This is a genomic window from Staphylococcus sp. HMSC077D08 (assembly GCF_001837945.1).
Classification (GTDB): Bacteria; Bacillota; Bacilli; order Staphylococcales; family Staphylococcaceae; genus Staphylococcus; species Staphylococcus epidermidis.
In genome coordinates this window covers 223,159-280,829 of the sequence record NZ_KV834762.1, presented here as the reverse complement: position 1 = coordinate 280,829, position 57,671 = coordinate 223,159, and the positions used below count along the sequence as shown (strand labels likewise).

The window sequence follows — 57,671 nt, the reverse complement described above, 5'->3', positions numbered from 1 at the left end:
ATACAGCTAATGCAATGGATGGGGTCTCTAAAGATGTCAAAGTTCGCCACATTCGCCACTGCTATAAAGCTGATCCAGAATATGGGAAAGGTGTAGCAAAAGCTTTAGATATTGATATCAATCAAATTGATTTAGAGACAAACCAAGACGAAACATATGAAAACTTTAAATAATCTAAAATTCATAGATTGCTTACCACTGAATTTTATGATACAATCTTAAATCGTAAGAATTCCTAACAACATTAGAAAGGGTGTTTAACGTGCGCGTAAATATTACATTAGCCTGCACAGAGTGTGGCGATCGTAACTATATTACTACTAAAAATAAACGTAATAATCCTGAACGCATTGAAATGAAAAAATATTGCCCAAGATTAAATAAATATACGTTACATCGTGAAACAAAATAATTACTTATCTTTCAAATACGACAATTTGAAACGAAAACTCTCCTTAACTCATAGGGGAGTTTTTTTAGTTTATACATAGATAGAAGGATTTTCACTTGTATATTTTGAAATATATGTTATTCTATAAAACGTAATAATTACGATTTGTAGAAAGAGGTTATAATATATGGCGAAAAAATCTAAAATAGCAAAAGAGCAAAAAAGACAAGAATTAGTAAATAAATATTACGAGTTACGTAAAGAATTAAAAGCAAAAGGAGACTACGAAGCATTAAGAAAGTTACCAAGAGATTCATCTCCAACTAGACTAACTAGAAGATGTAAAGTAACTGGTAGACCTAGAGGTGTGTTACGTAAGTTTGAAATGTCTAGAATTGCATTTAGAGAACATGCGCATAAAGGTCAAATTCCAGGTGTAAAAAAATCTAGTTGGTAAAAATTTACTACTTAGGTCCATTTACAATAGAAGAAAAACAATGTACATTTAAAAAGGATGAATAATATGAATGATTTTTACAAAATTAAAGGTATTATTCGTATATTGAATAAATATTTTGAAGATTAATTCTATTGTAAGGGGTTAAAAAAGATGAAAATTTTTGATTATGAAGATATACAATTAATTCCCAATAAATGTATTGTTGAAAGTAGATCTGAGTGTAATACTTCGGTTAAATTTGGGCCTCGTACTTTTAAATTGCCAGTTGTTCCAGCAAACATGCAAACAGTCATGAATGAAGAACTTGCGCAATGGTTTGCAGAAAACGATTATTTTTATATCATGCATAGATTTAATGAAGAAAATAGAATTCCATTTATAAAAAAAATGCATCATGAAGGGTTATTTGCTTCTATTTCTGTTGGTGTTAAAGAAAACGAATTTAATTTTATTGAAAAATTAGCTTCTTCATCGCTCATACCAGAATATATAACAATTGATATTGCTCATGGTCACTCAAATTCAGTTATAAATATGATTAAGCATATAAAAAAACATTTACCAAATAGTTTTGTGATAGCTGGAAATGTTGGGACTCCTGAAGGAGTAAGAGAACTTGAGAATGCTGGTGCAGATGCTACAAAAGTAGGTATTGGTCCAGGAAGAGTATGTATTACTAAAATTAAAACTGGATTTGGTACAGGAGGTTGGCAACTTTCTGCGTTAAACCTTTGTAATAAGGCAGCTAGAAAACCTATTATTGCAGATGGAGGGTTAAGAACCCACGGTGATATAGCCAAATCAATTCGTTTTGGTGCCTCTATGGTGATGATTGGGTCTTTGTTTGCTGCCCACGAGGAATCACCGGGTGAAACCGTCGAGCTAGATGGCAAAAAATATAAAGAATATTTTGGTAGTGCCTCAGAATATCAAAAAGGTGAACATAAGAACGTTGAAGGTAAAAAAATGTTTGTAGAACACAAAGGATCTCTTAAAGATACGCTTACTGAAATGGAACAAGATTTACAGAGTTCAATTTCATATGCAGGAGGAAAGGACTTGAAGTCATTAAGAACAGTTGATTACGTCATAGTTAGAAATTCAATTTTTAATGGTGATAGAGATTAGTAAAAAGTAGTAGGTGAATACAATTAAAAGATTTCTTTTATTGATTACAGTTTTACTTTGCATCGTTATTTTTACGCCAGTCAAAGAAACTACTTTTATGATAAAAGCTCAAAATGATATACGTCATCAAATTAATCGATGGATTGATTCTGATTCAAATGACGATAATACTCAATTAGCGATTCCTAAAAAACAAGAATTTGCAATCAACAATATACAGATGAATATGACTAGAAAAGATGTTGAAGCACAGTTGGGACGGCATAAGCGTATGACTTCGAGTGTGTATGGCACAAATTGGTACACATATTATTCAAATGATTATAATCAATTTTTGATGGTGAGTTATATTAACAATCATGTTAATGCATTGTATACAAATCAAAATCTTATTTCATCTAAATCTCAAATTAAGTATGATACTCCTAAAGATGTTGTTAGGGAAAGATATGGGTCCCCGATTCAAGTTATAAAAAAAGGAAAAGTTGGTTTTGATGTAAAAAGTAATGAGTATGATGTTTTCCATAAAGACCATATTTATACCACAGTATTTTATGATAAACACAGAGATAATGGTGTGAAGTCATTATTACAAGTGAGTGAGAAAATGGAAAATCGTTTAAGATATCAATATGGTAGACCATCTAAATTACTTGCAAAGAGTTTTGAGTTGCAAAATTTTGACATTGTTAATGCTGAAAGAAAACAACATGGCTTAAAAACATTAGATTATTCCAAGGATGTTTCTCATACTGCGCGTAAGCATAGTATTGACATGGTTAAGCATAATTACTTTGACCATGTAAATGAAAAGAAACTTTCTCCTTTTGATAGATTAAAAAAAGATGGAATCGAATTTAAAGCTGCTGGAGAAAATTTAGCATATGGACAATTGAATAGTATCTATGCACATGAAGGTTTGATGAATTCATTGGGGCATAGAAAGAATATTTTAAACACTCATTTTGATTATTTAGGCGTAGGTGTATATTTCAATGATCGAAGACAACCCTTTTGGACTGAAAATTATACAAGTTAAATGTTTATATATATGACTTATGGGTATAAATAGTCCGTAAGGATGTAGATAAATATGAAGCAAAAAAGTAAAAAGCAAACTGATATACTTGAAAAAGTGAAAGAAATATTAGATAAGAACAAAAAAACAAAATCGGTTGGTCAGAAGTTGTATTGAATTTTTCTCTCACAACAGGTGTAGTTCAGAGTAAAAAATTTGATAAAAGCCGTTATCTTAACACTAACACTGGCATCGAGATTAATATATTCAATACCCTAGGACATTAGTTGCTGTCCTAGGGTATTGTTTTTAAACCATATAAAAAATATAAGGAGGCCTACACTTAAAAATAAGAAATTGATTATAAATTTATTACATTTCTCTATATAATCCTATTACTTTACCTATTACAATGACATTATCTAAGTAAATAGGCTCCATAGTACTATTTTCAGGTTGTAGTCTATAACGATTTTTTTCTTTATAGAAGCGTTTAACAGTAGCTTCTTCATCTTCAGTCATAGCTACTATAATATCACCATTTTCAGCAATAGTTTGACTTCGTACAATTACTTTGTCGCCATCTAATATTCCAGCTTCAATCATACTTTCCCCAACTACATTTAAAATAAATATATCGCTGTTATGTGTTGAAGTTAAGTGCTCTGGTAGTGGAAAATATTCTTCTATATTTTCTACAGCGGTAATTGGAACGCCGGCCGTAACTTTACCGATAACCGGAACATGAATTGTTTCCTCTACATTTACCTCATCTAATTGTTCGCTAACTATCTCGATAGCTCTAGGTTTAGTAGGATCTCTTCTTATATATCCTTTTTCTTCTAATCTAGATAAATGTCCATGTACTGTAGAACTTGAAGCTAAACCGACAGCTTCGCCAATTTCTCGAACACTTGGTGGATAACCTTTTGTTTGAACAATTTTCTTAATATAATCATATATTTCACTTTGTCGCTTAGTGAGTTCTCTCATAAATAGGCACTCCTTATTATTGTTTGAGATAATTATATCATTAATTACCTTTTCTAACAAACATTTGTTCGCAATGTTGTTGACACAGAACTTATGTTCTGATAAATTACTTATACAAACAAATGTTCTAGGAGTGAGATTGGATGATTTTAAAATACAAATATAAATTTTTAACATATATGGCAATAGTAATAGTGTCTTGTATTGTTTTTTTAACTTTCTTTTTAAGCGTTAACCAAGGTGCTCAATCAGAACAAACGTACGAAATGACTGACCACAAGATTCATCAACATAATCAAAAAGGAACTACTCAAAACTATAAAGACAAACAAAATAGCGAACAGAATGATCAGTCTGTGTTCGCATTAGTCAATTAATTTTCATATTATCTACTGTAAAATGAGCGTAACAATTTGGTTATGCTTATTTTTTTGATATATTCTACTCAAGTAATAAGTATCATTAAAACTAACAGAATATTTGTTAATTATTATCATAACAATAAAATTTTATGCATTAAGAAAGAGGTTTCAAATGAGTAAAGAAAATTTAAATATTGATAGAATAAATGAATTAGCCAGAAAAAAGAAAGAACAGGGCTTAACCAATGAAGAGGCTAAAGAACAGACTAAATTAAGAAAACAGTATTTAGAAGAATTTAGAAAAGGTTTTAAACAACAGATAGAAAATACTAAGGTCATTGATCCTGAAGGAAATGATGTGACACCTGAAAAGTTAAAAAAGATACAAGAAGAGAATCACAATAAATAAAACAATAGAGTTCGACTCATCATTGATATATAAGTTGAAAATTTTCGTAGTCATTGATGATTTACTTAGAAATAATTTATTTTTAATTAACTTTTAGGGAGTTAAACTAGGTATATAGTTTGAATCCAGTTATATCCTTAGATCTAATTTATCTGATTTTTCTTTATCATTTTAAAATAAAATAAGTTATAATTAAAAATAGATATTAATTGTAGAAGGGAAGACACAACGATGTTTAATGAAAAAGATCAATTAGCTATAGATACGATACGTGCTTTAAGCATTGATGCAATCGAAAAAGCAAATTCAGGACACCCTGGATTACCTATGGGAGCGGCACCTATGGCGTATACTTTATGGACGCGCCACCTTAATTTTAACCCTCAATCTAAAGATTTTTTTAATAGAGATAGATTTATTCTATCAGCAGGTCATGGTTCGGCTTTATTGTATAGCTTATTACATGTCTCTGGTAGTTTAGAACTTGAAGAACTTAAACAATTTAGACAATGGGGTTCGAAGACGCCTGGACATCCAGAATATAGACATACTGATGGCGTAGAAGTTACTACTGGTCCATTAGGTCAAGGTTTTGCCATGTCTGTAGGGATGGCGTTAGCAGAAAGTCATTTAGCAGGTAAATTTAATAGGGACCAATTTAATATAGTTGATCATTACACTTATGTACTAGCGTCAGATGGTGACTTAATGGAAGGTATCTCACATGAAGCTGCATCTTTTGCAGGTCATAATCAGTTAGATAAATTAATTGTCCTTTATGATTCAAATGATATATCTTTAGATGGAGATTTAGATAAATCATTTTCTGAAGACACAAAACAGCGTTTTGAAGCCTATGGTTGGAACTATATTCTAGTTGAAAATGGTAACGATTTAGATGAGATTGATAATGCAATCACTCAAGCTAAATCACAACAAGGACCTACTATTATCGAAGTTAAAACTATTATTGGTTTTGGTTCTCCTAATAAAGCTGGTTCAAATGGAGTTCATGGTGCCCCACTTGGTGATGAAGAACGTGCACTTACATTTAAAGAATATGGATTAGATCCTGAAAAACGTTTTAATGTTCCTGAAGATGTATACGAAATATTTAAATCAACAATGTTAAAACGTGCAAATGAAAATGAAGAGGCTTGGAATAATATGCTTAAAAATTATAGTGAAGCCTATCCAGAATTAGCTGAGGAATTTAAATTAACAATGAGTGGTAAGTTACCAAATCATTACGCTAATGCCTTACCAGAATATGATTTAAATCACAGTGGTGCTTCTAGAGCTGATTCAGGAGAAATAATTCAAAAATTAAGTGAATTTGTTCCTTCCTTCTTTGGTGGATCAGCAGACTTAGCAGGTTCAAATAAATCTAACGTTAAAGAAGCTAAAGATTATAATAAAGATACTCCAGAAGGTAAAAACGTATGGTTTGGTGTACGTGAATTTGCAATGGGAGCAGCAGTAAATGGTATGGCAGCACATGGTGGACTTCATCCGTATGCAGCAACATTCTTTGTATTCAGTGATTATCTAAAACCAGCTTTACGATTATCATCAATCATGGGGCTCAATTCAACATTCATCTTTACTCATGATTCAATTGCTGTAGGTGAAGATGGACCCACACACGAACCTATAGAACAATTAGCAGGTCTTCGTGCCATTCCTAATATGAATGTTATTCGTCCAGCTGATGGTAATGAAACACGTGTAGCTTGGGAAGTTGCACTTGAATCAGAACAAACGCCAACATCATTAGTGTTAACTCGTCAAAATTTACCAACTTTGGATGTTGATAAACAAACAGTTGAAAATGGTGTGAGAAAAGGTGCGTATATTGTTTTTGAAACAGAACAACAACTTGAATATTTATTATTGGCATCAGGATCAGAAGTTAATTTAGCTGTAGAAGCTGCAAAAGAATTAGAGCAACAAGGTAAAGGTGTACGAGTTATTTCTATGCCAAACTGGTACGCATTTGAACAACAATCTTCTGAATATAAAGAATCAATTTTACCTTCTGATGTTACTAAACGTATAGCTATCGAAATGGCATCACCACTCGGTTGGCATAAATATGTTGGTATTGAAGGTAAAGTTATTGGTATAGATAGTTTTGGTGCTAGTGCTCCTGGAGATTTAGTAGTTGAAAAGTATGGATTCACTAAAGAAAATATTTTAAAACAAGTCCGTTCATTATAAATTTAGACAATGATTTAGTTGAACTTTTTAGGTTACTAACCATCAAAATTGGTTAGTAACCTTTTAGATATTAAAATAGAATTTAATAATATCTTTGGCTTTGTTATGATAATAAATGGAATACTAATCGTTATTATTCAAGAATGTCTTGAAATAACAGAACGAATTTAGTAAAATTCATAAGGATACAGAAAGCGGGTGAAACAATGGCAATTTGGGTAGCAATTATTCTGATCGTTATAGCACTTATTGCAGGTTTAATTGGTGGTTTCTTATTAGCTAGAAAATATATGAAAGATTACTTAAAGAAAAATCCACCTATCAATGAGGAAATGCTACGTATGATGATGATGCAAATGGGACAAAAACCATCTCAAAAGAAAATCAATCAAATGATGACAATGATGAATAAAAATATGAATCAAAAAATGTAAGGTTCATAGACATTATATTAATGAGTGTTACAGAAACTTATCAAAATAACTGTAGCGCTCTTTTTTTACTTATTATTAATATATTAATTTTATGTTCTAGTAATGAATTAAATACTATATATGTATTAAAATGTTAAAACTTGAACATTTAAAGTGTCAATTTTATAGTGATAGTGATATACTATCAAATGATTATTTAAGCGAATAAGTTTATGTCAAAAGAGGGTGTCAATTTGGCTTATTTAGTCTTTTCCATTGTGTTTGCATTTCTAATGGGTGCTGTCGTTATAGTGATAAGAATGAAAGCACAACAGTTTCCAGTCAATGAAAAGAAAATTATCTTACCACCATTTTTCATGGCTACCGGTGCACTGATGTATGTGGTACCATATTTTAGATTAACTGGTATGGAAATGTTAGAATCTTTGATATTAGGTGTTTTGTTTTCTACTGTTTTAATCTGGACTTCTAGATTTGAAGTTAAAGATGATAATATTTATATGAAACGGTCTAAAGCATTTCCAATTATTTTAATATCATTATTAATAATAAGAACAGTTATTAAAATATTTATAAGTAGCGAAATTGATCCAGGTGAAATTGCTGGTATGTTTTTTTTACTCGCATTTTGTATGATAGTACCTTGGAGATGTGCAATGCTTTATAAATATAAAAAATTGCAAAAGAATCTTATTAAGTAATATGTTTAACCACTTATCATTATTTTGATAGGTGGTTTTTTACTTGAAAAAGGTAAAAAAAGCATATAGAATTGAAACGAACAAACGTTCTTATCAGGAGGGTAATTATGAAAATTGTACATACCGCTGATTGGCATCTGGGTAAAATTTTAAATGGAAAGCAATTGCTTGAAGACCAAAAATATATTTTAACTCAATTTAAACAACATATGGAGAAGGAACAACCAGATTTAATAGTCATTGCAGGTGATTTGTATGACACCTCATATCCAAGTAAAGAAGCGATAGGTTTACTAGAAGAGACTATTGAATACTTAAATATAGAACTTGAAATTCCAATAATCATGATAAGCGGTAACCATGATGGTAGGGAAAGATTGAATTATGGCGCTAAGTGGTTTGAGAATAATCAACTTTACATAAGAACTCAACTAGAAAATATTGATGATCCAATAGAATTGAGTGGTGTTCAATTTTTCACTTTACCTTTCGCAACTGTGAGTGAAGTGCAAAATTATTTTAAGGATAAGCAAATAGAAACATATCAACAAGCATTAAACGAATGCTTAGAGCAAATGTCTAGTTCCATAGATAATAATAAGGTAAATATACTAATTGGTCATTTAACTATAGAGGGCGGTAAAACTTCAGATTCGGAAAGACCATTAACTATTGGAACAGTAGAATCAGTTGATATGCATTCTTTTCGGTTATTTGATTATGTAATGCTTGGGCACCTACATCATCCATTTAGTATAAATAACTCTTTTATCAAATATAGCGGTTCGATATTGCAATACTCTTTCTCTGAAGTAACTCAATCTAAAGGATATAGAGTTCTTGATATTGAAAATAATCAAATATTAAATGAAACTTTTGTTCCTTTAAAACCTCTAAGAGAATTAGAAGTTATTGAAGGTGATTATGAAGATATTATTCAAGAAAGAATAAAAGTAAAAAATAAAAATAATTATTTTCATTTTAAGTTAACGAATGTTTCTCATGTTACTGATCCAATGATGAAACTGAAACAAATTTATCCCAATATATTAGCGCTATCGAATGTAGTATTTGAGCATAGTGAGAATTTTAGCCATGTCGAAATCAAAAAGCAAGATGATCAGACAATTATAGAAAATTTTTATGAAAATATGACGGATCAACATCTGAGTCAATTTCAATCAGACAAAATAAAGCACTTGTTAAGTTTTATATTGGATAGGGAGGGATAAGATTTGAAGCCTTTACATATAGTTATGGAGAACTTTGGCCCTTTTATTAAAGAAACTATTGATTTTGAGCAAGTTGAAACTGATCAACTCTTTCTAATTAGTGGTAAAACTGGATCTGGTAAAACAATGATATTTGATGCTATAGTATACGCTTTATACGGTATGGCTTCGACCAAAACTAGAAAAGAAGGAGATTTGAGAAGTCATTTTGCAGATGGTAAATCGCCAATGTCAGTAATTTATCAATTTAAAGTTAATAATCAAACCTTTAAAATTCATAGAGAAGCACCTTTTATTAAAGAGGGGAATATAACTAAAACACAAGCCAAGTTAAATATATATGAATTAGTTGATAATCAATTTGAATTAAGAGAAAGTAAAGTGAATCAAGGTAATCAATTTATTGTACAATTATTAGGCGTTAATGCTGAACAATTTCGTCAATTATTTATTTTGCCTCAAGGAGAATTTAAAAAGTTTCTTCAGTCAAATAGTAAAGATAAACAATCGATTCTTAGAACACTTTTTAATAGTGAGCGATTTGATGAGATTAGACATCTACTTGTAGAAAATGTAAAGCAAGAAAAAGTACAAATTGAAAATAGATACACTCAAATTGAAAATTTATGGAATGATATAGATACATTTAATAATGATGAATTGGCCTTATATAAAGAATTAGAGAGTTCTCAGACAGATAAAATGATTGAAAAATTCCCACAATTTAATGATTATGGATACAAAATTCTCAAGTCATTTGAAGATGCTAAGATTAAAATAACTAAAGAATTAGATGATTTAAATCATAAATATAAAGTGAATGTTGAATTAAGTGAGAATACTAAAAAATTAAAAGCGGAAACAATCAAATTTGACGAATTAAAAAAAGAACAAAACTATATTGATAAATTGAATCAAGAATTAAAAATGATTCAGGAATCTAAAGTATTAATCACCTATTTTACTAGGCTGCAAAGTTTAAAAAAAGGTAAAGCTGAATTAGAGTCACTTCATGAGCAATCAAAATTAAATGAAACAAACTATTGCAATGAAATTAAAGATTTTCAAAAACAACTCGACCATTTATCAACACGAGAAAATGAAATAACTCAATTTAATCAGTATCTAGAAAAAAACCAAGTTTTCTTTAATCAATTAGATATGATTATTAGTAGTTATCAACAAAAACCGGTAATTGAAGAAGAAATAAAAAGATTATACAGTGAATATAATGATTTAATAACCAAAAAAGAAAAATTGACGAAAGAATTGAACGATAAAAACAAAGATTTTGCAATTATTGAACATTACACTGAAGAGATTTATAACCTGAAAAAGATTATAGATGAATATGAAAGACAAAAAAAGGATGAGAAATTATTTGATAAATTACAACAAGATAAATCATCTTATCTTAGTAAATTAAATGAGAAGAAAGAACAGTTAAATGAAATTGAATCATCAATAATTAATATAGATGCGACTTTAATTGATTTGAATGACAAAAAGGATTTTGTAAATGAAATAAAGTCCGCTTTGTCAGTAGGGGATACTTGTCCAATTTGTGGTAATGAAATACATTCATTGGGAGAACATATTGATTTTGAATCAATTGCTCAAAAAAATAATAAAATAAAACAGTTTGAAAGTAAGAAGGTAAAAATTCGTGATGAAATAATCAAAATAGAAACTCGAATTGAGGAATTAAATCATAGAGAAAAAGAATTAAATTTTGAGAAACAAGAAAAGAAGGATATTAGTGAGCTTCAAAAACAACTTAATCATTTGAAACAACTAAAAGATGAACAACAAAGCATAAATAAGTTAGTAGAAAATTTTGAGAAACAAGAAAAAGAAATAGTTAATAAAATACATCAGTTTGATTTAGATTTGAGTAGAAAGAACACGCAAAAAGAAAAACTGGAAATTCAAATTAATGATTTTGAACGACATTCACAATTTTCATCAGTAAAGGATTTTGAAGCTTATTATTCTCATGCTAAAAAACAAGTTGAGAACTATGAGTATGATAAAGAAAAAACTAAAAATAAATTGAACGAGTTAAATAATAAGTTAAAGATAGAAATGAATGATCAAAAACATTTAACTGAGAATTTAACTCAAACAAGTAAAGAAATAAATAATTTAGAATTAAAAATGGAAAAAGAAATGCAACAACTTGGTTTTGAGTCTTATGATCAAGTCAAAAGCGCTGCAGATTTAAGTGCCCAAAAAGATGAAATAGAAAGAGAAATTAGTATTTATAATAAGAACTATCAAAGTTTTGAAATAGAGATTAACAGACTCAATGAATTAGTTAAAGGAAAAAAATTATTAAATTTAGAAGATTTACGACAATCTATAGAAAAAACAAACTTGAAACTAGATGAAACGAATTCACAGATAGCTACGATTAGCTATAAAATAGATAATAACTCTAACAAATTTAATAACATAAAAAATATAATTCAGATCCTCGATGATGAATTAAAAGTGCAAAAAGAAATTTTCTTGCTATCAGAAATATTAGCAGGTAAAAATGATTATAAATTAACACTAGAAAATTATGTTTTAATTTATTACTTGGAAAAAATAATTTTTCAAGCGAATCAACGACTTTCATTTATGAGTGGTAATAGATATCAACTGATTAGAAGAGAGGCCATTTCCTTAGGATTAAGTGGATTGGAAATTGACGTGTTTGATTTTCATTCAAATAAATCGAGACACATAAGTTCACTTTCAGGAGGAGAAACATTTCAAGCATCACTGGCTTTAGCTTTAGGATTAAGTGAAGTCGTACAGCAAGAATCAGGTGGAATCACTTTAGATTCTATGTTTATAGATGAAGGATTTGGCACTTTAGATCAAGAAACACTTGAAACTGCGATAGATACATTAATTAATTTAAAATCATCTGGGCGCATGGTTGGTATAATCTCACATGTAAGCGAGCTTAAGCAACGCATTCCTTTGATTTTAGAAGTGACAAGCAATCAATACGAAAGTCATACACAATTTAGAAAAAATTAAAAAAATAGAGACTTAAGATTTTGTGACATGCTCTAATTTAAAGCTATTGATTTTTCAATACTTTAATAAAAACATGCATAATTTCTTTAAGTCTCTATAATTGAATATAGTGATTTGATTATTTTTTAAGCAAGTCTCTAATTTCTGTTAATAAAACAGTATTTTCTTCCACTTCTTCTTCTTTCTCTTCTTTTTTCATAACTGTATTAGCTATCTTAACAAAGATAAATAAAGCAAAAGCAATTATAATGAAGTCAATTATTGATTGTATGAAAAGTCCATACTTGATACCCCAAAAAGACCAATCTTCAGCAAAATCAACTGAACCAAATAATTTACCAATTAATGGCATGATAATGTATTGGACTAGGGATGTAACTATTTTATTAAACGCTGCCCCCATAACTACAGCAATAGCTAAGTCTAAAACATTGCCTTTGAGTGCAAACTCTTTAAATTCTTTTAACATAAAGCATATCCCTTCTTTTAAAATATATTTCTGATTATACAATATATAAATATTTTAGCAAATACTATAATTATGTAAATTTGATAATGTTGAAGACCTTTGTTAATCTATTAAAGTGTATTGGTAAAGTTAAAAATTTTAAAATAAAATTTAATTTTTTGATTTTACTGACTTGAAAAATTAAATATTCGAATGAAGGGAGTAATTAATTATGAATTCTTCTTCACAAGAGAAGAAAAATAAAAAGTTTTCTTCGGTTTTCATCTATAGTTCAATTATTGCAGCTATAGTAGTGATTATCGGTGCTGTTTGGCCTGAGAAATTCGATAGCGTTACTAATACAGCTAAGATGTGGATTACTAATAATTTGGGTTGGTATTACCTTATTTTAACAACAGTAATTGTATTCTTCTGTATTTTCTTGATATTCAGTCCAATTGGGAAACTTAAATTAGGGAAACCTAATGACAAACCAGAATTTAATACAATTTCTTGGTTCGCAATGCTATTCAGTGCTGGTATGGGTATTGGTTTAGTATTCTATGGTGCAGCTGAACCTATGGCACATTTTGCAGCTCCACCAACAGCTGATCCTGAAACGACAAAAGCATACACTGAGTCTTTAAGATCTACATTTTTCCATTGGGGATTCCACGCATGGGCAATTTATGGTGTGGTAGCTTTAGCCTTAGCTTATTCTCAATTCCGTAAAGGAGAACCTGGATTAATTTCTAGAACTTTACGTCCATTATTGGGAGATAAAGTTGAAGGACCAATAGGTACTTTAATTGATGTATTATCTGTTTTTGCTACATTAGTTGGTGTAGCTGTATCTCTAGGTATGGGCGCGCTTCAAATTAATGGTGGCTTACATTATTTATTTGACGTGCCGAACAACACTTTTGTTCAAGGTATTATTATTGTTATTGTAACAATTTTATTTATTGCTAGTGCTTGGTCAGGTTTAAGCAAGGGAATTCAATATTTAAGTAATTTAAATATAGGTCTTGGTACGGTATTAATGATTGTTACATTAATTGTTGGACCAACTGTTTTAATCTTAAATATGATGACAAGTTCTACAGGTAGTTTATTAAATTCATTCTTATTTAACAGTTTTGATACCGCTGCGTTAAACGGTCAAAAGCGTGAATGGATGTCAACGTGGACATTATACTATTGGGGTTGGTGGCTAAGTTGGAGTCCATTCGTTGGTGTATTCATCGCACGTGTATCTAAAGGTCGTTCTATAAGGGAATTTATTTCAGGTGTTTTATTAGTACCGGCACTTGTTAGTTTTATATGGTTCAGTGTTTTCGGCGTATTAGGAATTGAAACTGGTAAAAAACATTCGGATCTCTTTAAAATGTCACCTGAAACGCAGTTGTTTGGTGTATTCAACCATATTCCGTTAGGTATTGTTTTATCTATCATTGCATTATTGCTTATTGCTTCTTTCTTTGTTACTTCAGCTGACTCAGCAACATTCGTATTAGGTATGCAAACTACATTTGGATCATTAAATCCAAGTAGTCTAGTTAAAGTAACTTGGGGAGTTGCGCAAGCACTTATTGCCTTTGTACTATTATTAGCTGGTGGAGGAGATGGCTCTAAAGCCTTGAATGCTATTCAAAGTGCTGCCATTATAAGTGCTTTCCCATTCTCATTCGTCGTCATAATGATGATGATAAGTTTCTACAAAGATGCAAATAAGGAACGTAAATTCCTTGGATTAACACTTACGCCAAATAAACATCGTTTACAAGAATATGTTAAATATCAACAAGAAGATTATGAAACAGATATTCTAGAAAAAAGAGAAGTTAGAAGAAATAAAGAAAAAGAAGAATAAAGTGTAATTGCTTTATAAACCTGAGACAAACAAAATTGTCTCAGGTTTTTTTATAAAAATCACTAATATCTCACTACTAAAATTTTATTATTATATCTGCTGATAGATACAGTATCAAATTGATATCATTTCATTTTTGAGCGCATACGCTTATAAGTTTGTGGTCATTCAATTTGTATGAAGAAACCGAATAGTAGTTTGATATTTAAAATGATGTTCATTATTGATAACCATTCTCAATTAATAACATTTACTTATTGCGCTAATATCTTACGATAAGTTTTTCTTATATAAACTGATTACAAAAGCGAAATGAAAATAAAGCGTTTTCTAAAGGTACATAGTTGTTTTGATAAACATATAATAATACAATTTAATTAACGGCATATAAATATATATAAATATCAAGGGGGATATAAAATGGCTTCTAATATTAAAGAACAAGCAAAGAAACAATTCGAATTAAATGGTCAATCATATACTTACTATGACTTACAAACATTAGAAGAAAAAGGGCTAACTAAAATTTCTAAATTACCATATTCAATTCGCGTATTGTTAGAATCTGTGTTACGACAAGAGGATGATTTTGTTATAACTGATGATCATATCAAAGCATTAAGTGAATTCGGTAATGAAGGTAACGAAGGTGAAGTTCCATTCAAACCTTCTCGTGTTATTTTACAAGACTTTACAGGTGTGCCAGCAGTAGTAGATTTGGCTTCATTGCGTAAAGCTATGAATGATGTTGGTGGGGATATTAATAAAATCAACCCAGAAGTACCTGTGGATTTAGTTATCGACCATTCTGTTCAAGTTGATAGTTACGCTAATCCAGAAGCATTAGAACGTAATATGAAATTAGAATTTGAACGTAACTATGAACGTTATCAATTCTTAAACTGGGCAACAAAAGCTTTTGATAACTATAATGCAGTACCTCCTGCTACAGGTATTGTCCATCAAGTAAACTTAGAGTATTTAGCAAATGTTGTACATGTAAGAGATGTTGATGGTGAAAAAACAGCATTTCCTGACACTTTAGTTGGTACAGATTCACATACTACAATGATAAATGGTATTGGTGTTCTAGGTTGGGGCGTTGGTGGTATCGAAGCCGAAGCAGGTATGTTAGGACAACCGTCATATTTCCCAATTCCTGAAGTTATCGGAGTGCGTTTAACTCACTCTTTACCACAAGGTTCAACAGCTACCGATTTGGCTTTACGTGTGACTGAAGAATTACGTAAAAAAGGTGTGGTTGGAAAATTTGTTGAATTCTTTGGTCCAGGTGTTCAACATTTACCATTAGCAGACAGAGCTACAATTGCTAACATGGCCCCAGAATATGGTGCAACGTGTGGTTTCTTCCCAGTAGATGAAGAATCATTGAAATACATGAAACTTACTGGCCGTGACGAAAAACATATTGAATTGGTTAAAGAATATTTACAACAAAACCATATGTTCTTTGATGTTGAAAAAGAGGACCCTGAATATACAGATGTTATTGATTTAGACTTATCTACAGTAGAGGCATCACTTTCTGGTCCAAAGCGTCCACAAGATTTAATTTTCTTAAGTGATATGAAAAAAGAATTTGAAAAATCAGTAACAGCTCCTGCTGGTAATCAAGGTCATGGACTTGATCAAAGTGAATTTGATAAAAAAGCAGAAATTAATTTTAATGATGGATCTAAAGCTACAATGAAAACAGGAGATATCGCAATTGCTGCTATTACCTCATGTACCAACACTTCTAATCCATATGTTATGTTAGGTGCTGGTTTAGTTGCTAAAAAAGCTGTAGAAAAAGGATTGAAAGTACCAGAGTTCGTTAAGACGTCACTTGCTCCAGGTTCAAAAGTTGTTACAGGGTATTTAAGAGATTCTGGATTACAACAATATTTAGATGATTTAGGTTTCAACCTTGTTGGTTATGGTTGTACTACATGTATTGGTAACTCAGGGCCACTATTGCCTGAAATTGAAAAGGCGGTTGCAGATGAAGATTTATTAGTAACTTCAGTCTTATCAGGTAATCGTAATTTTGAAGGTCGAATCCACCCATTAGTGAAAGCAAACTATTTAGCATCACCACAACTTGTTGTAGCTTATGCGCTTGCTGGTACAGTAGATATTGATTTACAAAATGAACCAATTGGTAAAGGCAAAGATGGTAAAGATGTATACTTACAAGACATTTGGCCTTCAATACAAGAAGTTTCTGATACTGTAGATAAAGTTGTTACACCTGAACTATTCTTAGAAGAATATAAAAATGTATATCATAACAATGAAATGTGGAATGAAATAGATGTAACCGATGAACCATTATATGATTTTGATCCTAATTCAACATATATTCAAAATCCAACATTTTTCCAAGGATTATCTAAAGAGCCGGGTAAAATTGAACCGCTTAAAAGTTTGAGAGTTATGGGTAAATTTGGTGATTCTGTTACAACAGACCATATTTCTCCAGCAGGTGCTATCGGCAAAGATACACCAGCAGGTAAATATTTATTAGATCATGATGTTGCAATTCGCAACTTTAACTCTTATGGTTCCCGTCGTGGTAACCACGAAGTAATGGTACGTGGTACATTTGCCAATATTCGTATCAAAAACCAACTTGCTCCAGGTACTGAAGGTGGATTTACAACATATTGGCCTACCGGAGAAATAATGCCTATATATGATGCAGCAATGAAATATAAAGAAGATGGAACTGGCTTAGTTGTCTTAGCTGGTAATGACTATGGAATGGGATCTTCTCGTGACTGGGCTGCAAAAGGTACGAATTTATTAGGAGTTAAAACTGTCATAGCACAAAGTTATGAACGTATTCATCGCTCTAACTTAGTTATGATGGGGGTATTACCGCTTCAATTCCAACAAGGAGAATCTGCAGAAACACTAGGTCTTGATGGTAAAGAAGAAATATCTGTAGACATTAATGAAGATGTACAACCACATGATCTTGTAAATGTGACTGCTAAAAAAGAAAATGGTGAAATCATTAATTTCAAAGCTATTGTACGTTTTGATTCACTAGTAGAATTAGACTATTATCGTCATGGTGGTATTTTACAAATGGTATTAAGAAATAAACTCTCGCAGTAATTTAATATAATTTTGACTCATTATTAATTCAAAGCAGTCATGCTAACTATTGTGTTGGTATGACTGCTTTATGTTATCCTTAATTGAAAGAATAAGTTAAAGTTGAAAGAAGGATTACTCCAATGATATACAGTTTGACTGAAATTGAAGCAAGATATCAAGAAACGGATAAAATGGGGGTTATCTATCACGGTAACTACGCAACATGGTTTGAAGTTGCGAGAACTGACTATATAAGAAAACTTGGCTTCAGTTATGCCTCTATGGAAGAACAAGGTGTTATTTCACCAGTTGTAGATTTAAAAGTGCAATATAAAAAATCAATTTACTATCCTGAAAAGGTTACAGTAAAAACATGGGTAGAAAAATATTCTAGATTACGTTCAACGTATTGTTATGAGGTTTATAATGAAAATGGAGAATTAGCTACGACTGGTTCAACAGAGCTTATCTGTATTAAAGCAGATACATTTAAACCCATACGCCTGGATAGATATTTTCCTGAGTGGCATGAGACTTATAGTAAGGTTAACCAGTTAAATAAAGAAGGTAAAGATGCTGAGGTTACGTTTGGCACTGATCATTTATAAAAAGAAGCGAAGTGGTTTATCGCTTCTTTTTTTATATGTATAATTATATTAATTTCGTTTGTAGATGATCTCATCTTCATGATCGATTGCATCTACTGTTAGTGTTTCATCTTGAAAATACCATAAATCTTTTTCCGCAATAACGACATTTATTTCGAAGAATGTTTGTTCAAAACCTATTTCAATAGCATCTTTATTTTCTACGGTGAACGCTGGACTAAATCCTTGTTTTAATTGGAATTCTCCTCCATATTTTACATAAAACTGAAAAACTTTATTGCTTATAGGTAAATCCAATTCGTTTTTAAACCATTCTACTGCCTTTTGAGTTAATTTTATATTCATAGTGTTATCACCTTACTTTTTTTAATTTTTATTTATCTAAATTTTAAAGGCATGATAGCATAATACATTTGATATGCTCTTTTATTGTAATCGAGTAAATATAAATTCATAGAAAATAATGAATCTTTTCAAAATTTTAAGTTTTTATTTTATTTTGGCCATTAAGTTATTAATCGCTAATATATTAATAATGCCTGGAACATTGATTTGAAGTCCCAGGCTCTAAACAATTAGAAATTTGAGTTACATCCATTTAATTTTAGGTTCTTCACCTTTAAAAATTCTAACTATATTAGATTTGTGTCGAATGATTAATATGATTGAAACAATTCCGCTAACAGCAAGTAAAATATAATCATGAATGATAATTGAACCAATCACACAACTAATTGCTGCAATGATACTTGATAAAGAAACATATTTAAAGATTTTTAATACACTAAAAAAGATAATTGCCAATATAAGAAGTAAAATAGGATTGACACCTAATACAACTCCTGCACTGGTAGCTACTGCTTTTCCGCCATTAAATTTCAGATATATTGGATACACGTGACCGAGTATTGCAAACAATCCTACTATTAAACCATTTGTAAAGAAGGTGCTTATAACACCATCCGCATGAACTGGGAACCATAGTGGAAAAAAGACTGTAATAAATCCCTTGAAAATATCTAAAAACGTAACTATAAATCCGGCTGGTCTTCCAAGAACACGAAAACTGTTAGTTGCTCCAGTATTTCCACTACCGTATTGTCTTATATCTTTTTTAAAAAATAATTTACCAATAATTAACCCACTTGGGAATGCACCAATCAGATAACTCAAGATTAACATGACGATGATCATCATAAAAACTTACACATCCTTTAGAAACTTAGCTTCATTCTACCACACTCAATATTAATTAGAACATTGTTAATTTAATTTAATTCAATAAAGTTACTCAAACAACTTAGTAATTTAAATGACACTTGCAATTTAGGTGAATTTATATAAGAATAACTATTGTATAGTTTTAATAACGAACGTACGTTTGTAGGAGGGCGAAATCATTGGCAATGAATAAACAAAATAATTATTCAGATGATTCAATTCAGGTACTTGAAGGACTAGAAGCTGTTAGAAAGAGACCTGGTATGTACATTGGATCAACTGATAAACGAGGATTACATCATCTTGTATATGAAGTTGTCGATAACTCCGTCGATGAAGTATTAAATGGTTATGGTGATGCAATTACAGTAACAATTAATCAGGATGGTAGTATTTCTATAGAAGATAATGGTCGAGGTATGCCAACAGGTATACATGCGTCTGGCAAACCTACTGCAGAAGTTATATTTACTGTTTTACATGCTGGAGGTAAGTTTGGACAAGGGGGTTATAAAACATCTGGAGGTCTCCATGGGGTAGGTGCTTCTGTTGTAAATGCCCTTAGTGAATGGCTTGAAGTTGAAATTCATAGAGATGGTAATATCTACACCCAAAATTTCAAAAATGGTGGTATTCCAGCGACAGGCTTAGTAAAAACTGGAAAAACAAAAAAAACAGGTACTAAAGTTACATTTAAACCAGACTCAGAAATATTTAAGTCAACGACGACTTTTAATTTTGATATTTTAAGTGAGCGTTTACAAGAATCTGCATTTTTACTTAAAGATTTAAAAATTACACTTACTGATTTACGTAGTGGAAAAGAACGAGAAGAAATCTACCATTACGAAGAAGGAATTAAAGAATTTGTTAGTTATGTCAATGAAGGTAAAGAAGTATTACATGATGTTACTACATTTGCAGGGCATTCCAATGGAATAGAGGTAGACGTAGCATTCCAATATAATGATCAGTACTCTGAGAGCATATTAAGTTTTGTAAATAATGTTCGTACAAAGGATGGAGGTACTCATGAAGTTGGTTTCAAAACAGCGATGACTCGTGTTTTTAATGAATATGCACGTCGTATAAACGAACTGAAAGATAAAGATAAAAATTTAGACGGTAATGATATTCGTGAAGGTTTAACAGCGATTATTTCAGTACGTATACCAGAAGAACTTCTTCAATTTGAAGGGCAAACGAAATCAAAACTTGGCACTTCAGAAGCAAGGAGTGCTGTAGACTCTGTTGTTTCAGAGAAATTACCATATTACTTAGAAGAAAAGGGCCAATTATCTAAATCATTAGTTAAAAAAGCAATTAAAGCTCAACAAGCACGCGAGGCTGCTCGTAAAGCTAGAGAAGATGCACGCTCCGGAAAGAAAAATAAACGTAAAGATACATTGCTATCAGGTAAGTTAACTCCTGCGCAAAGTAAAAATACTGATAAAAACGAGTTATATTTAGTTGAGGGTGATTCAGCGGGAGGTTCTGCAAAATTAGGACGCGACCGTAAATTCCAAGCTATTTTACCTCTTCGTGGAAAGGTGATTAATACAGAAAAGGCACGTTTAGAGGATATTTTTAAAAATGAAGAAATTAATACGATTATTCATACTATTGGTGCTGGTGTTGGTACTGACTTTAAAATTGAAGATAGTAATTACAACAGAATTATTATCATGACAGATGCTGATACGGATGGTGCACATATTCAAGTATTATTGCTTACATTTTTCTTTAAATATATGAAACCACTTGTTCAAGCTGGACGTGTCTTTATTGCGTTACCGCCTTTATACAAATTAGAAAAAGGTAAAGGTAAGAATAAAAAAGTTGAGTACGCTTGGACTGATGAAGAATTAGAAAATTTACAAAAACAATTAGGAAAAGGTTTCACATTACAGCGTTATAAAGGTCTTGGTGAAATGAATCCAGAACAATTATGGGAAACTACCATGAATCCAGAAACTCGAACATTAATTAGAGTTCAAGTTGAAGATGAAGTTCGTTCATCAAAACGTGTCACTACTTTGATGGGGGATAAGGTTGCCCCAAGAAGAGAGTGGATTGAAAAACACGTTGAATTTGGTATGCAAGAAGATCAAAGTATTTTGGATAATAAAGAAGTCCAAATACTAGAGAATGAAAAATATATTGAGGAGGAAACGAATTGAGTGAGATAATTCAAGATTTGTCACTTGAAGATGTTATTGGTGACCGATTTGGACGTTATAGTAAATATATCATTCAAGAACGTGCATTACCTGATGTACGTGATGGTTTAAAACCAGTACAACGACGTATACTATTCGCAATGTATTCTAGTGGGAATACGTATGATAAAAATTTCCGTAAAAGTGCGAAAACTGTCGGTGATGTTATAGGTCAGTATCATCCTCATGGAGACTCTTCAGTATATGATGCTATGGTGCGCTTAAGTCAAGATTGGAAGTTACGTCATGTTCTAATTGAAATGCATGGGAATAATGGTAGTATCGATAACGATCCTCCAGCTGCTATGCGTTACACAGAAGCTAAACTTAGTCAATTATCAGAAGAACTATTAAGGGATATTAATAAGGAAACAGTATCATTTATTCCAAACTATGATGACACAACTTTGGAACCAATGGTATTACCAGCGAGATTTCCTAATTTATTAATTAATGGATCTACGGGGATTTCTTCAGGATATGCTACTGATATCCCGCCACATAACCTTGCCGAAGTGATACAAGGTACATTGAAGTATATCGATCAACCTGATATTACAATTAATCAGCTGATGAAATATATCAAAGGGCCTGACTTTCCTACAGGTGGTATCATTCAAGGAATAGAAGGTATAAAAAAAGCATATGAGACTGGTAAAGGAAGGGTTGTCGTGCGTTCACGAGTAGATGAAGAACCTTTAAGAAGTGGACGTAAACAATTAATTGTGACTGAAATTCCTTATGAAGTGAATAAAAGTAGTTTAGTTAAAAGAATCGACGAATTACGTGCTGATAAAAAGGTTGATGGTATTGTAGAAGTTCGAGATGAGACTGATAGAACTGGATTACGAATTGCAATCGAATTAAAAAAAGATGCTAATAGCGAATCAATCAAAAACTATTTATATAAGAATTCGGATTTACAAATTTCATATAATTTTAATATGGTTGCTATTAGTGAAGGCCGCCCTAAGTTGATGGGATTACGTGAAATTATAGAAAGTTATTTAAATCATCAAATTGAAGTGGTTACAAATAGAACGCGCTATGACTTAGAGCAAGCTGAAAAACGTATGCATATTGTGGAAGGATTAATGAAAGCTTTATCTATACTTGATGAAGTTATTGCATTGATACGTAATTCTAAAAATAAAAAAGATGCTAAAGATAATTTAGTTGCAGAATATGGCTTTACTGAAGCTCAAGCAGAAGCTATTGTCATGTTACAGCTATATAGATTAACAAATACTGACATTGAAGCTTTGAAAAAAGAACATGAAGAGTTAGAAGCTTTAATAAAAGAATTAAGAAATATCTTAGATAATCATGAGGCGCTTTTAGCAGTAATTAAAGATGAACTAAATGAAATTAAAAAGAAATTTAAAGTGGATCGACTATCTACAATCGAAGCTGAAATTTCCGAAATCAAAATTGATAAAGAAGTTATGGTGCCTAGTGAAGAAGTGATTTTAAGTTTGACACAACATGGCTATATAAAACGTACATCTACACGTAGTTTTAACGCAAGCGGTGTGACTGAAATCGGTTTGAAGGACGGTGACCGCTTATTAAAACATGAAGCCGTGAATACTCAAGATACTGTTCTTGTATTTACAAATAAAGGTAGATATTTGTTTATACCTGTTCATAAATTAGCCGATATCCGTTGGAAAGAGCTTGGTCAACACATATCACAAATTGTGCCAATAGATGAAGATGAAGAAGTAGTAAATGTATACAACGAAAAAGATTTTAAAAATGGAGCCTTTTATATTATGGCTACTAAAAACGGCATGATTAAGAAAAGTAGCGCTTCACAATTTAAAACTACTCGTTTTAATAAACCACTCATAAATATGAAGGTTAAAGACAATGATAAACTTATTAATGTCGTTCGATTAGAGACTGATCAGTTAATTACTGTTCTAACGCATAAAGGCATGTCATTAACTTATTCAACTAATGAATTATCGGATACAGGCTTAAGAGCAGCTGGTGTTAAATCAATTAATCTTAAAGATGAAGACTATGTTGTTATGACAGAAGATGTGAACGATTCAGATTCCATAATAATGGTTACACAACGTGGTGCTATGAAGCGTATTGATTTTAATGTTCTTCAAGAAGCTAAACGCGCACAACGTGGAATCACTTTACTAAAAGAATTAAAGAAAAAACCGCATCGGATTGTGGCGGGTGCAGTAGTTAAAGAAAATCACACGAAATATGTTGTATTCTCTCAACATCATGAAGAATATGGTAAAATCGATGATGTACACTTATCTGAACAATATACGAATGGATCATTTATTATTGATACTGATGATTTTGGAGAAGTAGAAAGTATGATTCTAGAGTAAAAGTATATGCAATCACAAAATAAAATGATAAAATAAAAATTAATAATAGCAACTAAAATGAGCCCAAGGGATTTATGTCTAATTTGAACTATCAAAGTGATAATATACATTTATTGTTAATATGAATGTTTAATCTTTGTTAATGAAATTAAAGCATAAATCTCTTGGTGTATTTAAAACGATAAATTTAAGTGGATGAGAGGGATTCGTTTTGCAAGATTTCGATAACTTAATTCCTGGCTGGTTTAAAACATTTGTTCAAGTCGGGAATGACTTAATTTGGTCTCAATATCTTATTGGATTATTATTAACAGCAGGTTTTTTCTTTACAATTAGTTCTAAATTTATTCAACTCAGAATGTTACCAGAGATGTTTAGAGCATTAACTGAAAAGCCAGAAACTTTAAGTAGTGGTGAGAAGGGTATTTCACCATTTCAAGCTTTTGCGATTAGTGCTGGGTCAAGAGTAGGAACTGGAAATATTGCCGGTGTTGCAACTGCTATTGTTCTTGGTGGTCCCGGTGCAGTCTTTTGGATGTGGGTTATTGCTTTTATTGGTGCAGCTAGTGCATTTATGGAAGCAACACTTGCGCAAGTTTATAAGGTACATGACAAAGAAGGTGGGTTCCGTGGCGGACCAGCCTATTACATAACAAAAGGACTTAACCAAAAATGGCTTGGAATTGTATTTGCTATTTTAATTACAGTTACATTTGCTTTTGTATTTAATACTGTTCAAGCAAATACAATTGCTGAATCATTAAATACTCAATACAATATTAGCCCTGTAATTACTGGAATAGTACTTGCAGTTATTACAGGTATTATCATTTTTGGTGGTGTTCGTAGCATAGCTACACTATCTTCACTTATTGTGCCTATTATGGCTATTGTTTATATAGGTATGGTTTTAATCATTTTATTACTCAATATAGATCAAATTGTACCTATGATTGGCACTATTATCAAAAGTGCATTCGGAGTTCAGCAGGTTACTGGTGGTGCTGTAGGAGCAGCTATTCTTCAAGGTATTAAACGTGGTTTATTTTCAAACGAAGCTGGTATGGGATCTGCACCTAATGCTGCTGCTACAGCTGCTGTGCCTCATCCCGTTAAACAAGGTTTAATTCAATCATTAGGTGTATTCTTTGACACTATGCTTGTTTGTACAGCTACAGCAATTATGATTTTATTATATTCTGGTTTACAATTTGGTGATAGTGCGCCTCAAGGTGTAGCAGTTACGCAATCAGCGTTGAACGAACATTTAGGTTCAGCAGGAGGTATTTTCCTAACTGTAGCAGTTACCTTATTTGCATTTTCATCTGTTGTAGGTAACTATTACTATGGACAATCCAATATCGAATTTTTATCTAACAATAAGATGATATTATTTATTTTTAGATGTTTTGTAGTACTTTTAGTATTTGTAGGTGCTGTTGCTAAAACAGAAACAGTATGGAGTACTGCCGATTTATTTATGGGTCTTATGGCAATAGTAAATATCATATCAATTATAGGTTTGTCGAATATAGCATTTGCAGTGATGAAAGATTATCAAAGACAACGTAAAGAAGGTAAGAGACCTGTGTTTAAACCCGAAAACTTGGAAATAAATTTATTTGGCATTGAGACTTGGGGACAACATGCAAGAATACCAAAAAAATAGTGAATAAATTAATAAAATAACGGCTTGATACATATCCCTTGACGTATCAAGCCGTTTTAATTTTTGGAAAGATTTAAAGTATTGATGTCATTAATTCAGTCTCTAAATAGCAGTAAAAACTTTCAAAATAGATTCCTTTTCAATTTAGGTATTAAGCATTATAATTTTAATAATGATATTAGAAAGGTGATTATGATGAGCAAGTATGTAATAACGAAAACACTCAATAATAATGTCATCATATGCACAAAAAATCATCAAGAGGTTGTTTTAATTGGTAAAGGTATTGGTTTTAATAAAAAGGTTGGTATGACAGTTCAAGAGAATGCTTCGATAGAAAAAATTTATAAATTAGAACAACAAGAGCAACAAGAACACTACAAAACACTTTTGGAGCTCGGAGAAGATCATGTTGTTCAAGCGGTGATAGACTCAGTTAATATTATCAATGAATCTGGTCTAATTACAGATGATAAAAATTTGGTTGTTGCACTTACAGATCACATCATTTATGCCTATAAAAGACTTAAGCAACATCAAATGATTACAAATCCATTTGTGATTGAAACAAAACATCTTTATAGTAATGCATACAATGTTGCTCGAAAGGTAATCGATAAATTAAATAAAACCTTAGACGTACATTTTCCAGAAGATGAAATTGGATTCATCGCATTACATATTGCATCTAACTCTGAAAAATTATCAATTCATGATATTTCAGTAATAAACAAGTTAATCAATAAGAGTATTACAATTATTGAAACAGATTTACAACATTCAATTGATAAACAAACTATACAATATCAGCGTTTTATAAGGCACATACAATTTTTAATATATCGATTAACTAAAGGTGAGTATTTAGAAGCACAAGAGAATTTTATATCGATGATAAAAACTATGTATCCACGTAGTTTTAATACAGCTTATAAAATATTAAAAATGATTCAACGTGAATTTAGTGTGTATGTATTCGAAGCGGAAATAGTTTATTTAACACTACATATCAATCATTTTGAAGTTCAAATTAGTAGTAAATAAATCTTAAAATATTCTTTTAATAAGAAAAGTGACTTTAATGATTAGAGTATTGTTATTTGTGGTAAGATAAATATTGTGTTTTTAAGCTTATTTTTACAATAAAATTAAAAAGTAAATAGATGTATTTTTAAGGCGTGGTGAATTTAATGAAAAATGAAAAAGAAATAAATGGAAAGAAAAGCCATTTTTTTAGTTTGTCAGAGTCTAGATTTATGAGGTTTTTAGGCGGAAATGACCTTATTTATGCTTTAATTGCATTGGTTCTTTTAGGTATTGTCATTTTTATCTTTGATAAAATTTCATATGTCTTTCAACCATTTATTATTGTATTTAATACAATAGCAGCACCTATTATTGTTTCATTAGTACTATTTTATTTATTCAATCCTATTGTAAATATGATGGAGAGGTATCGTATTCCAAGACTATTAGGTATAACAATTATTTATGTTGCAATTGTTGGTATTATTACATTAATAGTTAATTTACTTATTCCAATTATTGGATCACAGATAGAAAGTTTTATCAAAAATACACCTAATTATTTACATAAAATTACGCGATCCCTTGATAAACTTAATAATAATACAATTTTATCTGGTTATATGGGACAAGTGAACGAATGGTTAGAATCTGCTCAGAAAAAGATACCATCTATGGTTTCAGATTACTCAGATGGATTTGGATCTAAACTTGCAACTTTTGCTGAAGCAGTCGCGAATATCGGTATTGTTATTGGGACTACACCTTTTGTGTTGTTCTTTATGTTAAAAGATGGTCATAAATTTAAAGATTATACTACAAAAATTATGCCACCTAAATTTAGAAAAGATTTTCATGACTTGTTAGAAAAGATGAGTGTACAAGTTGGTTCGTACATTCAAGGTCAAATTATTGTGTCATTTTGTATTGGATTATTACTATTTATTGGCTATTCAATTATTGGTCTTAAGTACGCCTTGGTTTTAGCAAGTATTGCTGCAGTCACTAGTGTAGTTCCTTATTTAGGACCGACAATAGCAATATCGCCTGCGATTGTTATCGCGATTATTACTTCACCTTTGATGTTATTAAAGTTAGCTGTTGTATGGACACTTGTCCAATTCTTTGAAGGCCACTTTATCTCTCCTAACGTTATGGGTAAAACATTGAAAATTCATCCTTTAACAATTATTTTCATTTTATTATGTGCAGGAAATTTAATGGGCATTGTTGGAGTGATTATTGGTATTCCTCTATACGCTGTACTTAAGGTATTGGTTTCACACATATTTATGTTATTTAAACGAAGATACAATCGCTACTATGGAAATGATGCTGGTGAGTACACTATCACTGAAGAAGAAAAAGGAATTAAACAATAATATATTAATTTAGACTGGAACAACAAAAAAACAATGTTCCAGTCTTTTTTATTTTAAATCACATACATTTACAATCATGATATGCTTAGTAATTATATGTTAAATGATTTTATTCAAATTAATCCCTCGGATGATGTGAAAATTGTATTACAATAATGTAAGGTTCATCTTGCTTATTGATATTCTATATGACATAGCTTTATGATATATTTTGATATATATCATATTGAATTAGAATCGAAGTGAAAACATGACACAAGAATTAAAAAGTAAATTACTTTCTTTTTTAAAACTTATTTTCGCCACTGCTTTATTTATCTTTGTAATTTTTACACTCTATAGAGAATTATCACATATCAATTTTAAAGAGACATTCATACAGTTTGGCAAAATTAATAGATTATGGCTCGTACTACTATTTGCTGGTGGGGGACTGTCACTCATTTTATTATCACTGTACGATATTATTTTAGTAAAATCTCTTAAACTTAAAATGCCGATGATTAGAGTCTTTAGAGTGAGTTATATTATCAACGCCCTAAATTCTATAATTGGTTTTGGAGGGTTTATAGGTGCAGGTGTAAGAGCTTTTGTATATAAAAATTATACTAATGACACGAAAAAGCTTGTGCAATATATTTCTATTATTTTAGTATCTATGCTTACGGGATTAAGTTTATTATCTATCTTAGTTGTTCTGCGTATATTTAACGCTTCTCACATGATTGATGAAATTTCATGGGTACGTTGGATTTTATATATTGTTGCATTATTTTTACCTATCTTTATTTTCTATACCGTGGCACGACCTGTAGATAGAAATAATCGTTTTATGGGTGTTTATTGTACAGTTGTATCATGTGTTGAGTGGATGGCAGCAGCTACTGTATTATATTTTGCTGCATTGATTGTCGATATACATATCTCATTTATGACTTTTGTAGGTATATTTGTTATTGCAGCTTTATCTGGTTTAGTTAGTTTTATTCCAGGTGGTTTTGGCGCGTTTGATTTAGTCGTGTTACTAGGACTGAAATCACTTGGTATTTCTGAAGAAAAGATACTTCTAGCATTAGTTTTATATCGATTTGCTTATTATTTTGTGCCAGTGATGATTGCACTTATATTATCTTCATTTGAATTTGGAAATACTGCTAAAAAATATCTCGACAATTCGAAGTACTTTATACCTGTAAAAGACTTCACTTCATTTTTGAGGTCTTATCAGAAAGATATTTTAGCTAAAATACCTTCATTTTCGTTAGCAATTTTAATATTTTTAACTAGTATTATTTTCTTTATTAACAATTTAACTATTGTCTATGATGGATTGTATGACGGAAATCATTTTGCCTATTATATTGCTTTAGCTATACAAACGGGTGCTTGTTTGTTACTTATTCTAAATGTAAGAGGTATTTATAAAGGCAGTCGTCGTGCAATAATTTATGCCTTTATTTCTATTATTTTAATTGCTAGTGTGACTATATATACTTATGCGTCATTTTTATTATTGTCATGGCTCATTATCATATTTGTGTTACTGATTTTAGCTTATCAACGTGCTCAAGTACTTAAACGACCATTACGCTTTAAAAAGTTGGCGTTTATGCTACTTCTTAGTATCTTTATTCTTTATTTAAATCATATTTTAATATCAGAAACTTTATATGCATTAGATGTTTATCATATTGAGATTGATACGTCTTTATTACGATATTACTTTTGGATGACCATTGTTATTATTATGCTACTCGTTGGCGTTATTGCTTGGCTTTTTGATTATAAGTATAAACGTTCTCATCATAGCGTTGATTTAACACTTTGCGATGAAATTATTCAAAAATACGGTGGTAATTATTTAAGTCACCTGGTTTATAGTGGTGACAAAGATTGTTTCTTTAATGAAAATAAAGATTCTTTTATTATGTATCGATATAAGTCCAATGCCCTTGTCGTTTTAGGTGATCCAATTGGCAATACTAAATCATTTGAGTCATTATTAGAAGCATTTTATCAGTTTGCTGAGTATCAAGGTTATGAAATTATTTTTTATCAAATAAGTGATCAATATATGCCTTTATATCATAATTTTGGGAATCAATTCTTTAAATTAGGTGAAGAAGCTATTATTGATTTAACAACGTTTACAACATCTGGTAAAAAACGACGTGGTTTTAGAGCGACGCTTAATAAGTTTGATGATTTAAATATCAATTTTGAAATTATTGAACCACCATTCACTCAAGATTTCTTTGATGAACTTAAATTTGTGAGTGATAAATGGTTGGATGGAAGAAGTGAGATGCATTTTTCTGTAGGTCAATTTACTCAAACTTATTTATCGAAAGCACCTATTGGAGTAATGAGAGATCATTCTGGCAAGATGATTGCATTTTGTAGTTTGATGCCTACTTATTCTAATAATGCAATATCTGTTGATTTAATTAGATGGCTGCCTGAATTGGATTTACCTTTAATGGATGGATTATATCTTCATATGTTGTTATGGAGTAAAGAAAAGGGGTATAAAGCATTTAATATGGGAATGGCGACACTCTCCAATGTAGGTCAATTGCATTATTCTTATTTAAGAGAGAGAATGGCGGGGCGTGTATTTGAACATTTCAATGGTTTATACCGTTTTCAAGGATTAAGACGTTATAAAGAAAAATATAGCCCCAATTGGGAACCTAGATTTTTAGTTTATCAAAAGCATTATTCTCTGTGGGAGAGTATGCTTAAAGTGATGAGAGTCATACGCCATAAATAATGAGTGTTTTAAACATTTATCTCTAAATATCCATAAATATAGCCTGGAACATCAATTGTTGTTCCAGGCATTTTTAATCTAAGGTAGTTGTTGACTAAATTGAAAAAATCTTTTTATCAAAAATCTACATTTATATTTTTTATTTTCAAGATGGAGTGATATATTCAAAATGAATCATGGCCCAATCTATTATTTACATATGATTATCTTTGATATAATTAGCACGGTCTTGTTGTTCTTGTTTATAACGTTCAGGGTTCTTTTTGTAAAAATCTTGATGGTATGCTTCCGCTTCATAAAAAGTTGATGCTGGTAAAATTTTTGTTGCAATTGTTTTATCAGCGTTAAAACTATCTTGGAGTTCACATATATATTGTTCAGCTAACTGTCTTTGATGTTCATTTGAATAGAAAATAGCGGTCTTATATTGAGAACCTCTATCCTGAAATTGACCACCATCATCCAAAGGATCGATAACTGAAAAGAAAATTTCTAATAATTTATGATATGAAAATAGAGCAACATCATACTCAATTTTAACCACTTCATAATGCCCAGTAGATCCAGTTTTTACTTCTTCATAAGAAGGATTAACTAAGTGACCTCCCATATATCCCGATGTGACTTTTTCGATACCATCGAATGTATCAAAAGGTTTAGTCATACACCAAAAACAGCCACCAGCAAAGTATGCAGTATTGATATTCATTTATGCCATCCTCTCATTGGACCTTAGTACCATTTATTAAAAAACTCTTGCAATTTGAATACTTTTTCTATAACGTTAATACATATTAATTATAGTATATAGATATGTAATTTTGAAGGTATAAGGTAGGTAAATATGACTGAACAGAAGGATATTAAAGAAACAGAGTATCGACGACAGAAAGGAACAACTTCGACACCTTCTAGGCGAAGAAATAAAAAAAGAATGCGGAAGTTACCTTTTATCATTTTAATCATTCTTATTATTTTAATTTCTATCATTGTGTATATTACCCATCAGTATAACAGTGGTATGAAGTATGCTAAAGAACATGCTAAGGATGTGAAAGTGCATAAATTTAATGGGAATATGAAAAATGATGGGAAGATTTCAGTTCTTGTCCTTGGTGCAGATAAGGCTCAAGGTGGCAAGTCACGTACTGACTCGATTATGATTGTTCAATATGATTACGTACATAAAAAAATGAAAATGATGTCTGTCATGAGAGATATTTATGCTGATATTCCTGGTTATGATAAATATAAAATTAATGCCGCATATTCACTTGGAGGCCCGGAATTGTTAAGAAAAACACTTAACAAAAATTTAGGTATTAATCCTGAGTATTACGCTGTAGTAGATTTTACGGGATTTGAAAAAATGATAGATGAACTACAGCCTAATGGTGTCCCAATTGATGTGGAAAAAGACATGTCTGAAAATATAGGTGTGTCTTTGAAAAAAGGACATCATAAGTTAAATGGTAAAGAATTACTTGGTTATGCTAGATTTCGTCATGATCCGGAAGGAGATTTTGGTCGTGTGAGAAGACAGCAACAAGTGATGCAAACATTAAAACAAGAGTTAGTTAATTTCAATACAGTTGCGAAACTACCAAAAGTTGCTGGTATTTTAAGAGGTTATGTTAACACAAACATGCCTAACTCTGCGATTTTTCAAACAGGTATAAGTTTTGGAATTCGTGGAGATAAAGATGTGCAATCTTTGACAGTTCCTATTAAAGGAAGCTACCAAGATATTAATACAAATAATGACGGTAGTGCGCTTCAAATAGACTCTGAGAAAAATAAGCAAGCAATCAAAAATTTCTTTGAAGATAATTAAAAAATGAATCCCTGAAAGTAAGACAATTAATAATAATTGTTTTACTTTCAGGGATTTTATGTTTACTGATCAGATTTTCTTACGCCACCGACAGCATAATGATCTTTTCTCATTTCTTCAATGACCACGTGAATCGCTTCTTTATTTGCACCTGTAGTTTTTTCTACAGCATGAGTGACTTCCGTAACTAAATCCTTAAGTTGTTCATCAGAACGGCCTTCTAATAATTTCACATTAATGATTGGCATAATCAACATTCTCCTTTGCTATATAACATTGGCTCTTTTAGTATAGCATGAAAATGAGAAGAATGAATAAGAACAAATGTTCTTATTAGCATTGAAATAGAACAAGTGTTCTTATATAATGGTTTTGTAAGGGAGGATCAGTTATGTATGATTACAATTTATTAGAAGATAGGGATGTACTCTGCATAGACCAAAAAAGTTTTTTTGCGAGTGTATCATGTATGGAAAAAGGATTGGACCCATTAACAACTAAGCTAGCAGTTGTAGCAGATACGAAAAGGCAAGGTTCGGTCGTTCTAGCAGCAACTCCAAAGTTAAAAGAATTAGGTATTAAAACGGGATCAAGACTTTTTGAGATACCGCATCGTAATGACATTTATATTATTAATCCAAGTATGAGAAAGTATTTAAATGTATCTGTTGCAATTTCAAAGATTGCACTGCGGTACGTTCCACCTGAAGATTTACATCAGTATAGTATTGATGAATTTTTCATGGATGTAACGGATAGTTACCATAGATTTAATTCAACAGTTTTTGCTTTTTGTAAAAGATTTCAAAATGAAATATTAGAAGAAACAGGTATTCACTGTACCATTGGAATAGGCTCGAATATGCTATTGAGCAAGGTTGCAATGGATATTGAAGCTAAGCATACGGAAAACGGTATAGCTGAATGGCGTTATCAAGATGTACCTGAAAAATTATGGCCAATTCAACCACTTAGAGATTTTTGGGGGATTAATAAGCGTACAGAAAAGAAATTGAATAAAAGAGGAATATTTACAATAGGAGATTTAGCAAAGTATCCATATCATTATTTAAAAAGAGATTTTGGAGTTTTAGGTATAGATATGCATCTACATGCAAACGGTATTGATCAAAGTAAAGTAAGAGAAAAATATAAAGTAACAAATCCTTCAATATGTAAAAGTCAGATTTTAATGCGAGACTATCAATTTGAAGAATCCAAAGTTGTCATGCAAGAATTGATAGAAGATGTAGCAAGTCGTTTAAGAGCAGAAAAGAAGCTTGCGCGCACAATTCATTTTTCTTTTGGTTATGCAGAAGGTGGCGGCATACATAAGCAATACACCTTGGAGGATCCTACAAATTTAGAAAGAGATATATTCAAAGTCATTAATTATTTTGCAAATCGTCTGTGTGACAAAAAAGCATTGTATAGAACGTTAAGTGTATCGTTAACTCAGTTTATTAAAGAAAGCGATCGACAACTTAACTTATTCATTGATGAATATGAACGTAAGAAAGATGAAAAACTTGCTAAAACCATTGATCACTTACATTTAAAATATGGAAAAGGAATTGTGTCAAAAGCGACTTCATACACCGAAGCTGGTACAAAGCATGGTCGATTAGGACTAATGGCTGGTCATAAAATGTAGATATACAAAGAGAGTTCCCCCTCGTCGTGCAACATATAGAAGCGAAAAGATAACGACTGGAAGGGGAATTTATTTAATAATAAGTATCAAAATTTGCGAGGGCTTTTATAGCATTCTCTCGATCTTCGGGATTTTTAAAACTGATTTGTAAAGCACCATAAATATCTTCACGTACTTCTAAAATCTTCAAGTTTATAATAGAAATATTATGTGAACTTATGATGTTTGTAATTTGACTTATCATACCCGGTTTATCAGGGATATCAACATAAAGATCATACGCAGTAGATATTGCACCGTGTTGTTTAACAGGAAGTTGATCACGATAATCTTTAGCTTTAACGAAGAAATCGTAAATACTATTACTATTTTGTTCTTGTATCAAATGTTCAATACCAGTAATTTGTTCTTTAATCTCGTTAAGTAAAGATAAAATATGATTTGGATTATTTAAAGTGATGTCCTTCCACATCTGAGCATTACTACTTGCTATACGAGTTATATCTCTAAAGCCACCGGCTGCTAATTTTTCGATTAAAGAATGGTCTTTGACATGATTAGCACTTAGATGAACTAAAATTGAAGCGATGATATGTGGAACATGACTCACTATACCGGTTACGAAATCATGTTCATTTGCATGGGTAACGATAAATTTTGCTAAAGTAGGTTTAAGTAATTGCTTTAAATATGTCGCGGATTCATTGTTTTCCATTTCATTAAATACAAGAATGTAATAAGCATTTTCAAATAAATGTTTTTTCGCGTTTAAAACACCAGATTTATGACTTCCTGCCATAGGATGACCACTAATTAAATGAATATCATGTTTTAATAATTCTTTTTCAAATGATTGTATAGTAAGTTTGGTACTACCTGTGTCTGTTACAATCAAATGAGTTTTTGTATTGTAATTTGTAAGTTCAGATAGATACTTAATTGTTTGCTCAACAGGAGTCGCAAAGATGATTATATCTGCTATCTCAACAGCAGCAGCATAATCATTAACTTTTTGATCAATAATACCTATAGAAAGGGCTTTATCAAGTTGTGTGTAGTCTGAATCGTATGCAAGAATATTGAAATTACTGTAATGATATTTTAAATTACTCGCCAAGCTACCGCCAATAAGGCCTAACCCTACAAATAAAATATTTCGCATAGAGCGCCTCCTTATTTCAGAATTTTCAGAATAACAATATTGTATATGAGTTATTTCAAGTATTCAATAACAAATATAACTTATGTATGATTTTAAGTTATTAAATAAAGAAGAATTTATAGTTTAATTTCAGTACGTTTTTATATAGGACATAAAGATAAACTCAACAAATTTTTCAATTTAATTTTAAAGTCAGTTGACAAATTAGAGAAAGATAGGTATTATACTAAATAATTAGAAAAATCAGATAATTTGATTGATAGAGTAATCATTATATTTTGTAGCAAGCAGAAAGCTAATGGTAGATGTAAATTAGCACATGATAATAGATGAAATGGGCTATCAAATTTTAACTTAATCATTAAAGTGAACATATTTGTTAACTAAGGTGGCACCACGGTAACGCGTCCTTATAGAATGATAGCGTTATTGTGGTTTTTTTGAAGCAAAATGAAGTATCTAAAGTTGAGGTAGCACCAGAAAGTTAGTGGTAGATGAGAACTAACACCGTCTTTAGTGAAATTGGGTTTTGTGGAACAACTTAAAATAAATTGAACAAGTGAGCTATGAATATATTATATTCTGCTAATAAAGGTGGTACCACGCGTCAGCGTCCTTATAACGAAGGAGGCTGATTTTTTTTGGAAAAGGAGGAAATCAATGGATATTGTATACAAAAAAGTGAATGCTCAAATTACGCCAGAGGCTTTAGCAAAATTAAAACAAAAAAAGATTATTTTTGAAAGTACCAATCAACAGCAACTTAAAGGTAGGTACTCGATAGTAATATTCGATCATTATGGCAAAATTACATTAGATAATTCTCAACTTTTAATTAAGCTAGACAACCATTGTGAAATAATTAAGAATCAACCGTATCAACGACTTAAGGAATTAGTAGATAAATATTATTTTGAAATAAAAGATAAATATTTAAAAGATTTGCCTTTTATTTCCGGCTTTATAGGGACTTGTAGCTTTGATTTAGTACGACATGAATTTAAAAAATTACAAGATATTAAATTAGAAGATCATCAAACTCATGATGTCCAATTTTATCTAGTGGAAGATGTATTTGTTTTTGATCATTATAAAGATGAATTATATATTATCGCAAGTAACTTATTTTCTGATAGAACAAAAGAAAGATTAAAGGAATCTATTGAACGAAAAATTGAAGACTTAAAAAAGATACACTTTTCGGTTGAGGATATAAAATATAAATCCATCCCTCGACATATAACCACCAATATATCAGAGCAAAAGTTTGTTCAGACTATAAGAAGACTAAAAAAGAAAATTACTGAAGGAGATATGTTTCAAGTAGTTCCTTCAAGAATTTATAGTTATAAACACCATTTTCAACATAATTTACATCAATTAACTTTTCAGTTATATCAAAATTTAAAGAGACAAAATCCTAGTCCATATATGTATTACATTAATAAAGATATGCCGATTGTAATAGGAAGTTCTCCTGAAAGTTTTGTAAAGGTGAAAAATGGAAAAGTTTATACGAATCCTATAGCTGGAACAATTAAAAGAGGTCAAAATAAAATAGAAGATGAAAACAATGAAAAGACATTAATGAAAGATGAAAAGGAATTGAGTGAACATCGTATGCTCGTAGATTTAGGAAGGAATGACATTCATCGAATAAGTAAAACAGGCACTTCACAAATTACAAAACTAATGACAATAGAACGTTATGAACATGTCATGCATATCGTTAGTGAAGTCACTGGAGAATTAAAACCAAATCTATCTCCTATGAGCGTCATCGCAAGTTTACTACCAACAGGTACTGTCTCAGGTGCACCTAAACTTAGAGCTATACAGAGAATATACGAATCTTATCCATATAAAAGAGGTATCTATAGCGGTGGTGTTGGGTATATCAACTGTAATCATCATTTAGATTTTGCATTGGCTATACGCACCATGATTATCGATGAGGAAACCGTCAGTGTCGAGGCAGGATGTGGAGTAGTATATGATTCTATTCCAGAGAAAGAACTTGAAGAAACAAAACTTAAAGCTAAAAGTTTATTGGAGGTAACTCCATGATATTAATAATAGATAACTATGATTCTTTTACCTATAATCTTGTAGATATTGTAGAAAAACAATGTGAAACGATTGTTAAATATCCCGACGATCCAAATATATGTAATCTGAAAGGTATTACAGCAGTCATTATCTCACCAGGACCTGGACATCCATTAGACAATCAATTATTAATTAAATTAATTGAAAATTTCGAAAATTTACCCATTTTAGGTGTTTGCTTAGGTGCACAAGCGCTCACTTGTTATTACGGTGGCGATGTCATACAAGGTAGTTGTGTCAAACATGGAAAAGTAGATACTTTAACTATTGTTAATCGGTCACCTCTATACAAAGGAATTAAGTCAAGTTTCAAAGTTATGCGTTATCATTCATTAATTAGTGATCCATGCTCATTTCCAGAAAGTTTATTAATCACTGGCCAAACATATGATTGTATACAATCTTTCCAACACAAAAATAGAAAGCATTATGGCATACAGTTTCATCCAGAGTCTTTCGCTACAGAAAATGGGAAACAAATCATTATTAATTTTATCAATATAGCAACGAGAGGAAGTTGAAAATGACCCTTCTTGAGAAAATTAAACAAAATAAATCCTTATCTAAAAAAGATATGCAATCATTTATTATTACACTATTTGATTCAAATATTGAAACCAATGTAAAGGTAGAATTATTGAAAGCTTATACAAACAAAGACATGGGTCAATATGAGCTAACGTATTTAGTTGAATACTTTATTCAGACAAACTATCCAGACCAACCATTTTATAATAAAGCTATGTGTGTATGTGGCACAGGTGGAGATCAATCAAATAGCTTTAATATTTCTACAACTGTAGCTTTTGTTGTAGCAAGTGCAGGAGTGCCAGTAATTAAACACGGAAACAAAAGTATTACTTCACATTCAGGAAGTACAGATGTACTACATGAAATGAATATAAAAACAAACAAAATGAACGAAGTAGAGCAACAATTAAATTCGAAAGGATTAGCATTCATAAGTGCAACGGATTCTTATCCAATGATGAAAAAGCTTCAATCAATTAGAAAATCGATTGCAACACCTACAATTTTTAACTTGATTGGACCATTAATTAATCCTTTCAAATTAACTTATCAAGTGATGGGAGTATATGAAGCTTCACAACTTGAAAATATAGCACAAACTTTAAAAGATTTAGGTAGAAAACGAGCAATTTTAATTCATGGTGCAAATGGTATGGATGAAGCCACGCTCTCTGGTGAAAATATCATTTATGAAGTTAACAGCGAAAGCGCATTAAAAAAATATAGTTTAAAAGGAGAAGAAGTCGGTTTAGTTTATGCAAAGAATGGCACGTTGATAGGTGGTTCACCTCAAAAAAATAAACAAATTGCATTGAATATTCTAAGTGGCAACGATCACTCAAGTAAACGAGTTGTAGTTTTGTTAAATGCAGGAATTGCTTTATATGTTGCTGAGCAAGTGGAAAGTATCAAACATGGCGTAGAGCGAGCTAAATATCTCATTGATACAGGTATGGCAATGAAACAATATTTGAAAATGGGAGGTTAAGAAATGACTATTTTAAATGAAATTATAGAGTATAAAAAAACTTTGCTTGAGCGTAAATACTATGATAAACAACTTGAAATTTTACAAGATAACGGAAATGTTAAGAGGAGAAAGCTGATTGATTCACTTAACTATGATAAAAGATTATCAGTTATTGCTGAAATAAAATCGAAAAGCCCATCTGTACCTCAATTACCGCAACGTGATCTTGTTCAACAAGTTAAAGATTATCAAAAATATGGTGCTAATGCTATTTCAATATTAACTGATGAAAAATACTTTGGCGGTAGTTTTGAACGATTAAATCAGTTATCAAAGATAACATCGTTACCAGTTTTATGTAAAGATTTTATTGTTGACAAAATTCAAATAGATGTTGCAAAACGAGCTGGTGCATCTATTATTTTATTAATAGTAAATATTTTAAGTGATGATCAATTAAAAGAATTGTATTCATATGCGACAAACCATAATTTAGAAGTTCTAGTAGAAGTTCATACAATTAGTGAACTTGAACGTGCACACCAAATTAACCCTAAAATTATTGGTGTTAATAATCGTGATTTAAAGCGATTTGAAACCGATGTTCTACATACAAATAAATTACTAAAGTTTAAAAAGTCTAATTGCCGCTACATTTCAGAGAGTGGTTTTCATACAAAAAAAGATGTTGAGAAAATAGTAGATTCAAGTATTGACGGTTTACTTGTAGGGGAGGCATTAATGAAAACAAATGACTTAAGTCAGTTTTTGCCTAGTTTAAAGTTAAAGAAGAATCTCTATGATAGTTAAATTTTGTGGTTTTAAAACCGAAAGTGATATTAAGAAAATTAGAAAATTAGAAGTTGATGCAGTAGGGTTTATACATTATCCCGATAGTAAGAGACATGTCTCACTGAAACAATTAAAATATTTGGCTAAAATAGTGCCAGATCATATAGAGAAAGTAGTAGTTGTCGTAAATCCTCAAATGTCTACCATAAAGAGAATAATTAATCAAACTGATATTAACACAATCCAATTACATGGAAATGAGAGCATTGAATTAATTAGAAATATTAGGAAACTTAATTCAAAAATAAGAATCATAAAAGCAATTCCAGCAACAAGAAATTTAAATAATAACATACAAAAGTATAAAGATGAGATAGACATGTTTATTATAGATACACCATCAATCACATACGGTGGTACAGGTCAAAGTTTTGACTGGAAATTATTAAAAAAAGTAAAAGATGTTGATTTTCTCATTGCGGGTGGTTTGGATTTTGAAAAGATAAAACGATTAGAAAAATATTCATTTGGACAACGTGGTTATGACATCTCAACGGGCATTGAATCACATAATGAAAAAGATTTTAATAAGATGACTCAAATATTAAAATTTTTGAAAGGAGACGTATAATTAATGAAAATTCAAACAGAAGTAGATGAATTAGGCTTTTTCGGTGAATATGGTGGCCAATATGTACCTGAAACATTGATGCCAGCTATTATTGAACTAAAAAAAGCATATGAAGACGCGAAGTTAGATACTCACTTTAAGGAAGAATTTAATTATTATTTAAGTGAATATGTTGGTAGAGAAACGCCTTTAACATTTGCTGAATCATACACAAAATTGTTAGGAGGTGCCAAGATATATCTTAAAAGAGAAGACTTAAATCACACTGGTGCTCATAAAATTAATAACGCGATAGGACAGGCACTATTAGCTAAAAGGATGGGGAAAACTAAATTAGTAGCCGAAACAGGTGCTGGTCAACATGGTGTAGCAAGTGCCACCATCGCTGCTTTATTCGATATGGACCTTATTGTTTTCATGGGAAGTGAAGATATCAAGCGTCAACAACTTAACGTATTTAGAATGGAATTGCTAGGGGCTAAAGTAGTGTCTGTGTCAGATGGGCAAGGAACATTATCAGATGCAGTAAATAAAGCTTTACAATATTGGGTGAATCATGTTGAAGATACACATTATTTGTTAGGCTCAGCGTTGGGACCTGATCCGTTTCCAACAATGGTCAGAGATTTTCAGAGTGTGATTGGTAATGAAATTAAAAGCCAAATTTTAAGTAAAGAAGGACGACTTCCAGATGCGTTAGTCGCGTGTGTGGGTGGAGGATCCAATTCAATAGGTACGTTCTATCCATTTATACAAGATGACGTTAAATTATATGGGGTAGAAGCTGCAGGAAAAGGAAGTCATACGCATAATCATGCCTTAGCCATAGGGAAAGGTAAACCAGGTGTATTACATGGTTCTAGAATGTACCTTATTCAAAATGATGATGGACAAATTGAATTGGCACACTCTATATCAGCAGGACTTGATTATCCAGGTATTGGACCTGAACATTCGTATTATAATGATATTGGTCGTGTATCATATGTAAGTGCTACAGATAATGAAGCTATGGAAGCACTTATAACGTTCTCAAAAGTTGAAGGTATCATTCCAGCAATTGAAAGTGCACATGCATTGAGTTACGTTGAAAAGTTAGCGCCAAATATGGATGAAAATGAAATTATTGTTGTGACTATTTCAGGACGTGGAGATAAAGATATGGAAACAATTAAACAATACAAAGAAAACGGTGGTGAACAAAATGAGCAAATTATTCATTCCGTATATTATGGGTGATTTAAATTTTATTCATCATTTAAAAACATTAACTGAGAATGGAGCAGACATTGTTGAAATTGGTGTGCCATTTTCTGATCCAGTTGCAGATGGACCTATAATTATGAAGGCAGGACGCAAGGCTATTGATGAGGGTTCAAACATTAATTTCATTTTTGATGAATTAATAAAAAATAAAAATACTATTTCATCTAAGTATGTACTGATGACTTATTATAATATTCTAAGTGCTTATGGAGAAAAATTATTTTTGGATAAGTGTGATGAAGCTGGTGTTTATGGTTTAATTATCCCAGATTTACCTTACGAACTTACAAAAAAGTTTAAAAAAGAATTTTATCATCATTCTGTTAAAATAATATCGTTAATTGCTATGACCGCAAGTGATGCTAGGATTATGCAAATTGCAAAGAATTCAGAAGGATTTATTTACACGGTAACAATGAATGCCACAACAGGTAATAGTGGGGAGTTCCATCCAGATTTAAAGAGAAAAATTGAATATATAAAAAAAGTTTCAAAAATTCCTGTGGTTGCTGGATTTGGTATCAAAAATCCTGAACATGTTAAAGATATAGCGTCCGTTGCAGATGGTATTGTAATTGGTAGTGAAATTGTAAAACGTATTGAAATAGATTCAAGAAAAGAATTTATCACTTATATCAAATCAATCAGAACTGCGTTGAATTCTTTTTAAGAATATATATAAAGTTAAATCAAAGTTAAGAAAACAGATGAAAAATATACATAGCAAAAACAATGATTACTCTATGAATTAACTATTATGCTAATAGTAACTTCAAAAAATTAAATGATCCTAATTGAATAATCTACTACTAATGTGGGTAAATATTAATTACAATTAATTTGAAGAGGTGTATATATTCATGAGTAAAAAAGTTTTATTTGTTTTAACAAGTACAAGTCAATTTACAGATGGTACAGAAACTGGATTATGGTTAGAAGAAGCAGGAGCACCATATAATATATTGACTGAAGAAGGTATCAATGTTGATGTTATATCTATTAAAGGTGGAAAAGTAAATCTTGATCCAAATTCTGTTTCTAATGAATCACTTAATCAGTATGCTAAATTCGTGTCACACTTAAACGATACACCTAGTATCGAAAATGTAAATGCAGATGAGTATGACGCTATTTATCTACCAGGTGGACATGGTACTGTATACGATTTTGCCAATAATGAGAAATTAGCTGATATTTTACTTCAATTTAAAAATAGTAATAAAGTCATCTCTTCAGTATGTCATGGACCTAGTGCGTTTGTAGGTGTAAAAGATGCAAATAATGACTATCTAGTAGATGGTGTCAAAATAACTTCATTTACTGATAGTGAAGAAAAAGCAATGGGATTTGAAAATAAAGTGCCATTTTTAACTCAATCTAAATTAGAAGAGCAAGGTGCAAATTTTGTAGTGAAAGATGACTTTACATCTCACGTAGAAAAAGATGGGCAATTTATCACTGGACAAAATCCCCAATCAAGTGAAGAAATTGGTAAAGCACTTGCAAATGAATTAAAATAATAGTAAATAATTAGTGATATGGGCGACATTACTGTTTAGCCCATATTATTTTATACATAAACAGAATAAACGAGATTTAACTTTTAATTTTACATATAAGTTTTGCAGGATAATATTTTAGTTTTCACTACAACTATTGTATACTTGTTTAGATTAGAAATATAAATAGTATTAAATGAACCGAATGTTAAATATAAAAGGTGAAGTAAAACGACCTATTTTTCTAAAAATAAAAAGAAATAGATATAAAGATATAAATGGGAGTTATGAAGATGAAGTTTACGAATTTGACAGCTAAAGAATTTAGTGACTTTACTGATCGTATGACATATAGCCATTTTACACAAATGGAAGGTAATTACGAATTAAAGGTTGCTGAAGGTACCGAGTCACATTTAGTTGGAATTAAAAATAATGATAACGAAGTGATTGCAGCTTGTTTATTAACAGCTGTTCCTGTAATGAAAATATTTAAATATTTCTATTCCAATCGCGGTCCAGTAATAGATTATAATAATAAAGAGCTTGTACATTTTTTCTTTAATGAATTGAGTAAATATGTAAAAAAATATAATTGTTTATATTTAAGAGTTGACCCATACCTTCCATATCAATATTTAAATCATGAGGGAGAAATAACTGGAAATGCAGGTCATGATTGGATTTTTGATGAATTAGAGAGTTTAGGATATAAACACGAAGGATTCCATAAAGGATTTGATCCTGTATTACAAATCCGATATCATTCTGTTCTAAATTTAGCAAACAAAAGTGCTAATGATGTTTTAAAAAACATGGATGGTTTAAGAAAGCGTAATACTAAAAAAGTTAAGAAAAATGGAGTTAAAGTCCGCTTTTTATCTGAAGAAGAATTACCTATATTTAGGTCATTTATGGAGGATACCTCTGAAACTAAAGATTTTGCAGATAGAGATGATAGTTTTTATTACAACAGATTCAAACACTATAAAGACCGTGTTTTAGTACCACTAGCCTATATTAACTTTGATGAGTATATAGAGGAACTAAATAATGAAAGAAATGTGCTTAATAAAGATTATAATAAAGCTTTAAAAGACATTGAGAAGCGTCCAGAGAATAAAAAAGCACATAACAAAAAAGAAAATTTAGAACAACAACTTGATGCAAACCAGCAAAAAATTAATGAAGCCAAAAACTTAAAACAAGAACATGGCAATGAATTACCCATCTCTGCTGGCTTCTTTATAATCAATCCGTTTGAAGTAGTTTACTACGCTGGTGGAACTTCAAATCGTTATCGCCATTTTGCAGGGAGCTATGCGGTTCAATGGAAGATGATTAACTATGCAATTGAACATGGTATTGATCGGTATAATTTCTATGGTATTAGTGGTGACTTTAGTGAAGATGCCGAAGATGCTGGCGTAGTTAAGTTTAAAAAGGGCTATGATGCCGATGTTATAGAATACGTTGGTGACTTTATTAAACCTATTAATAAACCAATGTATAACATTTATAGAACACTTAAAAAACTAAAGAAATAGATTTTAAGAAGGGAATTATCTAATTATGAAATTTACAGAGTTAACAGTTAAAGAATTTGAAAACTTTGTACAAAATCCATCATTAGAAAGTCATTATTTCCAAGTGAAGGAAAATATTGCTACACGTGAATCAGATGGGTTTCAAGTAGTGTTATTAGGTGTAAAAGACGACGACAATAGAGTGATAGCAGCTAGCCTGTTTTCTAAAATCCCTACAATGGGCAGTTATGTGTATTATTCCAATAGAGGCCCTGTAATGGACTATTCAGATTTAGGTTTAGTGGATTTTTATTTAAAAGAGCTTGATAAATATTTACATCAACATCAATGCTTATATGTAAAATTAGATCCTTACTGGTTGTATCAAGTTTATGATAAGGATATTAATCCTTTAACAGAAAAAAATGATGCTTTAGTAAATCTATTTAAATCACATGGTTATGATCATCATGGATTTACAACCCAATATGATTCTTCCAGCCAAGTTAGATGGATGGGGGTATTAGATTTAGAGGGCAAAACTCCTGCATCTCTAAGGAAAGAGTTTGATAGTCAAAGAAAACGAAATATTAATAAAGCGATAAACTACGGTGTGAAAGTTAGATTTCTTAGTAAGGATGAATTTGATTTATTCTTAGACTTATACCGAGAGACTGAAGCTAGAACTGGATTTGCTTCTAAAACTGACGATTATTTCTATAACTTTATAGAGCATTATGGCGATAAAGTATTAGTTCCTTTAGCTTACATAGATTTAAGTGAATATATACAACATTTGCAAGAATCACTAAATGATAAAGAAAATCGACGTGATGATATGATGGCGAAAGAAAATAAAACAGATAAACAGTTAAAGAAAATCGCTGAGTTAGATAAACAAATTGATCACGATAAAAAAGAATTACTTCAAGCTAGTGAATTACGTCAAACAGATGGCGAAATTTTAAATTTAGCGTCAGGAGTATACTTTGCTAATGCATATGAAGTGAACTATTTCTCTGGAGGGTCTTCAGAAAAATATAATCAATATATGGGACCATATGCAATGCATTGGCACATGATTAATTATTGTTTTGATAACGGCTATGATAGATACAATTTCTATGGCTTATCAGGTGATTTTACTGAAAACAGTGAAGACTATGGTGTTTATCGCTTTAAGAGAGGTTTTAATGTTAAGATTGAGGAATTAATCGGTGATTTCTATAAACCAATCAATAAAGTGAAATATTGGTTATTCAATACATTAGACCGCATACGTAATAAACTGAAAAAGTAAAAATAAATGATACAAGAAGATGACGAGCAGATTGAGATATCCAATCTGCTCGTTTAGCTTTAGAGAAGGGTTATGTACTCTAAAGCACTCGGCGTAGGATGTTTAAGTCTAGGATGTAAATTCGTGTTGTTCCCTACATATTTAATCATAGCATATTATTCGAACTATACAATAATACTCACCAATATATTTTTTATATTCAAATTATAAGTTTGTAATACTAAATTATTTTAAATGTAGTTCTATTAGTAGAATGAGAAGAATATAAAAATGTTATGTAAACTAAAGGTATAATTATACTACTATTTAATAATAATATTTATAATTCCCTTATATTATAATTTGTAGTTGTGAATTTGGGTGTTGTAACAAAAGATTTTTGGTGATTTATCTAAATATAAAAATGAATATTCATGATTATAGCAATTATATTGCTAAGTAGTTGTAACGTATATAATTTATTATCATACTACTTAATTGCATTCAAACGTGATAAATTAACAACGTAATGCTATTGTGTATTACGTTGTTAATTATTAATGATGTTATTTAAAGAAACATTTCTTGTAAATGCAAAGAAATAAATATTTAAGTCTTTAATGAATAAATAACTCTTGATCAATACAATAACTTTTAACACATGTAAAAACTGCCAAATAAAAAAATATATAGTATATATAACAACATAAATGAAGCATATGTTCATCTATATGGCTAAGAATCTTAATTTTTTATTTTAGTTTACATAATATATATTATAGGAAGTTGTGTGTACCACCATAAAAGCCCCTCACTCAATTTATTGGTATATCTAAATGGCATCTATATTTATTATCTATAAAGTTTCCACTTATTTGCTTTTTAGTTGAGATTATTATAGCAATCTATACTTGTTAATCTATAGAGACTAACAAGTTGGAATGCCAAGTTTCAAGTTTATACAATTTAAATCAAAATATTTAAATTTGAGTTCATACTCATATGCTATAATTAAATCATTCTAATTTTTGGAGTGACTAATAATGAATTTTATTTTTGATATTGATGGTACGATTTGTTTTGATGGATGTTCTATTGATCCATCTATTAAGCAAAGACTTTTCAAGCTACGTCAAGCTAATCACAATGTAATGTTTGCTTCAGCACGTCCCATTAGAGACTTGCTTCCAGTCATTCCTGAATTTGCGGATGATACCTTGATTGGTGGTAATGGCTCAATTATATCTAAAAATGGACAAATCGAAATTGTTTCGGTAATCAATGAGCATGATATTAGTCTAATTAAAAAGCTTATAAAGAAATATCAATTATCATACATCATTGATGATAAATTTAATTATGCTTCAAATTTGGATACTAATAATGAACTGTATCAACGTATTGATCCTGATGGTAAAGCACAATCTCTAGATATGGATGAGATTCGAAATCCTATAAAAGCAATTCTATTAAATATAGATAACAAAAATTTTGACATGATTGCTCATCAATTAGTAAGTCAGTCTCACGGTATTGAATTAATTCGTCATTACAGTGAGTCCTATATTGATGTAACGGCACGTGGCGTTGATAAGTATACTACTATTCAATATGTTTTAGGAACTAATAGTGATTATATCGCTTTTGGTAATGATCACAATGATGTTCATATGCTTGAACATGCGAGCCAAGGTTATTTTGTGACTAATCAATTTATAGAACACACATTATTTTTTAAAAATCAAAATATTACAGTTATTGATGATACAATACATGCAATATGTGAAGTTTTAGATAAATATCTATAACTAACAATCTTCTTATTGAAAATGATTATCAATATCGATTATAATCATTGATAGGAGGATTACTATGAAAAAATTATTAACATTAATATCTATTATTATTTATGCAATAGCATTAACAGCATGCGGAAATGATAAATCAGGTAATAGTTATGATTCAAAAAAAACAGTGACTATTAAAAATACATATGAATTTAAGGACAAGAATAATACACATCATCGTGGTGAAACGAAAACTGACACTGTTAAGGTGCCTTATAATCCCCATCGTGTAGCAGTTCTTGATTATGGTGCACTAGATGTAATGAAACAATTAGGATTACAAAATAAGATTGTTTCAATTGCAAAAGGTCAAGGAAATGCATTCTTACCTTCCTCTTTAGCTGAGTTTAAAGATGATAAATATTCTAATTTAGGTAACCCAGGTCGACCAAATTTTGATCAATTAGCTAAATCTAAACCAGAGCTCATTCTAGCATCTTTTAGACAAGCCCATACTAAGACAATTGACGAAATGAAAAAAGCAGCACCTAATGCTAAAATTCTATTCGTAAGTCCAGACAATGATCATTATTTAAGTTCAATAAAATCTCATACATCAACAATTGGTAAAATATTCAATAAAGAGAATGAAGCCAATGATTTAAATAAAAAATTAGAACAACAAGTAACTGAAACTAAGAAAAGTATTAATCATGACTCAGTATTATTCCTAGTTGTTGATGATAAAGGGATAAAAGCATTTAGTTCAAATGGTCGCTTTGGAGGATTTTTAAACAAAGATTTGGGCATTAAACATGTTGATAAAAACATGAAAGATAATTCAGCTGGAAATAATATTAATTATGAATATCTTAACAAAGTTAACCCTGATAAAATATTTGTAATAGATCGAACGAAGAATGGCACTGATAATAAGGAACCAAGCATCTTACAAAATAAAGTTATTGAAAATGTAAAAGCTATAAAAAATCATCAAGTTTATCAATTTGAATCCAATGCATGGTACTTTGGTGAAGGTGGCAATCAATTAACGATTGAACAACTCAAGAGAATTAAAGATGCATTCCAAAAGTAAAATGATTATATAGCGGTAAAATTTACTCAAATGATTAACTAATAACCCCCAAAAGTTAGATTTTAATTCCAACTTTTGGGGGTTATTATGTGAATAAAAATATCTTAATCATTTAAATGACTATATTCATTATTCATACGTTTGAATTAATAGTTTTGTATATGGATGTCTTTGATGGTTAAATAAATCTTTACTTTTAAATTCATCTACTATTTGACCGTCTTTGATAACTATTATCCTATTCGTTAACCTTTGTAAAACAGATAAATCATGCGAGATGACAATTAATGTTTTATTTTCAATGTTTTTTTCATTAAGTAAAATATTGATTACATTTTGTTCGGCCATGACGTCTAAGTTCGAAGTTATTTCATCACAAACTAATATATCTGGTTGTGCTAAGAGAGAACGAATAATATTTAATCTTTGTAGTTGCCCACCACTTACCTCTTGAGGAAACTTTGTTATTAGATCTGTAGACAAATTAAATTCAATTAAATAGTTAAGAATGATATTTTTGATATTTTGTGGTTTTAATTGTCGATAAAATAAAAGTGGCTCTCTCAATGACTGTTCAATCGTGAATTGACGATCAAAACTTTCTGTCGCATGCTGAAAAATAGGAAGAACCTTAGAAGAATTGATAATTATTTTACCTTTTGTTGGCTTTAATTGACCTAATATTAAAGAACCAATGGTACTTTTTCCAGCACCGCTTTCTCCTAAAATCCCTATTTTTTCTCCACGTTGAATACTTATATTAATATCTTTTAAAACAGGCTGTTTTCGATGATACGAATAATCTACATGATCAAATTGAATCATAATTAGATATTATCCTCCTTTTGCAGCTTGCTTCTATAGTTTAATAATTGTTCTGTATACCGATGAAGATGGTGGTGATTAAATAATTTGTCTATTTCTCCGGATTCAATCATCATGCCATTTTTCATTACATTAAAATAATCAGCATATTTGAGGACATGATTCATGTTATGAGTGATGAGTAATACAGTATTATGATGATCTTTAACAATATGTTGAAGGAGTTGCATTATTTGATGACCGTTCACTACATCTAAAGATGCAACAGGTTCATCTGCAATAATTAATTCTGGATCTAACATTAAAACGCTAGCAATATTAACTCGCTCTAATTGTCCCCCTGAAAGTTGGAAACTATATTTATTAATGATTGATTCATCATTTAAGTTAACCCAAGTTAAAGCTTTTTTTATCTTTTTCAATGCATTATCCTTAGAAACATTAAAATGATAACGATAGATAGCTATAAGTTGTTTATCTAACCGAGTATATTCATTAAAACTTTGAGCATAATTTTGAGAGATATAGCCGATATGTTTACCTAAAAGTTGCTTGATACCAGAAGTATTTTGACCTTGCATTTTAAATTCATCGAAACTCATATGTAACTGAGTAGGTAAATGATTTAATATTGCTTTAACAGTCAAACTTTTTCCAGCACCACTTTCACCTATAATGACATTTAGAGATTGATGATATATATTTAAGTCGACATTTTTAATAATTGCTTGCCCTTCTTTATCACTGATGTTTAGATTTTTTATTGTTAAAAGTTTCAACTTGTACACCTCTTTGTTCTAATAAACGATCTCTTACTGCATCACCAGTTAAATTAAATATCAATATTGTACCTGATATCAAAGATGCTGGAGCGATAATCATGATAGGATGTGAAGTAATAAATTCACGCCCTGCTTGTAACATTGCTCCCCACTCTGGAGATGGTGGTTGTGCACCTAAACCTAAAAATGATAATGAACTAATGTATAAAATGATTTTTCCAAAATCAACTATCATAATAACAAATATAGATGGTAAAACTTTTGGTAATAAGTGTTTAAATAAGATATTCAAAGTTGAGACATTAAAACATTGTGCCATCTGTATATACGATTGATTCATTTCGGTATTGACAATCCCTCTTGTCACGCGAGTATAATTCATCCATTTTATGATTGTAATAGCTATTACCAAATTCCAAAGACTAGGATTAAAAAAACTTGCTAAGGCAATCATAATAACGAATTCTGGTATGCTTAATCCTATATCAATAATTCGCATGATAATCGTATCAACCCAACCTTTTTTATAGCCTGCAAGTAACCCTAAAGGTACTCCAACCACAACAGTGAACATTAAAGTAAGTAGTGTAACAAACAATGTTGCGCGAGAGCCCACGACTAAACGACTGAATAAATCACGTCCGTAATCATCTGTGCCAAGTAAATGATTCATACTTATAGGTTCAAATGAGTTTGACAAATGGACCTGATACGCAGCTTTATCATTGACTATAAATTGCAATACAATAAGACATATAATATAGACCGTAAAAATGATAAATATAGTGTTTTTCTTTGGCGACTTAAACTTCATCGTTACGACCTTCTTTTTTATGTGAATTTAACCATTTAAACTTTAATGTTTCTTTTTGAGTAATAGTATAACGTTGTTTAGGATCGATGAGTAATGAAAGTAAATCTGCAATTGTGTTTATAATCACAACAAAGAAACCAATAAATAATACACAACCTTGAATGACTGGATAATCTCTCGACTTTATACTATCAACTAAAAAATAGCCTAACCCAGGAATATCAAATAAATTTTCAATGACTACTGTGCCACCTATCAAACTCCCAATGGATAAACCTAATAGAGGTATGATTGGCAGTATCGTAGGTTTTAGGATATCTTGAAAAAGTATATATCTTTCGGGCATACCTCTGAGACGAGACGATTCAACTATAGGTGTTTGATATTGATCTAATAAAGTAGAACGAATAAATCGAATATAATAAGCACACATTCCAATACTCATGGTAATTATTGGTAAAATATATGAAGCGAAACGCCCCTCATCTGACGTTGGCAAAACATTCAATTTTAAGCTAAATATATATAATAAAATAAGACCAATAAAAAATGATGGTAGGCTTACGGATAATGATGTCATAACACGAATTATCCTATCCCAAATTTTATGATAGTAAATCGCTGCTATAATCCCTAATGGTATAGAAATAACTAACGACATTATAAGCGTACCAAAAGTAATTATAAGTGTAGGACCAAGATAATTTGCTATTTCTCTGATTACAGGCTCATTTGTTTGATAACTTGTTCCTAAATCAAAATGAAACAATTGATTTAACCAGTGCAACCATTGAATAAAAATAGAATCATTTAAGCCAAGCTTATTCTTTGTTGTTTCTATTTGCTCATGAGATACATGTGAAATATCAAGATGTAATATTTTGTCTACAGGATTACCTGGAGAGAGTTTCATTAATATAAATGTGATTGTAGTTAATATAAATAGTACGACAATCATTTGTGAAAGTTTATAAATTATCATTTTAAACATATATTAGCATCCTTTCACTTTCAACGAATAGGAAAAATATTAAATAATAAATTTCATTAAATTGTTTTCATCAACATCTATTATAGTATGACTTTTTTTAATTAATAATAAAAGAGATAAAAAAAGAAATAAAAAACAACTTTGCTTAAGATAAGATGATAGCAAAGTTGAAAAGTTGTTATTTATGATGACGACGAAGTGACTCTTCATCATCATATTTGCGAATCTCTTTTTCCAATTTTATTTTTCTACGATTTTTTCTCCAGTTTCTAGAGAAATACCAAATAAGAAAGCTTATAATTAAGCTCATTATGCCTAAGAATCCCGCATATCCAAGCAGTGGTTGATACGAAATGCTTTGAAAATTTGGTATAAAAAAGGCAAGTACTGCTAAAATTACAAAAGTAATGATTGCAGATTGAAACCATTTATTTAATACAAGTGTGTAAAATACAGTTAATAAAATCATACCAAGAATGGTAATCCACAAATAGTTTGGCATATCAAATATTGTCATTGCACGTGCTCCTATAAGTAAAGTTTACTTACTATTATACAACTTATTAATATAATATCATTCAGACTTAAGAAGTAATCATTTTTTAACATTATTTATTTAACAAGATTATGTTAATACTTATAACATGATTATACTAATTATAACATTACTAAATGTTACATAACATCTGTTTAGGCGTCCTTTGTGAGATTGTTATTGAATTTTAGTATAATGTCATTAAATGATTTATAAAGGAGTGTCAAAAATGAGTGAAGGTTTACCTTTGAGAGAAGAGATTCCGGTAAGAGAAACTTGGGATTTGAAAGATTTATTTACAAGTGATCAAGCATTCTATCAAACATTGGAACAAGTAGTACAAATGTCTTTAGATTTTAATCATACATATTATCAAAAACTTAATAACATAGAAACAATAGAAAAGGCATTAGATGAATATGAAAGGATACTTATAGAAATAGATCGTTTATATAATTATCCAGAACTTAGATTAAGCGTTGATACGTCTAATGAAGAAGCACAAAAAGTTAACGCAAAACTTAATACGACTTCTGGAAAAATTGCTAGTTTATTATCTTTTGTAGATTCCGAAATTTTGGAGTTATCTGATGAGATAATAAGTGAATTAAGGTCTCAAACCAAATACCCACATTTTATTAAACAACTTCAAGATCGTAAGCCATATCAATTATCTGCTGATGTTGAAAAAGTATTAGCTACATTAACACCAACATTGAGAAGTCCGTTTGAATTATACGGTACTACAAAAAGTTTGGATATTAATTTTGAATCGTTTGATTATGAGGGTGTTACCTATCCATTGGATTATGCAACTTTTGAAAATGAATACGAAGATCATCCATCTCCTGAATTTAGACGTAAAAGTTTTAGAGCTTTTAGCGATGCATTAAGACAATATCAACATACGACGGCTGCAACATATAATATGCAAGTCCAACAAGAAAAGATTGAAGCGGATTTACGAGGATATGATTCTGTTATTGATTATCTTCTACAAGATCAAGAAGTAACAAAAGATATGTTCGATAGACAAATTGATGTCATTATGAGTGATTTAGCCCCAGTTATGCAAAAGTATGCAGAGATTATTCAACGTGTACATAACCTGGATAAAATGCGATTTGAGGATTTAAAAATTTCAATAGACCCTAACTTTGAACCAGAAATATCAATTGAAGAATCGAAAAAATACATTTATGGAGCGCTCAATGTACTTGGTGATGATTATGTGAAAATGTTAAAGTCTGCCTATGATTACCGCTGGATTGATTTTGCTCAGAATAAAGGAAAAGATACTGGAGCATATTGCGCAAGTCCATACGTTACACATTCATATGTATTTATTTCATGGACTGGGAAAATGGCTGAAACATTCGTTCTTGCACATGAATTAGGACATGCAGGTCATTTTACATTAGCGCAGAAACATCAAAATTTGCTGGAATCTGAAGCGTCTATGTACTTTGTAGAAGCACCTTCCACAATGAATGAAATGTTGATGGCAAATTATTTATTTAATACTAGTAATGATCCTCGATTTAAACGTTGGGTTATTGGTTCGATTTTATCTCGAACTTATTATCACAATATGGTTACTCACCTTTTAGAAGCAGCGTATCAACGTGAAGTGTACCGCCGCGTCGACAATGGAGAATCATTAACTGCCCCACTTCTAAATGAAATAATGTTGAACACATATAAAGCATTTTTCGGTGACACTGTTGAAATGACTGATGGGGTTGAATTAACATGGATGAGACAACCACATTACTATATGGGATTGTACTCATATACTTACTCTGCTGGATTGACAATAGGTACAGTTGTATCACAATGTATCAAGAATGAAGGTCAACCGGCTGTTGATCGTTGGTTAAAAACACTACAAGCTGGTGGTAGTCAATCTCCAATTGAATTGGCGCAAATAGCTGGCGTCGATATTACGACTGACGCCCCTTTAAAAGAGACAATTAACTATATTTCAAATTTAGTAGATGAATTAGAAGTATTAACATATCAAATAGAAGAAAATTCATAAAGGTTAAAGCAAAATATCAAACCCCACCTGAAACTGTGGCATAGAATTCAGGTGGGGTTGCTCATTATAGAAATACAATAGGATTTGATAATTTAATCAAAAGTTTCAAAATGTTGACCTGTTAAATAATAATAAACACTTTCAGCAATATTGCTTATATGATCACCTATTCGTTCTAAGTGTCTAGCCGCTAAGTGTGCTTGACCAGCTACGAATGGGTCATTATCGATTAAGTAACTGGTATTGACGATGTTAACGTATAAATCATCAATATCTTCATCTCTTTCAATGACTTCTTTTATCAGTGGTAAATCTTTGTTTCTAATAGCGTTATTCAAATCTTCTAACATGAGCATCGCTAATTTACCCATGGTTTTTAAACGTGTAAACACATAGTTATCATTTATTTTAACTCTTAAACGTATATGAGCAATACTAGCGGCATTATCTCCCATTCGTTCAAAATCTGTAGAGATTTTGAGTGCTGCCATCATCATACGTAAATCTGTGGCAATAGGTTGTTGTCTAGTAATTAGCATGATTACCTTCTCGTTAATTTCATGATCTAAATGGTTAATTTCCTTGTCTTTCTCAATGGTTTGTCTTGCGAATGATTTCTTTTCTTCCCCTAAAGACACTAGTGCATTGTTAATATTAAAATATACACGAAGACCAAGACGCCGTAAATCTTTAATTAATCCATCTAGCTGACCTTCATATTTTTGTCTAATAATTGCCATTGCATCTTATCCAAAACGACCAGATATATAATCTTCAGTTTGTTTGTCTGCAGGATTTGAAAAGATTTTATCAGTATCATCATATTCATTGACATATCCATTTAAGAAGAAAGCAGTTTTATCTGAAACACGCGCAGCTTGTTGCATGTTGTGTGTAACCATAATAATTGAGTAATTTTCTTTTAATTCTTGTACAAGTTCTTCAACTCTTAATGTAGAAATAGGATCTAATGCTGACGTAGGTTCATCCATTAAAATGACATCTGGTTCAATTGCTAAACATCTAGCTATACAAACACGTTGTTGTTGTCCACCTGATAATCCATAAGCATTTGTATGCAATCTATCTTTTAATTCATCCCATATTGCAGCGCCACGTAATGATTTTTCTACGATTTCATCTAGAATTTTTTTGTTTTTAATACCGTGAGTCTTAGGACCATAAGTAATATTATCATAAATTGATTTAGGGAATGGGTTAGGTTGTTGAAAAACCATTCCAACGTTAGTACGTAGCTTCTCTTTAGAATACTTTGCATCAAATATATTTTGGTCACGATACAAAATTTTGCCTGCAGTTTTCACAGATGGAACTAATTCGACCATTCTATTTAAAGCTTTGATGTATGTAGATTTACCACATCCAGATGGTCCGATTATTGCAGTCACATTATTTTCCAATATATCTAAATTAATGTTTTGTAAAGCATGATTTTCTCCATACCATAAATCTAGATTTTGAGTTGAATAAACAATCTTCTTTTCACTGTCTGGAATTGTATTTTTCTTATTGTTTTCAGTAGTAACTATTGTGGCAACTGAGTCTTGATTATTTGTTTGTGCGTCTAATTTCTCTTTGTCTGCTACTTGTGAATTAACCATAATTAAAAACTCCTTTATATCTTGAGACCTAGATGATATAGGTCAATAACGTTTATTTATAAAAATGCATTTCCCTTATAAGTTCGATTAGAATTTTTTACTAAATTTATTACGTAGAAGTATCGCTATAGCGTTCATCAATAATAAGATAACGAGTAGAACGATAATGCCTGCTGATGCAACGTTTTGGAATTCTGCTTGTGGCATTTTTGCCCATGTATAAATTTGAGTTGGTAACGCAGAGAATTGGTCGAGTAATCCACTTGGTGTTGCTAAAAGTATCGTTGGTATACCTATCATTACAAGTGGTGCTGTTTCTCCTAATGCGCGTGATAAAGATAAAATGAAACCTGTTAAAATACCAGGTAATGCTGCCGGTAAAACAACTCTTCTAATTGTTTGCCATTTATTAGCACCAAGACCATATGATGCTTCTCTGACTGAACTAGGAACTGCTCTGATAGCTTCTTGACTAGCAACGATAATAACAGGCAAGATTAGTAGTGACATTGTAAGAGCAGCTGCTAACACGCTATTACCTAAACCTGCCGCGCCCACAAACAATGTATAACCTAGTAAACCGAACACAATTGAAGGAACACCAGCTAAATTAGATATACTCACTTTTACGATTTGTGTGAAAATATTGTCTCTTGCGTATTCTTCTAAATAAATGGCTGTACCTATTCCTAAAATGATGCTAATTGGAATAATACTTAAGATTAACCAAATGGAACCTACTAATGCCCCTTTAATACCAGCATCTGCTGGTGTTGAAGATGAAAAATTAGTGAAAAATTCGGGAGTTAGATGTCCCGCCCCTTTAACGAAGGTTTGAATTAATAGTGCTACTAAAA

At 30.8% G+C, this 57,671-nt stretch carries 51 protein-coding genes (2 of these 51 only partly in view); 36 read left to right on the top strand and 15 right to left on the bottom strand.

What is annotated here, in order from left to right; genetic code table 11:
- The 5 genes from HMPREF2663_RS05805 to HMPREF2663_RS05785 form a co-directional block, all read left to right on the top strand.
- Positions 1-173: the 3' end of a catalase gene (locus tag HMPREF2663_RS05805; RefSeq protein ID WP_002475746.1), read on the top strand. It extends 1,342 nt beyond the left edge of the window; the window shows 173 of its 1,515 coding nt (coding positions 1,343-1,515); the start codon falls outside the window, past its left edge; the stop codon is at positions 171-173.
- A gap of 89 nt (positions 174-262) precedes the next feature.
- Complete coding sequence (rpmG, locus tag HMPREF2663_RS05800; RefSeq protein ID WP_001831295.1) at positions 263-412, top strand: 50S ribosomal protein L33; 150 nt, start codon at positions 263-265, stop codon at positions 410-412.
- Between the two features lie 166 nt (positions 413-578).
- Positions 579-848 carry a 30S ribosomal protein S14 gene (gene rpsN / locus HMPREF2663_RS05795; RefSeq protein ID WP_001831302.1) on the top strand — a complete coding sequence of 90 codons (270 nt, stop codon included), beginning with the start codon at positions 579-581 and terminating at the stop codon, positions 846-848.
- Between the two features lie 153 nt (positions 849-1,001).
- The gene (gene guaC, locus HMPREF2663_RS05790; protein WP_002446355.1) at positions 1,002-1,979 is read left to right on the top strand and encodes a GMP reductase; all 978 of its coding nucleotides are present in this window, start codon (positions 1,002-1,004) and stop codon (positions 1,977-1,979) included.
- A gap of 13 nt (positions 1,980-1,992) precedes the next feature.
- A complete protein-coding gene (locus tag HMPREF2663_RS05785) occupies positions 1,993-3,018 on the top strand; it encodes a CAP domain-containing protein (RefSeq protein ID WP_002446356.1) in 1,026 nt (341 codons plus the stop codon).
- 351 nt (positions 3,019-3,369) lie between these two features.
- Here HMPREF2663_RS05785 and lexA read toward each other — a convergent pair whose 3' ends face one another.
- Positions 3,370-3,990 (bottom strand): transcriptional repressor LexA, encoded by a 621-nt coding sequence (gene lexA, locus HMPREF2663_RS05780; RefSeq protein ID WP_002446357.1) that lies wholly within the window; start codon positions 3,988-3,990, stop codon positions 3,370-3,372.
- Positions 3,991-4,133: 143 nt separating this feature from the next.
- Here lexA and sosA point away from each other — a divergent pair, with 143 nt between their 5' ends.
- The 7 genes from sosA to sbcC all read left to right on the top strand — a co-directional run bounded on the left by sosA (position 4,134) and on the right by sbcC (position 12,381).
- Positions 4,134-4,367: a DNA damage-induced cell division inhibitor SosA gene (sosA, locus tag HMPREF2663_RS05775; protein ID WP_002446358.1), complete on the top strand. Its 234-nt coding sequence runs from the start codon at positions 4,134-4,136 to the stop codon at positions 4,365-4,367.
- A 157-nt stretch (positions 4,368-4,524) separates the two neighbouring features.
- A complete protein-coding gene (locus HMPREF2663_RS05770) occupies positions 4,525-4,761 on the top strand; it encodes a DUF896 domain-containing protein (protein ID WP_002446359.1) in 237 nt (78 codons plus the stop codon).
- Positions 4,762-4,992: 231 nt separating this feature from the next.
- Complete coding sequence (gene tkt, locus HMPREF2663_RS05765) at positions 4,993-6,981, top strand: transketolase (RefSeq protein WP_070845970.1); 1,989 nt, start codon at positions 4,993-4,995, stop codon at positions 6,979-6,981.
- Positions 6,982-7,187: 206 nt separating this feature from the next.
- Positions 7,188-7,415, top strand: coding sequence for a YneF family protein (locus tag HMPREF2663_RS05760; RefSeq protein ID WP_001831215.1), 228 nt, complete (start codon positions 7,188-7,190; stop codon positions 7,413-7,415).
- Between the two features lie 233 nt (positions 7,416-7,648).
- A complete protein-coding gene (locus HMPREF2663_RS05755) occupies positions 7,649-8,116 on the top strand; it encodes a CcdC family protein (protein ID WP_002457502.1) in 468 nt (155 codons plus the stop codon).
- A 107-nt stretch (positions 8,117-8,223) separates the two neighbouring features.
- Complete coding sequence (gene sbcD / locus HMPREF2663_RS05750) at positions 8,224-9,348, top strand: exonuclease subunit SbcD (protein WP_070845968.1); 1,125 nt, start codon at positions 8,224-8,226, stop codon at positions 9,346-9,348.
- Between the two features lie 3 nt (positions 9,349-9,351).
- A complete protein-coding gene (gene sbcC / locus HMPREF2663_RS05745; RefSeq protein WP_070845966.1) occupies positions 9,352-12,381 on the top strand; it encodes an exonuclease subunit SbcC in 3,030 nt (1,009 codons plus the stop codon).
- 118 nt (positions 12,382-12,499) lie between these two features.
- Here the strand turns inward: sbcC and mscL are convergent, their stop codons facing one another.
- Complete coding sequence (gene mscL / locus HMPREF2663_RS05740) at positions 12,500-12,850, bottom strand: large conductance mechanosensitive channel protein MscL (protein ID WP_002446365.1); 351 nt, start codon at positions 12,848-12,850, stop codon at positions 12,500-12,502.
- A 211-nt stretch (positions 12,851-13,061) separates the two neighbouring features.
- Between mscL and HMPREF2663_RS05735 the strand changes: the two genes are divergently transcribed.
- The 3 genes from HMPREF2663_RS05735 to menI all read left to right on the top strand — a co-directional run bounded on the left by HMPREF2663_RS05735 (position 13,062) and on the right by menI (position 18,418).
- Positions 13,062-14,702 carry a BCCT family transporter gene (locus tag HMPREF2663_RS05735; protein WP_020361364.1) on the top strand — a complete coding sequence of 547 codons (1,641 nt, stop codon included), beginning with the start codon at positions 13,062-13,064 and terminating at the stop codon, positions 14,700-14,702.
- Between the two features lie 420 nt (positions 14,703-15,122).
- Positions 15,123-17,828 (top strand): aconitate hydratase AcnA, encoded by a 2,706-nt coding sequence (acnA, locus tag HMPREF2663_RS05730; protein WP_070845964.1) that lies wholly within the window; start codon positions 15,123-15,125, stop codon positions 17,826-17,828.
- Between the two features lie 122 nt (positions 17,829-17,950).
- On the top strand, positions 17,951-18,418 hold the full coding sequence (gene menI, locus HMPREF2663_RS05725; RefSeq protein ID WP_002446368.1) for a 1,4-dihydroxy-2-naphthoyl-CoA hydrolase MenI: 468 nt from the start codon (positions 17,951-17,953) through the stop codon (positions 18,416-18,418).
- Between the two features lie 48 nt (positions 18,419-18,466).
- On the opposite strand, the gene HMPREF2663_RS05720 is transcribed toward menI, so the two are convergent.
- Both HMPREF2663_RS05720 and plsY read right to left on the bottom strand, forming a co-directional pair.
- Positions 18,467-18,763, bottom strand: a complete 297-nt coding sequence (locus HMPREF2663_RS05720) for a HesB/YadR/YfhF family protein (protein ID WP_070845961.1) — start codon at positions 18,761-18,763, stop codon at positions 18,467-18,469.
- Between the two features lie 243 nt (positions 18,764-19,006).
- Positions 19,007-19,615 carry a glycerol-3-phosphate 1-O-acyltransferase PlsY gene (gene plsY / locus HMPREF2663_RS05715; RefSeq protein ID WP_002439653.1) on the bottom strand — a complete coding sequence of 203 codons (609 nt, stop codon included), beginning with the start codon at positions 19,613-19,615 and terminating at the stop codon, positions 19,007-19,009.
- A gap of 209 nt (positions 19,616-19,824) precedes the next feature.
- On the opposite strand from plsY, the gene parE reads away from it, so the two are divergent.
- The 6 genes from parE to mprF all read left to right on the top strand — a co-directional run bounded on the left by parE (position 19,825) and on the right by mprF (position 31,068).
- Positions 19,825-21,819 (top strand): DNA topoisomerase IV subunit B, encoded by a 1,995-nt coding sequence (gene parE, locus HMPREF2663_RS05710; RefSeq protein WP_161388156.1) that lies wholly within the window; start codon positions 19,825-19,827, stop codon positions 21,817-21,819.
- Positions 21,816-24,218 carry a DNA topoisomerase IV subunit A gene (gene parC / locus HMPREF2663_RS05705; protein ID WP_070845959.1) on the top strand — a complete coding sequence of 801 codons (2,403 nt, stop codon included), beginning with the start codon at positions 21,816-21,818 and terminating at the stop codon, positions 24,216-24,218. The genes parE and parC overlap by 4 nt, the downstream gene beginning before the upstream one ends.
- Positions 24,219-24,429: 211 nt before the next feature.
- Positions 24,430-25,887: a glutamine transporter AlsT gene (locus HMPREF2663_RS05700; RefSeq protein ID WP_002490504.1), complete on the top strand. Its 1,458-nt coding sequence runs from the start codon at positions 24,430-24,432 to the stop codon at positions 25,885-25,887.
- A gap of 195 nt (positions 25,888-26,082) precedes the next feature.
- The gene (gene glcT, locus HMPREF2663_RS05695) at positions 26,083-26,931 is read left to right on the top strand and encodes a glucose PTS transporter transcription antiterminator GlcT (RefSeq protein ID WP_070845957.1); all 849 of its coding nucleotides are present in this window, start codon (positions 26,083-26,085) and stop codon (positions 26,929-26,931) included.
- Between the two features lie 146 nt (positions 26,932-27,077).
- Positions 27,078-28,295: an AI-2E family transporter gene (locus HMPREF2663_RS05690; RefSeq protein ID WP_002446374.1), complete on the top strand. Its 1,218-nt coding sequence runs from the start codon at positions 27,078-27,080 to the stop codon at positions 28,293-28,295.
- Positions 28,296-28,545: 250 nt separating this feature from the next.
- Positions 28,546-31,068 carry a bifunctional lysylphosphatidylglycerol flippase/synthetase MprF gene (gene mprF, locus HMPREF2663_RS05685; RefSeq protein WP_070845955.1) on the top strand — a complete coding sequence of 841 codons (2,523 nt, stop codon included), beginning with the start codon at positions 28,546-28,548 and terminating at the stop codon, positions 31,066-31,068.
- A 193-nt stretch (positions 31,069-31,261) separates the two neighbouring features.
- On the opposite strand, the gene msrA is transcribed toward mprF, so the two are convergent.
- Positions 31,262-31,777 (bottom strand): peptide-methionine (S)-S-oxide reductase MsrA, encoded by a 516-nt coding sequence (gene msrA / locus HMPREF2663_RS05680; RefSeq protein WP_070845953.1) that lies wholly within the window; start codon positions 31,775-31,777, stop codon positions 31,262-31,264.
- 135 nt (positions 31,778-31,912) lie between these two features.
- Here msrA and HMPREF2663_RS05675 point away from each other — a divergent pair, with 135 nt between their 5' ends.
- The gene (locus HMPREF2663_RS05675; protein WP_002457490.1) at positions 31,913-32,902 is read left to right on the top strand and encodes an LCP family protein; all 990 of its coding nucleotides are present in this window, start codon (positions 31,913-31,915) and stop codon (positions 32,900-32,902) included.
- Positions 32,903-32,964: 62 nt separating this feature from the next.
- On the opposite strand, the gene HMPREF2663_RS05670 is transcribed toward HMPREF2663_RS05675, so the two are convergent.
- Positions 32,965-33,150: a 2-hydroxymuconate tautomerase gene (locus HMPREF2663_RS05670; RefSeq protein WP_001831035.1), complete on the bottom strand. Its 186-nt coding sequence runs from the start codon at positions 33,148-33,150 to the stop codon at positions 32,965-32,967.
- 143 nt (positions 33,151-33,293) lie between these two features.
- Between HMPREF2663_RS05670 and HMPREF2663_RS05665 the strand changes: the two genes are divergently transcribed.
- Entirely contained in the window at positions 33,294-34,556 is a 1,263-nt protein-coding gene (locus HMPREF2663_RS05665) for a Y-family DNA polymerase (protein WP_002446378.1), read from the top strand.
- Between the two features lie 73 nt (positions 34,557-34,629).
- On the opposite strand, the gene HMPREF2663_RS05660 is transcribed toward HMPREF2663_RS05665, so the two are convergent.
- Positions 34,630-35,718 (bottom strand): prephenate dehydrogenase, encoded by a 1,089-nt coding sequence (locus HMPREF2663_RS05660; protein ID WP_002457488.1) that lies wholly within the window; start codon positions 35,716-35,718, stop codon positions 34,630-34,632.
- Positions 35,719-36,378: 660 nt separating this feature from the next.
- Here HMPREF2663_RS05660 and HMPREF2663_RS05655 point away from each other — a divergent pair.
- The 12 genes from HMPREF2663_RS05655 (at position 36,379) to HMPREF2663_RS05600 (ending at position 49,204) form a co-directional block, all read left to right on the top strand.
- Positions 36,379-37,785: an anthranilate synthase component I gene (locus tag HMPREF2663_RS05655; RefSeq protein ID WP_070845951.1), complete on the top strand. Its 1,407-nt coding sequence runs from the start codon at positions 36,379-36,381 to the stop codon at positions 37,783-37,785.
- On the top strand, positions 37,782-38,348 hold the full coding sequence (locus tag HMPREF2663_RS05650; RefSeq protein ID WP_002446381.1) for an anthranilate synthase component II: 567 nt from the start codon (positions 37,782-37,784) through the stop codon (positions 38,346-38,348). The genes HMPREF2663_RS05655 and HMPREF2663_RS05650 overlap by 4 nt, the downstream gene beginning before the upstream one ends.
- 2 nt (positions 38,349-38,350) lie before the next feature.
- Positions 38,351-39,346, top strand: coding sequence for an anthranilate phosphoribosyltransferase (gene trpD, locus HMPREF2663_RS05645; protein ID WP_070845949.1), 996 nt, complete (start codon positions 38,351-38,353; stop codon positions 39,344-39,346).
- Positions 39,347-39,349: 3 nt separating this feature from the next.
- Complete coding sequence (gene trpC / locus HMPREF2663_RS05640; RefSeq protein WP_070845947.1) at positions 39,350-40,138, top strand: indole-3-glycerol phosphate synthase TrpC; 789 nt, start codon at positions 39,350-39,352, stop codon at positions 40,136-40,138.
- Positions 40,128-40,751, top strand: coding sequence for a phosphoribosylanthranilate isomerase (locus tag HMPREF2663_RS05635; protein ID WP_046044549.1), 624 nt, complete (start codon positions 40,128-40,130; stop codon positions 40,749-40,751). The genes trpC and HMPREF2663_RS05635 overlap by 11 nt, the downstream gene beginning before the upstream one ends.
- A 3-nt stretch (positions 40,752-40,754) precedes the next feature.
- Positions 40,755-41,990 carry a tryptophan synthase subunit beta gene (trpB, locus tag HMPREF2663_RS05630; protein ID WP_002446385.1) on the top strand — a complete coding sequence of 412 codons (1,236 nt, stop codon included), beginning with the start codon at positions 40,755-40,757 and terminating at the stop codon, positions 41,988-41,990.
- Positions 41,956-42,687 carry a tryptophan synthase subunit alpha gene (trpA, locus tag HMPREF2663_RS05625; protein WP_002446386.1) on the top strand — a complete coding sequence of 244 codons (732 nt, stop codon included), beginning with the start codon at positions 41,956-41,958 and terminating at the stop codon, positions 42,685-42,687. The genes trpB and trpA overlap by 35 nt, the downstream gene beginning before the upstream one ends.
- 190 nt (positions 42,688-42,877) lie before the next feature.
- Positions 42,878-43,537, top strand: coding sequence for a type 1 glutamine amidotransferase domain-containing protein (locus HMPREF2663_RS05620; RefSeq protein ID WP_002446387.1), 660 nt, complete (start codon positions 42,878-42,880; stop codon positions 43,535-43,537).
- 272 nt (positions 43,538-43,809) lie between these two features.
- The gene (locus HMPREF2663_RS05615; RefSeq protein WP_002457482.1) at positions 43,810-45,063 is read left to right on the top strand and encodes an aminoacyltransferase; all 1,254 of its coding nucleotides are present in this window, start codon (positions 43,810-43,812) and stop codon (positions 45,061-45,063) included.
- 25 nt (positions 45,064-45,088) lie between these two features.
- On the top strand, positions 45,089-46,342 hold the full coding sequence (locus HMPREF2663_RS05610) for an aminoacyltransferase (protein WP_002475750.1): 1,254 nt from the start codon (positions 45,089-45,091) through the stop codon (positions 46,340-46,342).
- Between the two features lie 1,022 nt (positions 46,343-47,364).
- Complete coding sequence (locus HMPREF2663_RS05605) at positions 47,365-48,129, top strand: HAD-IIB family hydrolase (protein WP_002490503.1); 765 nt, start codon at positions 47,365-47,367, stop codon at positions 48,127-48,129.
- A gap of 64 nt (positions 48,130-48,193) precedes the next feature.
- The gene (locus HMPREF2663_RS05600; protein WP_070845945.1) at positions 48,194-49,204 is read left to right on the top strand and encodes a siderophore ABC transporter substrate-binding protein; all 1,011 of its coding nucleotides are present in this window, start codon (positions 48,194-48,196) and stop codon (positions 49,202-49,204) included.
- 129 nt (positions 49,205-49,333) lie between these two features.
- On the opposite strand, the gene HMPREF2663_RS05595 is transcribed toward HMPREF2663_RS05600, so the two are convergent.
- The 5 genes from HMPREF2663_RS05595 to HMPREF2663_RS05575 all read right to left on the bottom strand — a co-directional run bounded on the left by HMPREF2663_RS05595 (position 49,334) and on the right by HMPREF2663_RS05575 (position 53,133).
- Positions 49,334-50,029: an ABC transporter ATP-binding protein gene (locus tag HMPREF2663_RS05595; RefSeq protein WP_002446392.1), complete on the bottom strand. Its 696-nt coding sequence runs from the start codon at positions 50,027-50,029 to the stop codon at positions 49,334-49,336.
- A gap of 2 nt (positions 50,030-50,031) precedes the next feature.
- On the bottom strand, positions 50,032-50,808 hold the full coding sequence (locus HMPREF2663_RS05590) for an ATP-binding cassette domain-containing protein (protein ID WP_002487226.1): 777 nt from the start codon (positions 50,806-50,808) through the stop codon (positions 50,032-50,034).
- A complete protein-coding gene (gene nikC / locus HMPREF2663_RS05585; protein ID WP_070845943.1) occupies positions 50,771-51,625 on the bottom strand; it encodes a nickel transporter permease in 855 nt (284 codons plus the stop codon). The genes HMPREF2663_RS05590 and nikC overlap by 38 nt, the downstream gene beginning before the upstream one ends.
- Positions 51,615-52,616 carry a nickel ABC transporter permease gene (gene nikB / locus HMPREF2663_RS05580; protein WP_002499320.1) on the bottom strand — a complete coding sequence of 334 codons (1,002 nt, stop codon included), beginning with the start codon at positions 52,614-52,616 and terminating at the stop codon, positions 51,615-51,617. Before nikB ends, nikC begins: the two co-directional genes overlap by 11 nt.
- A gap of 178 nt (positions 52,617-52,794) precedes the next feature.
- On the bottom strand, positions 52,795-53,133 hold the full coding sequence (locus tag HMPREF2663_RS05575) for a hypothetical protein (RefSeq protein WP_070845941.1): 339 nt from the start codon (positions 53,131-53,133) through the stop codon (positions 52,795-52,797).
- 247 nt (positions 53,134-53,380) lie between these two features.
- On the opposite strand from HMPREF2663_RS05575, the gene pepF reads away from it, so the two are divergent.
- Positions 53,381-55,192, top strand: a complete 1,812-nt coding sequence (gene pepF / locus HMPREF2663_RS05570; RefSeq protein ID WP_002489979.1) for an oligoendopeptidase F — start codon at positions 53,381-53,383, stop codon at positions 55,190-55,192.
- A 92-nt stretch (positions 55,193-55,284) separates the two neighbouring features.
- Here the strand turns inward: pepF and phoU are convergent, their stop codons facing one another.
- The 3 genes from phoU to pstA form a co-directional block, all read right to left on the bottom strand.
- The gene (phoU, locus tag HMPREF2663_RS05565; protein WP_002446398.1) at positions 55,285-55,932 is read right to left on the bottom strand and encodes a phosphate signaling complex protein PhoU; all 648 of its coding nucleotides are present in this window, start codon (positions 55,930-55,932) and stop codon (positions 55,285-55,287) included.
- Between the two features lie 6 nt (positions 55,933-55,938).
- On the bottom strand, positions 55,939-56,814 hold the full coding sequence (gene pstB, locus HMPREF2663_RS05560) for a phosphate ABC transporter ATP-binding protein PstB (RefSeq protein ID WP_002476131.1): 876 nt from the start codon (positions 56,812-56,814) through the stop codon (positions 55,939-55,941).
- An 87-nt stretch (positions 56,815-56,901) separates the two neighbouring features.
- Positions 56,902-57,671 carry the 3' portion of a phosphate ABC transporter permease PstA gene (gene pstA, locus HMPREF2663_RS05555; protein WP_002446400.1) on the bottom strand. Its footprint extends 136 nt past the window's final position, so 770 of the gene's 906 nt are visible here — the last part of the coding sequence; the start codon falls outside the window, past its right edge — the gene reads right to left on this strand; it ends in the stop codon at positions 56,902-56,904.

Bases quoted from the DNA above. Each gene is read 5' to 3' on its own strand.
- rpsN (WP_001831302.1), top strand. From the start codon at position 579: ATGGCGAAAAAATCTAAAATAGCAAAAGAGCAAAAAAGACAAGAATTA.
- guaC (WP_002446355.1), top strand. From the start codon at position 1,002: ATGAAAATTTTTGATTATGAAGATATACAATTAATTCCCAATAAATGT.
- lexA (WP_002446357.1), bottom strand. From the start codon at position 3,990: ATGAGAGAACTCACTAAGCGACAAAGTGAAATATATGATTATATTAAG.
- sosA (WP_002446358.1), top strand. From the start codon at position 4,134: ATGATTTTAAAATACAAATATAAATTTTTAACATATATGGCAATAGTA.
- HMPREF2663_RS05770 (WP_002446359.1), top strand. From the start codon at position 4,525: ATGAGTAAAGAAAATTTAAATATTGATAGAATAAATGAATTAGCCAGA.
- tkt (WP_070845970.1), top strand. From the start codon at position 4,993: ATGTTTAATGAAAAAGATCAATTAGCTATAGATACGATACGTGCTTTA.
- HMPREF2663_RS05760 (WP_001831215.1), top strand. From the start codon at position 7,188: ATGGCAATTTGGGTAGCAATTATTCTGATCGTTATAGCACTTATTGCA.
- sbcD (WP_070845968.1), top strand. From the start codon at position 8,224: ATGAAAATTGTACATACCGCTGATTGGCATCTGGGTAAAATTTTAAAT.
- mscL (WP_002446365.1), bottom strand. From the start codon at position 12,850: ATGTTAAAAGAATTTAAAGAGTTTGCACTCAAAGGCAATGTTTTAGAC.
- HMPREF2663_RS05735 (WP_020361364.1), top strand. From the start codon at position 13,062: ATGAATTCTTCTTCACAAGAGAAGAAAAATAAAAAGTTTTCTTCGGTT.
- acnA (WP_070845964.1), top strand. From the start codon at position 15,123: ATGGCTTCTAATATTAAAGAACAAGCAAAGAAACAATTCGAATTAAAT.
- menI (WP_002446368.1), top strand. From the start codon at position 17,951: ATGATATACAGTTTGACTGAAATTGAAGCAAGATATCAAGAAACGGAT.
- HMPREF2663_RS05720 (WP_070845961.1), bottom strand. From the start codon at position 18,763: ATGAATATAAAATTAACTCAAAAGGCAGTAGAATGGTTTAAAAACGAA.
- plsY (WP_002439653.1), bottom strand. From the start codon at position 19,615: ATGATGATCATCGTCATGTTAATCTTGAGTTATCTGATTGGTGCATTC.
- parE (WP_161388156.1), top strand. From the start codon at position 19,825: ATGAATAAACAAAATAATTATTCAGATGATTCAATTCAGGTACTTGAA.
- glcT (WP_070845957.1), top strand. From the start codon at position 26,083: ATGAGCAAGTATGTAATAACGAAAACACTCAATAATAATGTCATCATA.
- HMPREF2663_RS05690 (WP_002446374.1), top strand. From the start codon at position 27,078: ATGAAAAATGAAAAAGAAATAAATGGAAAGAAAAGCCATTTTTTTAGT.
- mprF (WP_070845955.1), top strand. From the start codon at position 28,546: ATGACACAAGAATTAAAAAGTAAATTACTTTCTTTTTTAAAACTTATT.
- msrA (WP_070845953.1), bottom strand. From the start codon at position 31,777: ATGAATATCAATACTGCATACTTTGCTGGTGGCTGTTTTTGGTGTATG.
- HMPREF2663_RS05675 (WP_002457490.1), top strand. From the start codon at position 31,913: ATGACTGAACAGAAGGATATTAAAGAAACAGAGTATCGACGACAGAAA.
- HMPREF2663_RS05670 (WP_001831035.1), bottom strand. From the start codon at position 33,150: ATGCCAATCATTAATGTGAAATTATTAGAAGGCCGTTCTGATGAACAA.
- HMPREF2663_RS05665 (WP_002446378.1), top strand. From the start codon at position 33,294: ATGTATGATTACAATTTATTAGAAGATAGGGATGTACTCTGCATAGAC.
- HMPREF2663_RS05660 (WP_002457488.1), bottom strand. From the start codon at position 35,718: ATGCGAAATATTTTATTTGTAGGGTTAGGCCTTATTGGCGGTAGCTTG.
- HMPREF2663_RS05655 (WP_070845951.1), top strand. From the start codon at position 36,379: ATGGATATTGTATACAAAAAAGTGAATGCTCAAATTACGCCAGAGGCT.
- HMPREF2663_RS05650 (WP_002446381.1), top strand. From the start codon at position 37,782: ATGATATTAATAATAGATAACTATGATTCTTTTACCTATAATCTTGTA.
- trpD (WP_070845949.1), top strand. From the start codon at position 38,351: ATGACCCTTCTTGAGAAAATTAAACAAAATAAATCCTTATCTAAAAAA.
- trpC (WP_070845947.1), top strand. From the start codon at position 39,350: ATGACTATTTTAAATGAAATTATAGAGTATAAAAAAACTTTGCTTGAG.
- HMPREF2663_RS05635 (WP_046044549.1), top strand. From the start codon at position 40,128: ATGATAGTTAAATTTTGTGGTTTTAAAACCGAAAGTGATATTAAGAAA.
- trpB (WP_002446385.1), top strand. From the start codon at position 40,755: ATGAAAATTCAAACAGAAGTAGATGAATTAGGCTTTTTCGGTGAATAT.
- trpA (WP_002446386.1), top strand. From the start codon at position 41,956: ATGAGCAAATTATTCATTCCGTATATTATGGGTGATTTAAATTTTATT.
- HMPREF2663_RS05620 (WP_002446387.1), top strand. From the start codon at position 42,878: ATGAGTAAAAAAGTTTTATTTGTTTTAACAAGTACAAGTCAATTTACA.
- HMPREF2663_RS05615 (WP_002457482.1), top strand. From the start codon at position 43,810: ATGAAGTTTACGAATTTGACAGCTAAAGAATTTAGTGACTTTACTGAT.
- HMPREF2663_RS05610 (WP_002475750.1), top strand. From the start codon at position 45,089: ATGAAATTTACAGAGTTAACAGTTAAAGAATTTGAAAACTTTGTACAA.
- HMPREF2663_RS05605 (WP_002490503.1), top strand. From the start codon at position 47,365: ATGAATTTTATTTTTGATATTGATGGTACGATTTGTTTTGATGGATGT.
- HMPREF2663_RS05600 (WP_070845945.1), top strand. From the start codon at position 48,194: ATGAAAAAATTATTAACATTAATATCTATTATTATTTATGCAATAGCA.
- HMPREF2663_RS05595 (WP_002446392.1), bottom strand. From the start codon at position 50,029: ATGATTCAATTTGATCATGTAGATTATTCGTATCATCGAAAACAGCCT.
- nikC (WP_070845943.1), bottom strand. From the start codon at position 51,625: ATGAAGTTTAAGTCGCCAAAGAAAAACACTATATTTATCATTTTTACG.
- nikB (WP_002499320.1), bottom strand. From the start codon at position 52,616: ATGTTTAAAATGATAATTTATAAACTTTCACAAATGATTGTCGTACTA.
- HMPREF2663_RS05575 (WP_070845941.1), bottom strand. From the start codon at position 53,133: ATGACAATATTTGATATGCCAAACTATTTGTGGATTACCATTCTTGGT.
- pepF (WP_002489979.1), top strand. From the start codon at position 53,381: ATGAGTGAAGGTTTACCTTTGAGAGAAGAGATTCCGGTAAGAGAAACT.
- phoU (WP_002446398.1), bottom strand. From the start codon at position 55,932: ATGGCAATTATTAGACAAAAATATGAAGGTCAGCTAGATGGATTAATT.
- pstB (WP_002476131.1), bottom strand. From the start codon at position 56,814: ATGGTTAATTCACAAGTAGCAGACAAAGAGAAATTAGACGCACAAACA.